Here is a 55793-nt window from a genome sequence, read left to right as displayed (position 1 = left end):
CCCACCTATGCAAACGCCGCCCCGAAACCGGGGCGGCGCGCAAAATCTCTCGGCTGTCTGTTCAACGCCAGAGGCGCTGCTTTTACGCCTTATCATCGGGCTTGGCGACCGACTCCTCGGCATAGCGCTCCTTGATCTCCAGCGCCTCGGGCAGAATCTCGTGGAACACCGGGATCAGCTTGGGATCGAAGTGCACGCCCGCGCCCTCATCGATCACCGCCACCGCCTTCTCCACCGGCCACGCTTTCTTATAGGGGCGCTCCGAGGTGAGCGCATCGAACACGTCGGCGATGGCGATGATGCGCCCGGGCAGGGGGATATCCTCTGCGGCGATGCGGTTGGGGTAGCCGCTGCCATCCCACTTTTCATGGTGGGTCATGGCGATCTCTTTGGACATCAGCATCAATTCGGAGGGGTCGTCGCCGATGATCTGCGCGCCGAACGCCGGGTGCTGGCGCATGATCTCCCACTCCTTATCATCCAGCTTGCCGGGCTTGAGCAGCACGCTGTCGGGAATGCCGATCTTGCCGATGTCGTGCATGGGCGCGGCGTGAAACACCAGATCGGTCCACTCCTCGGAAATCTCCAGCGCTTGCGCCATGAGGCGCGAATAGTGGCTCATGCGGATCACGTGCAGACCGGTTTCGTTATCCTTGAATTCGGCGGCGCGGCCCAGACGACGAATGATCTCCATGCGGGTGCGCACCAACTCCTCGGTGCGCTCATCCACCATGCGGCGCAGTTCACGCTGTTGATCATACAGCGCCAGATGGGTGCGGACACGCACCTTGACAATGGGCGGGCTGATGGGTTTGGTGATGTAGTCCACCGCGCCCAGCTCCAATCCCCGGCGCTCATCCTCCTGCTCGCTCTTGGCGGTGATGAAGATCACCGGAATTCGCGCCGTGGCCGGGTCGGCCTTGAGACGACGGCACACTTCGTAACCATCCATCTCCGGCATCATCACATCCAGCAGGATCATGTCCGGTTTGCTCTCGGCGCTGGCGATGCGCAACGCCTTATCGCCATTGAGCGCCGCTTTCACCTTGTATTCGCCGCGCAGCACGCCGCTGAGCACATCGATATTTTCCGGCGTGTCATCCACCACCAAGATGGTGGCGCGTTCAGGGGTCAACGTCATGATCCATCCTCTGTGTCACCTGGGGTCACGCTCAAGCGCCAGCACTCAGCATAGCGGAAACGCCCCATCCGCCGCCAACCCTTTTCAACCAAATCAACAGGATTCGTCAATGCATCGGCCACACACATGGCGTTGGCGCCGCCCGAGCGATAGAATTTGTTGCGCAATCGCCATCATCACGCCCTTTGCGCGGGCATAATGCCTCAAAATCACTCACTTCTCTTCCGTCACAAGAGGCTGTCATGGATCACCCCTCCTCCTCCGCCACGCCGATGCAGTGGTTGATTCAGTGTCGACTCAAACGCCGTGAGGCCCTCAAGGGCTCGCTGCTGGGCGCCGCTGCGCTGGCCCTGGGCGGCGTGAGCCAAGCCCGCGCCGGGTGCGACGACGAGCAAAAAGTCGATCTGTCGCTGGACCCCACCACTCTGGCCTTCAAACCAGTCCCCGCCGCCATTGCCGACGACCATCAGGTCAGCGGCGGTTATGTGGCCGAAGCGGTGATCCGCTGGGGCGATGCGGTGCTGGCCGACGCGCCGGCGTTCGACCCCAGCCAACACAGCGCCGAAGCCCAGGCTAAACAGTTTGGCTACAACAACGACTTCCTCGCCTTCATGCCGCTGCCCGCAGGTTCGGACAACGCTGACCACGGCCTGCTGTGCGTCAATCACGAATACGTCAACCCGGTATTGATGGCCCCAGAGGCGCGCCGCAAGGACCCTGAGCTGGCGCAGGAGCGCGCCGCCATTGAGATGGCCGCCCATGGCCACACGGTGGTGGAGATCAAGCGCAACGCCAAAGGTCAGTGGGAGCCGGTGGCGGGCGGGCGTTACAACCGCCGCATCACCGCCCACACCCCCATGACCCTTTCCGGCCCCGCCGCCGGACATGCGCGACTGCGCACCCACGCCGACCCCAGCGGCGCGCATGTGCTGGGCACCCTCAACAACTGCGCGGGCGGCGTCACCCCATGGGGCACCATCCTCACCGCCGAGGAGAATTTCCACAAATACTTCGACGGCCACACCAGCGATCCGCTGGAGGCCCCCGCGCACAAGGCGTATGGCCTGGGGCGCGGCGCCGCTTTCCCGTGGGCGCAGTTCGAGCCGCGCTTCGATTTGGCGCAATCCCCGCGCGAGCCCAACCGCTTCGGCTGGGTGGTGGAGATCGACCCCTACGACCCCCAATCCACGCCGGTCAAACACACCGCGCTGGGGCGTTTCAAACATGAAGCCGCCACCACGGCGCTGACCCGTGATGGCCGCGTGGTGGTCTACTCCGGCGACGACGAAACCTTTCAGTTCCTCTACCGCTTCGTCTCCGCCAGAGCCATGAATCCCAACGACCGACAAGCCAATCTCGGCCTGCTGGATGAGGGCGTGCTCAGCGTGGCGCGCTTCTCGGAAGAGGGAACCCTGCAGTGGCTGCCGCTGATCCACGGCCAGGGGCCGTTGACGGCGGAGAATGGCTTCCATGATCAGGGCGAAGTGCTGATTGAAACCCGTCGCGCCGCCGCCCTGCTGGGCGCCACGCCCATGGATCGCCCCGAGGATGTGGAGCCCAATCCGGTCAATGGCAAAGTCTATGTGATGCTGACCAACAATAAGAGTCGCCAGCCGTCGGAGGTGGATCCCGCCAATCCGCGCTGCAACAACCAATACGGCCACGTGCTAGAGTTGACGCCCCCCGGCCCCGACGCGCCGGAACACGACGCCGAGACCTTCCGTTGGGACGTGTTCCTGCTGGCCGGGCCGCTGGATGGCGAAGCCGAGGCGCGTTACCATCCGCTCACCGCCCACCACGGCTCGTGGATGGCGGCCCCGGACAACTGCTGCTTCGACAAACGCGGCCGCTTGTGGATCACCACCGACCAGGGCGGATCCCAAGCCAAGCGCAACCATCCCGACGGCGTCTATGGCATGGATGTGGACGGTCCCGGTCGCGGCCTGCCCAAGCGCCTCTACGCCGCGCCGCGCGACGCCGAGTTGTGCGGCCCCTGCTTCACGCCGGACAACGCCACCCTGTTCGTGGCGGTGCAGCACCCCAGCGAACATAAGAAAGTCGCCTACGAGAACCCCACCACGCGCTGGCCCGACTTCGACCCCGCCCTGCCGCCGCGTCCGGCGGTGGTGGCGATCCGCCGCGTCGATGGCGGTCCCATCGGCGGCTGATCCGTCACAACCCGTTTCTCCTTGAGAGGACGCAGCCCCCGCCCCCGTTGTCGTTGCGCCGCCCTTGGCGCAGCGGCGGCGGGGATCGCGCCGGTCGCGTCCTCTTTTTTTGTCTTAGCATTCGAAAATGAATACTGAAACGCTATAAGATATTGAGGGCTGCGCCCTCAAACTCCCCTTAAGATCAACAGCAACACCGTGATGCGGGCCGTCCTGGCCCGCCCCCTTCGGGCTCGCTGCGCGAGTCCGATTCGGCAATCCTGCCGAATCGTGGGGCGCCGCCCCACGCCCCGCTGGGGGCAGCGGCCCCCAGACCCCCGAAAATCGGGCCATAAATGTCCCGATTTTCGCCTTGGCGGCTTGGTCGCCTCATGGCAAGTTTGTGCAGTAGATCCGCACACGGCCCATAACTCAAAGACAGAACCCCCATGATCGATTGCCACGCCCATATCGCCGATGACCGCTTCGACGCCGACCGCGCCGCCGTGCTGCAACGCGCCGCCGATGCGGGCGTCACCCGCATTGTGGCGGTGTGCGAGCGCGTCGATGAGGTCGATGCGCTGCTGACCGCCTGCGATCAACACCCCATGCTGCGCCCGGCGCTGGGTCTCTACCCCGGCTATGCCGACGCCGACGCCGCGCAAACCATGATGGCGTTGATTCGCCAGCACCGTTCACGCTTGGCGGCCATTGGCGAGGTGGGCTTGGATTATCAACTGGCCAGCGCAGAGGAGCAGCGCGCGCTGCAACGGGAGATCCTCAGCGGATTCGCCGCCTTGGCGCTGGAGCTGGATCTGCCCCTAAACGTCCATTCGCGGGCGGCGGGCAAGCAGACCATCGAGCTGCTGCGGGCCTGCGGGGCGACACGGGTGCAGATGCACGCCTATTACGGACCGCACAAACCCGCCATCGCCGCTGCCCGGGAGGGGTTCCTCTTCTCCGTGCCGCCCGCCATCGCCCGCGGTGGACAGATGGCGGAGTTGGTCGGCAAACTGCCGCTGGAGTCGCTGCTGCTTGAGAGCGACAGCCCGGTGCTGGGCCCGCAGCCGGGCGAACGCAACGAGCCAGCCAACATCACCCACTCCCTGGAGGCCATTGCGCAGATCAAACAGATTGCGCTGGCCGACGCCCAAGCCGCTCTTGCCGATAACACCGCCCGCCTCTATGGAACGCTCTAATATGGCCGCGCCGCTGCTCTATGACGCCATCGCCAAACGGGGGCGCTGGCTCGGCCCAACGCTGCTCTGGCTACTGGGATTGGGGCTGGCGTGGTATACGTGGCGCAAGACCGGCAATCCGCTGATCGATGTGGGCCGCGAACTCTACATTCCCTGGCGCATGCAGTTCGGCGAATGGCCCATTCGCGACATCTTTCATGAGTACGGTCTGCTCTCCGATCTGCTCATGGCGGCGGCGTTCAAACTGTTCGGCGCAACGCTGCAAATATTTCTGCTGTTCAATCTGACCCTCATCGCCCTGTTTTGCTGGGGGCTCCACCGCTTCACTGCGCGCCTGTTCGACCCCTTCAGCGCCTTTCTGGTCACCGGCGCATTTCTGGCGCTGTTCGCCTTCAACGCGCATCTGGATGGGGCGATGTTCAACTTCGCCTCCCCCTATGCGTTGGAGGCGCCCCACGGAACCGTGCTGGCGCTTATTTTGGCCGTTCTGCTCTGGCGTATGGAGCATCAGCCAACGCCGCGCCTGGCGCTGGGCGCAGGCCTCACATTGGGGGCCGTGGCGCTGACCAAACTGGAGATCTTCGCCGCCGCCGCCTGCATGAGCGTGGGCTTTCTCCTGCTCATGGCGCTGATGGGACGCGCCCGCATCCTGTTTGGCCGTGTCGGCGCAGCCTTTGCGGTTGGCGTCGTCGCGCCGCCGCTGCTGCTATTTACGGGACTGCTCACCATCGCAACGCCCATGGAGGCGCTGCGCATGACCGGCGGCGTCTTCCTACAGGCGCTCAACATGGACGTCACCCATGTCAACCGCACCTTCGCCGAGAGCCTGTTTGGCCTGGACGCCTGGCGCGTCAATCTCCTGTTGATGGCCGGAGGGACGACGCTGTATGGCGGCCTGATCTGGTGGGCGCGACGCATCGCGCGCAAACAGCGGGACCCGGCGCGACGCGCGGGTCTGTGGCTTGTCGTTCTATGCCTGATATTGAGCGTTGGCGCGCTGTGGGATGAACTGATACTGCGCACCCTGGGCAGTGCGCTGATGCGCGCCTTGCCGCTGATCAACGCCATAGCGGCGGTGTGGCTGGGGTATCGATTGTGGCGGGAGAAGGATCTGCGCGCGCCCTGGGCCTCCGCGGCGCTGCTGCTGTTTCTGCTGGCCTGCCTGGCGGTTCCGCTCATGGGGCGCATGCTGCTGGCGGTGGGGCTGCAGATGTATGGCTTCTATCTGGCCCTGCCCGGATTTCTGCTGGCCGTACTGCTGGCGGCGGGACTCACGCCACGCCTGCCCGCCTGGAGCAACGCCGCCCCATCCTGGCATCGCGCGTTTGTGCTGGCCTTCGCCCTACCCATACTGCTGGGCCCCTTGCAGCGCTCTGTGGAGGGGTATCGACTGCGCACCGAACCGCTGGCTGAGGGCGCCAATCGCTCCTACTATTTTGCGCGCAGCCTGACGCCGGTGGCGCCCATCCTCAACCAAACCCTGCACAAAGCGCGCGCCTATACCACAACTGAGCAGACCCTGGCGGTGCTGCCCGAAGGGGTCTATCTGAATTTCCTGGCCCAGCGCTCCAACCCCACGGGATTGATCAATCTGGCCGCTGATATGCGCTTTTTTGGCGGCGAGGAGCGGGTGCTGCAGGCCTTCGCCGACAACCCGCCTGACGTCATCGTCCACGTCACGCGCAGAATGTGGCAGTACGGCAAAGCGGCGTTCGGCGTAGAGGAGAGCTTTGGCAAGCCGCTGATGACGTGGGTGCGCGCCCACTACACCCTCAGCGACCGCATCGGCGACTCGCCTTACGCCAATGAGGGGTTTGGCGTGCACATCTGGCGCTTGCGCAGCGCTACAGGCCGACCCGCCGACGAATCCCCGCCGCTGATTCTCCTGCCTCGCGCAACGCCCTAAGGGTCAACGCGCGATCGCGTTTTGCGTAACGCCGCCCCTGCTCATCCCGCAACAGTTTGTGATGGTGGTAGCGCGGCGTCGGCAACCCCAGCAGCGCTTGCAGCAGCCGATGCACATCGGTGGCGGCGAACAGATCTTCGCCGCGCACGATCAGGTCCACCCCCTGCAGGGCGTCATCCAGGGTGCAGGCCAGGTGGTAACTGGTGGGCGTCTCCTTGCGCGCCAGCACCACATCGCCAAACGCCGCCGTGTCAGCGGTCACCACGCCTGCATGCGCATCCTGCCACTGGAGCGGCTCCACGCCGCTCAACGCCGCCGCCATATCCAGCCGCCACGCATGGGGCTGTCCGGCGTCGATGCGCGCCGCGCGCTCGCTGGCGGCAAGGGTGCGACAGATTCCCGGGTAGATCGCCCCCTCCGGCCCATGAGGGGCGTCCACCGCACGGGCGATCTCGGCGGCGACCTCCTTGCGGGTGCAGAAACAGGGGTAGATCAATCCCGCGCGCCGCAGCCGCTGCAACGCCTCGGCGTAGAGATCGAGTCGCTGCGACTGCCGCCACACCGGCGCCTCCCAGCGCAATCCCAACCACGCCAGATCCTCCAAAATGGCCGCCTCGAACTCGGGACGACAGCGTCCCGGGTCGATATCCTCCAGTCGCAGCACAAAGCGTCCGCCACGCCCGGCGGAGAGATCAAAGGCCAGCAGCGCCGAATAGGCGTGGCCCAGATGCAGCAAGCCGGTGGGGCTGGGGGCAAAGCGCGAAACGCTCACGTCGCCTGCCCGCCATCCGCGTCGCTTTGCTCGAACGGCGGGTAGTCGGCGCCCGGCTCAAAGCCGCAGGCGCGCAAGGCGTCGAGCATATGCGGCGGCGGTTCGGCGACGATGGCGATGGGCGGCTTGTTGGCCGACAGCGGCAGGCGGATGGCGCGCGCCAGCAGATGCAGCGGCGCGCCGGCATGGGGATCGTCTGTTTTCGGCGCGCCATATTGCGGATCGCCCACCAGCGGACAGCCGATGTGGGCGCAGTGTACACGAATCTGATGGGTGCGGCCGGTTTTGGGCGTCAGCTCCAGCCAACTGATCCCCGCCGCTTGCCCCATCACCCGGTAGAGGGTGCGCGCGCTCTTGCCTTGGGCGGGATCCACCTCCATCCACCAGCGCTTCTGCCGCGCGCTGCTGCGCTTGGTCAGCGCCGCGTCAATCACGCCGGATGGCGTCGGCGGCGCGCCATGAACCACCGCCCAATAGCGCTTCTCCACCCGCCCTTCGCTGAACAGCTTGCCGAGTTTACGCAAAGCCTTGGGGTGCCTGCCCAGAATCAAGCAGCCGGAGGTGTCGCGGTCCAGGCGATGCGCCAGTTGCGGCTTGGCGCGCAGCCCAAAGCGCAGATCATCTAGATAACGCTCCAGATTCTCGCCGCCGCCAGGACCAGGGTGCACCGCCAATCCGGCGGGTTTGTCCAACGCCAGGATGAGTCCGTCGCGATAGAGCAGCCGTTGAGTCAGATCCATAAGAGCTCCTTTCAAAATGAGCGCATCGCGACGACCCAGTGGCGATTTCGGCGCACACAACAGCGGAGCGTATAGATATACGTGAGCAGCGAGTACGACGAAAGCGGCGCTGGGGCCAGCAGGGCGCCATGGTGAAAGGCGCTCTTAAGAGCCGTTGCATAGGAAAGGGGTTTGGTTGAGGCCAATATCGTAGTATACAATGGTCGGATTATTTTGTCCTCGGGGAGGCTGCTCCTCACGCTATTCTCTGCGGCCCAGAGCCGGAGGGTTGATTTTTGAAACTGCTTTCCGCATGGATGAAAAAAGCCGTGGACAGTCCGCTATGGGTCGGGTTGGCGGCGATGAGCGATGGACTGAGCGTGGCCGCTGTGGATCTGAGCGTGGAGCCGGCGCGCGTGGACCTGTGCGATTTTCACCCCTACGGCCAGGATGGCCGCCTCACCGCCGACGCCCTGGCGGCGCTGCGCGATCCGCGTCTGCGCAAACGCCCCGCCGTGGCGGTGCTGTCCAGCGGATCGTATCAACTGTTCCCGTTTGAAAGCCCCAAAGGGGTGCCCGATCAAGAGTTGCGCAACGCCGTGGCGCTGCTGGCCCAGGATCGGCTGGAGAGCGATCCCCTCACCACCGTGGTGGACGTGTTCGATATGCCCGACGGCCATGCGGGCGGCGACATGGTGTTTGTCGCCGCCGCGCCCCAAGAGCGCATCCTGCCGCTGATTGATCTGGCCGAAGAGGCCACCGTCAAACTCGATCGCATCGACATCGAGGATCTGGCCCTGGCCAACCTGACCCGCAATCTGCCGGAGATTGAAAACGGCGTGGCGCTGCTGCGCCTGGGGCTACGCGATGGACTGCTGATGGTGGTGGTGGGCGACGCGCTCTATCTGTCGCGCCCCATCCCCAGCGGCCTGGCCGACATCGCCGAATCCGTGGGCGGACTGGAGACCCTCAACAGCGCTGCAGAAGCCGATGAGGCCTACCGCAAAGCGCTGCTGGGTGAGGAGCCGCCCGCACACGAGCCCACAGCGCAGCCTGAGAGCGAACAGCCTGGCGAAGAGAGCCAGGAGGAGCCGCTGGAGGCGATCACCGACGCCGACTCGTTGGAGAGCTGGTCTTGGGGCGATACCCCGGCGTTGGAGACCCCGGACTTTTTCGATAGCGGCTGGGACCTGGGCGAAGAGGCCGAACAGGAGGATGCGTCGCTGGCGCTGGCGCCGCAGGATGAACCGCCGCCAGAACCCTGGACGCCGGAAGTGGAGCGCCTGCTGCGCGACTCGTCCGCCCTCGACGAAATCTGTCGCGAGGCGCAGCGCACCTTGGACTATTATGAGAGCTACTTCCGCCGTCAGGGGGTGGCCAGCCTCTACATTCTGCCGCCGTGCATGGAGATTCCCGGCCTGCGCGAAGCGGTCTCCGACCGCCTGAGCGCGCGCATCAAATGGTACGCCCCGGAAGTGTGGCTCAACCTGGCCAATGGCGAAGCGATCTCCACCCGCGCCCTGGCGCGAGGACTGCCCGCCATCGGCGCGGCGTTGGGAGCGCGCTGAGCATGGTGCAGAAGGTCAACCTCTACGCCGATCGCTTCAAACCCAAGCGCGGCCCCACCAGCGGACGCGGGATCCTCGCCATTCTGCTGGCCTGCGCTGCGCTAAGCCTGCTGAGCATTGTCGGCGAACACGCCTGGGAGAGCTGGCGCAGCGAGCAGATTGCGCAACTGGAAGCCGAGGCCGCCGCCTGGGATGGGCGCATCAAAGCGCTGGAAAAACAGTTCCCTATTCCGCAACCCGACCCGATTTTGGCGCGTCAAATCGCCCACTTGGAGCGGCGCATCACGGAACGCAAAGGGCTGCTGTCGGTGTTTGAAGGGCGCAATCTCGGCGTCAATGGCGGCTTTGCCGCGCTGTTCGACGAACTGGGGCGAGACCTGGTGGAGGGGGTGTGGCTGTCGCGCATTCGCCTCAAACAGGGCGGCGCGCGGATGAGTCTTGCCGGTCACAGCCTGCAGGCCAGCCAGATTCCCCGCTTCCTGGAGTCGCTCAGCGACAAACCCAGTTTTCAAGGTCGGCTATTTCGCATTTTCAAAGTTGAAGACCAGCAGCAAGGTCGTTTTGACTTCACCCTCAGCACCCACGAGCTCGATGAAAGCGAACTGGAAAAAGCACTGGGCCAGTTGGGCCGCTAAACTGGACGCCAAGCAGCCGCGTGAACGCGCCATGATGCTGGGCGCGGGCGTGGCGGTGTTGCTGTTTGGCGCCAACGCCGCCGCTCTGGAGCCCATGGAGCGCGCCAAGGAGGCGTTTGAAACCCGCCGTCTGGCGGCCCAGGAGAAGATCAATCTGCAACGCGCGGTGGCCAGCGGCATTCGCTCGCGCGCCAAACTCGACCCGGACCTGGCCAACCGCAAGCGCCTGGAGCAGATGCAGGCGGAGATTGTGCGCATCGACAAGCGCATGGCGGCGCTGGAGGCCACCCCCGTGACCCCGCGCTTGATGCGCGAAGCGCTGCAGAAACTGATCAACCGCATGGACAATCTGCAACTGATCCACCTGGAGGCGCTGCCTTCGGAGACCATTTTCTTCACCCCGCCGCCCAAGCCCGAGGCGCAGCTCGCCAACGGCAAACCCGCCGCCAAGCCTGGGAAAACAGCCACCGCGACCTCAGCGAACCCGACGCCGCAGTCGGCGCAACAGGCCCTGACCGGGGCGCTGAATCCCGATGGAACACCCAAGAGTCTGGGCGGTTTGCTTACCGCCACCATGCAGGCCACCGGCATGGCCATGGGCGCCGATGGCGCCGCACAGGCGCAGGAGCAGCAGAAAGCCAGCGGCGTGTTTCGTCATGGGGTGAAGATCGAGTTCCAGGGCTCCTATGCCGATACGCGAGAATTTCTGCGCCGTATTGAGGCGCTGCCTTGGACCCTGTTCTGGGACGAGCTAGACTATAAGGTCGATCAGTTTCCCGGCGCGCGCATTGTCATGGTGGTCTATGCAATTAGCCGGGAACAGGAGTTTTTGGGTGCTTAACCTCTCACATGTCGGCCATGCGCTGTGGATGAGCGTGGTGGGATTGACGCTTTTAAGCCCCCGGCCCAGCTGGGCGCTTGATGGCGACCCCACGCGCCCACCCCACAATCCTCAGGTCATGCAGCAGGAGCAGAGCGCCGAAGAGGAGGCCGCCGCCGCTGCGCAACTGGCCGAAGAGGCCGCCTTTGCCGTGGCCGCGATGCAGGCCAAGCAGGCGCTGCGCATCGACACCGTGCGCATTGGCCCGGCTCAGCGCAGCGCCGTGATCAACGGACGCGATGTGGCCGAGGGGCAGATGCTGGGGGACTGGCGCGTGGCCGCCATCGACGAGGGCGCGGTGACGCTGAGTTGGAAAGGGCGCGAATTTCGTCTCACCCAGGACGAGGGGCGCTTTGCCGCCATGAAACAGGGGCGCATCCTCCGCCCGGCGGGAGGTCCGCCGTGAGCCCGTCGCGTCGCCTCCTGAGCGTGAGTCTCTGCGCATTGCTGACCGCCTGCGCCATGGAGACGCCGCGCATCAAGCCAGACACCGCGCCCTTAAAAGCGGTCACCCAGCATCTGGATAGCGCGCTGGGGCGGAAAAACGCCCGCGACCACGCCCAAGCCGCCGCCGAGGCGCCGCCGGAAGCGGTGTTGTACGATCTGCTGCCGCCCGCGCCCACCCCGCCGCTCATCGACAGCGAGCCCCGCTTTGAGTTGAGCGTGGAGGATGCGCCGGTGCGTCAGGTGTTGCGCGCCCTGGTGGCGGGCACCCAGTATGGGCTGGTGCTGCACCCCGACGTGGAGGGGAGCATCAGCCTCACCCTGCGCAAAGTGACCGTGGCCGAAGGGGTGGAGACCATCTGCCGCACCCTGGAGCTGGACTGTACGCAAACCGCGCAAGGGTTTGAAGTGCGCCCGCGGGAGTTGATCTCGCGCACCTATCACATCGGCTTTCCCAATATCCGCCGCAGCGGCGCCTCCACCACCAACGTCACCATCGGCAGCGGTTTTTCCACCAGCAGCAGCAGCGGCGACACCGGAACCACCACCAGCAGCGACAAGACCGGCTCCAATCTGGTGACGGAGTCCGGCTCCGACTTCTGGCAGGAGTTGGCCTTCACCCTGTGCAATCTGATGGGACTGGAGGCGCAATCCTCGCGCAACGAAGCGTTCGACAGCGACCGCATCCTGGCCTGCCGCCCCAGCAACAGCCTGATTCAGTCGGTGCAGGATAGAAAGCGCCGCGCAGCCGAGCAGAAGCAGCAGGCCCAAACCGCCGCGCTCAACGCGGGCGGCGGCGCCAAAGGCAACGCCCAAGCCGGGCAGATCCTCGGCGCGCTCACCGACACCCTGCAAGGACTGCAGAGCGGCAATGCGCAGAGCAAAGAGCCCAACAACTCCAGCCAATCCAGCAAGCAAGAGCTGGGCTCCGATCAACTCTTCAATGAACGCAGCCTCACCTTTATGCCCCAAAGCGGCAAGTTGGTGGCCCGTGGCTACCGGCAGGATCTGACGCAGCTGGAATCCTTCTTGGATGAGATCAAAAGCAGCCTGACGCGCCAGGTGATCCTGGAGGCCAAAGTGGTGGAGGTGGAACTCTCCGAAGGGTTCCAAAGCGGCATCAACTGGTCGACCATGAGCCGCTTCACCTCCGGCGGCATCAACGCCGCGCAGACCGGCGGCGGCGACTACATCTCGGTGGACAACCCCTCCACGCAGCTCTACACCGGCGAGTACTTCACCAGCAATGTGACGGGCATCCCCAGCACCTACTACACCGGCTACGGCGGCGCCTTCACCCTGGCCGCTGCGTTCACCGATTTTGGCGCCTTCCTGGAGTTTCTGCGCAGCCAGGGCGAGGTCTCGGTGCTCTCCAACCCCCGCATCGCCACGCTCAACAATCAGAAGGCGGTGATCAAAGTGGGCTCCGACGAGTACTACATCACCGGCGTGGATATCGAGACCGACGCCAATGGCAACGACCGCTACTCCTATGAGGTCTCGCCGTTCTTCTCCGGCGTGTCGCTGGATGTCTCGCCGCAAATCAACGATGACGACACGGTGATGCTGCACATCCACCCCACCGTCACCGAGGTCACCAACAAGCGCACCTCGCTCAACTCCGGCTATCTGGACCTGGCCTCCAGCGCCTCGCGGGAGAGCGACACCATGGTGTGGGCGCGCAACGGCGAGATCGTGGTGATCGGCGGCTTGATGCAGGCGTCAGAGGAGAAATCCGATGATGGCGCGCCCGGCTTGAGCGAGATTCCCCTGTTGGGCAATCTGTTCAAACATCAGAGCGTGAAGAAGAGCAAGAGCGAACTGGTGATCCTGGTGCGCCCCACCATCATCGATCCCAAAGGGCTCAACTGGCGCCGCGACATTCAGCAAACCCGCGACCGTATTCAGAGCTTCAGCGCGCCTCCCAAGAGGTCGCCATGAGCGCGCCCTACCTCAACCATTTTCATCTGACCGCCTCCCCCTTTAGCTTGACCCCCGACACCGACTTCTGTTTTCTGGATTCGGGGTTTCATGAGGCGCTGTCGATGCTGGCTGTGGCCATCAACAACGGCGAAGGCTTCGTCATGGTCACCGGCGAGCCGGGCGCGGGCAAAACCCTGCTGTGCCGCGCGCTGCTCAATCGCTTGGATGCGTTCCACGCCTCCCTCTATCTGCCCAACCCCATGGTCTCCCCCGAGGAGCTGTATAAATCCGTGGCCGAAGAGTTGGGGGTGGAAGCGCCGCAGGAGGGCATCCCCTCGCTGCTGGGACGCATCAACCGTCGTCTGATCCAACTGCGCGCCGAAGGGCGCCAGGTGCTGCTGTTCATGGACGAGGCGCAAACCCTGCCCGATGAGAGCCTGGAGGCGCTGCGACTGCTGACCAATCTGGAAACCGAGAAAGAGAAGACCCTGCAAGTGCTGCTGTTCGGCCAACCGGAACTGGCGCAGAAGGTGGCCCAATTCGATAAGCGCCAGTTGGCGCAACGCATCATGTTCGCCCACGCGCTGCGTCCCATCGCCCGCGCCGAAGTGGGCGCCTATGTGGCTCACCGCGTGCGCATCGCCGGACGCAACGGGGCGGATCTGTTTACCCCGGGCGCCATCAGCCGCATCGCCGCCATCAGCGAGGGCAATCCACGGGTGATCAACGTGTTGTGTCATAAAGCGATGATGGTGGCCTATGGCCGCGGCGCCGCGCGCGTGGATGTGCGCTGCGTGGCCCGCGCCGAAGCCGACTCGCGCCACCTGCCGCAGGTGCGCCACTGGCGCAGCCAGCAGCGCAAGCGCTGGTTCGCCACCCTGCTGACGCTGATGGGCTGCGGCTCGGCGGCGGCGCTGTGGTATCTGAAAGGCGTGGCCGGATGAGCCTGATCAATGACATGCTGCGCGATCTGGAGCGCCGACGGCGCGAAAGCAGCGGCGTGGACACCCCCGCCATCGCGCCGTTGGAGGCGCCGCGCGACGGCGGCCAGACATTCCGCGGCGCGCTGTTCCGCTGGTCGCTGGCGCTCACCCCCACCACCCGCATTCTGGCCGGGGTGATTATCGGCCTGAGTCTGGGCGCGGGCTTGACGCTGGCGTTCTCGCCCTACTTCAAGGCGCTGCTGGCGCTACAGCAGGTTGCGCCATCCAACAGCGCGCCCACCGCCAACGCCACAGCGCCTGCGCCGCAGCAGGTGACCTCCATTCATGTGGGCGCCGCGCCACAGGCGCAAACGCCCGCAAGCGCGCCGACAACGCGCGCCGAGCCGACAATCGCGCCACAGGCCTCGCCAGCGCTGATCACCGCCATGGATGCGTCGCCAGCTTCGCGCCAGAGCAGCGACACGCCGCCCCAGCGCCGTATGCAGGATGAAGCGGCGACGCCCCACAATCCGCCGCGCGGACCGCGCCCGGCCGCTCACGATGGAGCGGCGCGCGCAGCCGGGCGCAGCCCCGCCCTGACGGGTTTGGACCCAGGCGCGGCGGTCCCTGCGCAGATGGCGCAAATGCTGCCCGAGCCCCTACAGCGCATGCTCGCCACCCTGCAACCGGGAAGCGGTGCGCCCGCCGGACGCGAAGCCCTCTCCGGCCAGAGCGGCGGCGCCAAACCCCAACCCGGCGCCCAAGAGCCGCCCATGGCGCTGGATGAGGTCGCCATCAAACTGCCAGAGAAGCCGTTTCACATCGCCCTGAGCAGCGACGCCCCGGCGCTGGATGAGGTGGCGCAGGCGCAACTGGCCATCGCCTCGGGCCGAGTGGAGGCCGCCGAAGCCCGGCTGCGCAAACTGCACGCCGCCTACCCCAAACTGGAGGCGCCGCTGGTGGCGCTGGCCGACCTGCTGCTGCGTCAGGAGCGCTGGGCCGAACTGCGCCAGTTGATGGAGAGCGACACCGACATGGCCGAGTCCAGTCCGCCGCTCATCTTCGCCTACGCCCGCGCCCTCTGGGCTACGGGACAAACCTCCCGCGCCACGCTGCTGTTGGCGGGCTCCGAACGCATCAATCCAAGCGAGCACCCCAACCACTACAGCTTACTCGCGGCGATCTACCAACGCACCGGGCGCCCCATGCGCGCAGCGCGCCTCTACCGCACGCTGCTCAGCAGTCACCCGCCGGAGGGGCGCTGGTGGCTGGGTTTGGCTCTGGCTGAAGAGAAGCGCGGCGCCCAAGCCGCCGCCCGTAAAGCCTATGCGGCGCTGCTCTCCATGCCCAACCCCACCGTAGGCGGCGGCGCGCTGCAGTACGCCCAGCGTCGGCTGGCCGCCCTGGATCAGCAAGACCCGCCATGAGCGCCCCCGCCACCACGCCCGCCACCACCACCGCAGCGCAGCCGCGCAGCCGTCTGGGCGATCAGTTGCTGCAATCGGGACTGGTGACGCAGACGCAACTGCGCCAGGCGCTGGAGTTGCAGAACAAGCGCGACATCAAGCTGGGCGAAGCGTTGGTGACCCTGGGCTACGTCAGCGAAGATCAAATCGAGGAGTTGCTGGGAGCGGCGCGCAACCGCTTCCGCCTGGGTGATCTGCTGGTGGCGCAGAAGCTGATCAAGCCCGAGCAGTTGCAGGAGGCGCTGGTCGAGCAGAAGAAGAGCGGCGAGGTGCTGGGACGCATCGTGGTGCGCCTGGGCTTCATCACCGAACCGGAGCTGCTGCGCTTCCTCTCCAAGCGACTCAACGTCCCCTATGTGGATCTGCGCGCCCTGGCGGTGGATGAGAGCATCGCCCGCAAACTCCCCGAAGAGAACGCCCGCCGCTTCCGCGCCATGCCCCTGGCGCTGCGCAAGGATGGCGTGGTGGTGGGCATGGCCGACCCCTCCGACCTGTTCGCGCTGGACGAGATCGGTCGCATTCTGCGCGGTAACGTGCTGCCCGCCATCGTCAGCGAGATGGCCCTCATCGCCGCCCTCGACAAGCTCTACCGCAAAACCGAATCGCTGCAGAATCTGGCCGAAGAGCTGGGTCAGGAGGTGTCGCGCAGCCGCTTTGACCTGCAGGCGCTGGTGCAGTCCGAAGAGCTGGTCGACGCGCCGGTGGTGAAGATTCTGCAATCGCTGTTTCAGAACGCCGTGGAGACCAGCGCCTCGGACATCCACATCGAGCCCGACGAGGAGATGCTGCGCATCCGCCAGCGCATCGACGGCATGCTGCATGAACAGGTGATCCGCGAAAATCACATCGCCCCGGCGCTGATCTCCAAGCTCAAGTTGATGGCGGGGCTGGAGATCTCGGAGAAACGCCGCCCCCAGGATGGTCGTTTCAACATGACCGTGGGCGGGCGCAGCATCGACGTGCGCGTCTCCACCCTGCCCATCACCCATGGCGAATCGGTGGTGATGCGGGTGCTGGACCAATCCATGGGCATGCTCAAACTGGAGCAGACCGGCCTGGATGAACTGGTGCTGGCGCGCTTTCGCAGCCTGATTCAGTCACCCCACGGCATCGTACTGGTGACCGGTCCCACCGGCAGCGGCAAAACCACCACCTTGTATGCGGCGCTCAATCAGCTCAATCAGCCCGAACGCAAGATCATCACCGCCGAAGACCCGGTGGAGTATCGCCTCAAACGGGTCAATCAGGTGCAGATCAACGCCCAGATCGGCCTCACCTTCGCCGCCGTGCTGCGCTCCATTCTGCGCCAGGATCCCGATGTGGTGCTGGTGGGCGAGATGCGCGACAAGGAGACCTCGGAGATCGCCATTCGCGCCGCGCTGACCGGCCACCTGGTGCTCTCCACCCTGCACACCAACGACGCCGTGGGCGCGGCGGTGCGTCTGGTGGAGATGGGCACGCCGGGCTACCTGGTGGCCTCCTCGGTGCGCGGCGTGCTGGCGCAGCGTCTGATCCGCCGCATCTGCTCGGCCTGCGCCCACCCGGCGCAACCGGAGGAGTCGGAGCTGAACTGGGTCAAGGCGGTGCGCCGCGGCGGTCTGCCCAAACAGCCGCAATGGCGCGTGGGCCAGGGCTGCGACAACTGCCACCACACCGGCTATCAGGGGCGGCTGGCGGTGGCCGAGCTATTGGAGATCAAGGGCGCCTTCGCCGAGGCGCTGCGCAAAGAGGATTTTGAACGCTGCCTGCAGGTGGCCGATAACGATCCCGACTACCGCCCCCTGCATCTGTCGGCGCTAGCGTTGGCCGAGCAGGGAGTGACCACGCTGGCCGAAGCGATCCGCCTGCACAGCGCGGCGCTGGATGCGCAGGTGAGCGACGACGCCGATGAGGAGGAGCACCCCTCGCCGGAGGCGACGCCGCCGGAAGAGTCGGCGTCCGATTCCGATAGCGGAGACGGCTGATGCCGCTATTCCAGTATCAGGGGCGCAACCGCGACGGCGCGCCGGTGTCGGGCACCTTCAACGCCATCAATGAGAGCGTGGCGGTGCAGAGCCTGCGCGAACGCGGCGTCATCCCCACCAAGCTCACGCCGCAAACCATGGGCGCCAGCGCCAGCGGCGGCGGTTTGGGGGAGATACTGGGCGGCGGCTGGCCCACCACCGAGGATATCCTGCTGTTCACCCGCCAGCTGCAATCCCTGGCGCGGGCGGGCATCCCCATTCTGCGCGCCATTCACGGGCTGCGCGAGAGCGCCAGCAACAAGCGCCTGGCCGACGCCCTGGGCGACATCACGCAAGAGCTGGAGTCGGGCCAGAGCCTGCAGGCGGCCATGGCGCAGCATCCGCGCATCTTCCCCGAGATCTACATCAAGATGGTGACCATCGGCGAGGAGACCGGCAACCTGGAGGGCGCATTCGGACAGATCTTCCACTATATGGAGACCGAGCGCGAGACCGCCAAGAAGATCAAAAGCGCGCTGCGCTATCCGGCGTTTGTGCTCACCTTCAAGGCGGTGGCGCTGGTGATCATCAATCTGTTCGTTATTCCCGCATTTGAGGAGTTCTTCAAAAAATCGGGCATGGAGCTGCCCATCACCACCCGCATTCTGCTGGCCTCGTCGCGCTTCGTGCAGGACTTCTGGCCGCTGCTGCTGTTGGGAACCGCAGGGAGCATCGGCGGCGTCATCTACTTCCTGCGCACCCCCAAAGGGCGCCTGTGGTGGGACAAGACCAAGCTGCGCCTGCCGCTGGTGGGGGCCATCATCAATCGCGCCACCATCTCCCGCTTTGCGCGCTCCTTCGCCATGGGCATCCGCTCCGGGCTGCCCCTGCAGGAGACCCTCAAGTCCGTGGCCGGCGCGGTGGACAACGCCTATGTGGGCGAGCGCATCCACGAGATGCGCCGCGGCATCGAACGCGGCGAATCGGTGCCCCAGGCGGCGTTCAACACCGGCCTGTTCACCCCTTTGGTCATGCAGATGATTGCAGTGGGCGATGAGACCGGCCAGATGGACGAAATGATGACTGAGGTGTCGGAGTACTACGAACGTGAGGTAGAGTATGACATCAAGGCGCTCAGTTCGGCCATCGAACCGATCATGCTGCTGTTCATCGGCATGCTGGTGACCCTGCTGGCGCTGGGCATCTTCGTGCCGATGTGGGATATGGGCCAGGGAGCGAAGCATTAAGCATGTCGCTAACGCAATCACTCTTGGCGATCCTTTTTGTCCTGTGCGCCATCGCCGCGGGATCGGGGGCCTTTTTCCTCTTTTTCGGCCCCCGTCGACACACGCTGCTGACAGCCTCCCCGCGCGAGGCGCTCAGTTGGCTGTTCACTCCCATCTACATTGAACGCACCGTCTATCGCCACCATCGCGCCTTTGGCGCGCTGATGCTGCTGGGCGGGCTGTTTATCATCTGGCGTCTGCCCCCCGCCATTCGTCAAGTCGACGCCTTCCCCATGCTGTGGCAGACCATCGTCTGGCGCACCGGGTTTCTGTTTCTCTTCTCCGTGGCGTGCGCCAGCGCCTGTTTGGGGGTGGTGGTGTTCGCCCGCCCCTCAACACTCAAACGTCTGGAGCAGTGGCTCAATGAGCCAGTCTCCCTGGCGCCGGTAAAGTCCACTTTGGCGCGTATGCGTCGCGATCTCCACGGCGCCATTCAGCGTCATGTGCGCTTGGCGGGGTTCATCATGTTGGTGGGCGGCCTCGGCGCCTGTCTCCTGCTCTATCGGTGGGTGTTCCATGTCTATTGATCTCTCTCCATGCGCGCGACGCCAAGCAGGCATGACCCTGTTTGAGCTGATCATGGTGATCGCCATCATCGCCATTCTCGCGTCCGTGGCGGTCCCTAAATTTCTTGACACCACCAGCGAAGCGGTGGAGGCGCGCGTGAATAACCACTACCACGCCATCGTCGCCGCCGCACAGATCGCCTATCAGGCCCATCGCGCCGCGCAGTTGAGCGCATCAGGCTCCGGCGACGCCACGTTCATCAAGAACTGCCAATCGCTGGAGATCTATCTGCAGGGCGGCATGCCTGATGAAGTCAAATGCAACGGCAAAAACCTCACCTTTGAGGATGGCCGCAAGGCAAAAATCACCCAGGAGGAGAGTGTGAGCAACGCCGCGACCATCAGCACGCTCAGCACGCCGGAGTAGGGATTCCCCGCCCCGACGCGATTTTTACTGCTGTCCGCCTTGGCATACGGTATAATGATTGCGGGTGGCGCCGTATGTGCTTCGTGTTCACTGTGAATCTCCGTGCGCGGATGTTCCGAACTCGACCATGCGCGTCACTCCACTCTGGAGTCGCTCTGCGCCAACCACAGGCTGCGGCCTGTGTTGGTCCGACAGCGCGCCTCCACTCCATCACCCTCGGGCCGCGGCCCGAAACCAGGAGAAGAACCATGTTGAAATTCATCCGCAGTAAAATCGACCTCAAGAGCAACAAACAGACCCGTGAAGGCGGCTTCACCATGATGGAATTGATCATGGTGATCGTGATCCTCGGCATCCTCGCCGCGGTGGCCGCGCCCAAGTTCCTGGACGTCTCCGGCGACGCCAAGACCGCCAGCTCCAAGAACATCTATGGCGCGCTGAAATCCACCGCCAACATCGCCTTCGCCAAGCACCGCGCGGCCAGCCTGAGCGCCTCCGGCACCACCGCCGGCGACGACCAGTACATCACCGACTGCGACTCCATGGTGGCCTATCTGGAAGGCGGCGCGTGGCCCGACAACACCACCTGCACCGGCGGCACTATCACTCTGCCGGACGCCGAAACCACGTCCATCACGGCGGAGACCGGCACCTCGGCGGCTTCTTTGAGCACCATCACGGCGTATCAGTAAGCCACGCCTGATCGGCTAGCAGCTTGACTCCTCGGGGCGGGCCTCGCGCCCGCCCCGACCGCCTCACTGACCGCATGCGCCCCGCGTGTGCGCTCGCTGGCGATGAAAGGCGCTCGAACGGTGCGTGATCGCAGACTCCTCCGCCGGGCCGCCAGTCGCCGCATGGCTGGTTTCACCCTGATGGAATCCATCGTGGTGATCGCCATCCTCGGCATCCTGGCCGCCACCATTTCCACCAAATACCTCGCCACTGACGATACCGGCGGGCAAGGACCCTCGCGCTTAACGCGCGACATTCGCAAGACCCAGGCGCGATCCATGACCTTTGGCGGCCTGTGCCATATCAAACAGCTCACCACCGACAGCTATCAGATGCAGTGCGACAGCGGCTCCAACGCCGACGCGGTGACGCTCACTGGCTACTCCATCAGCAGTTTTGATCTGCGCTACAACTCCATCGGCGAGCCCACGCTCACCGGCGCCAACCCCATCACCGTCACCAAAGATGATTCCGGCGTCGTCACCGAAATCAGCATCAATATGGTCACCGGCTACCCAATGGAGAGCACACCATGAGCGCGCACTGTCATCCGCGCGCCCGCTGCGCCGCGCAACAGGGCTTCACCCTGATTGAGACCATCATCACCATGGTGACGCTGGCCATCGTGCTCACCGGGCTGTTCGTGGTGCACGACAATGTGATGAAGGACCTCAACCTGCCCAAGGAGCAGCTGCAAACCCAGTTCCTGGCGGAAGAGAAGCTGGAGCAGATCAACCATGACCGGGGCAGCAGCAGCGCCGACTTCGATGCGTGGGTCGCCGCCGCCAACTACCCCGATGAGACGCCCATGACGGCGCCGTTTGCGCAATTCAATCGCAGCGTGACCCTGACCGACGACACCGACGGCTTCTGCGGCGGCGCCGCCACCGACGGCAAGCTGGCCACGGTGAGCGTCAGCAACGCCGCCACAGGCTCCGTGATCACCGCGCTCAGTTTGCGCTTCTGCCGCTGACGCCAAACCGGGGAAAACGATGAACCCGCGACGGAATTTCAGAGTCTTAGGTTTTACCCTGATGGAGATGGTCATCGCCATCGCCATCCTGGGTTTGGTGGGCGTGGCGGTGGCGCCGCTATTCAATACTTTAGCACGTGGTTATATGCTGTCCGAACAGATGGATAACGCCCTGCGCGAAGGCTACATTGCGATGCAGCGCATCTCGTTGGAGCTGCGCGACGCCGAGCGCAACCCGGCGGTGATGGACATCAGCCACGCCGATGAACTCACCATCGGCTATAATGGCAGCGTGTTTCGCTACTATCTGGACGGCAGCCAGTTGATGGTGGATCGTGACGGATCCACCGGCGTGTTGGCCGATGGGGTGGAGAATCTCCAGTTCGTCTACGACACCGCTGATCCTGCGACGGTCAGCAACATCCAGTTCAGCATGGAGATCGTCAATGGCGACGTGCGTTTCACCCTGCGCAACACCATCTACCCGCACTTTACGTAGGAGAGCGTCATGAACGCCCAACTGTCCCTTTCCTCCCGCCAACAGCGGCAACGCGGTTCCGCCATGATGGCGGCGCTGGCGGTTCTGGTCGGCGGCTCATTGGCGGGCTTGATGATGCAGATCCGCACCGACGCCAGCGACGCCAGCGTGATGCGGCATCAAGCCGCGCAGGCGCTTTACAACGCCGATGGCGCCATCGAGCGGCTGCTCAAGCAGGTGAATGACGTGCAGCTGTGTCAGGAGGCCACCTACGCCTCCGACGATGGCCTTCTGACCGCTGCGTTGACGGCGGTGGTCCCGGGCCAACCGCAACAGGGATTGCTGCTCACCGCCACCGCCTATGACGCCAACGGCGCGGCGCTGCGCACCCTCACCGAACAGGTGCGCTGCGACGCGCTGGACGATCCCGACCCCACCTGGAGCGACATCACCGTCTGTAAAGAGTTGAAAGTGACCGGCTCCAGCCAGATTCTGGCGCAATCCGATGAGGAGCAGGATGGCGAGGGCGGCGAAGGTCATGGTCATCATGGCCACCATGGGGATCACGACCGTGGGCGTCATGGACACCACGGACATGGACATGGGCATCACGGCCATGGCGGGCATGACCATTACGGCTACCGCGACCAGCTACAAGCCAGCGTGTGGGCGCTGGGCTCCGGCGCATCGGTCTCTGTGGAAGGCAATTCGCGTATCTTTGGTAATCTGGCCGTGACCGGTCCGGGCGCCGATGAGGTCAAAGTGACCGGCTCCAGCGTAATCGACGGCAACGTCACCACCACCGGCGAGATCAAAGGCAGCAAGTGGTATCAGTACATCACCGGAACCGTGCTGGAGAACCAGACCCCGGCGACCACCGATGCTGACTGCACCCCGTTTGAACCGCTGCAGATGATCGCCGATGCGCGCACACAAGCAGGCCTGCAGGATGCGAATTTGGGCAACTACGTGGCCCGCGATTGGCCTGCTCCCGCTCCCTTCACCGATCCCAACTACTTCTATATCGCCGATAAGTTTCAGGTAAAAGGGAGCGCCACCCAGGAGTTCCAGGGCCCGGGCGTCTATCATCTGCTGGTGCAAGGGGGCGAGTTCAAGCTGGAGGGCGCGGGTCGGATTAATCTGACCAACAACGCCTCTCTGCGCCTCTATCTGACCGACGAGATGAAAATCAGCGGCTCCGGACGCTTTGACAACGTCGCCAGCGCCGACCAGATCCGCGTCATCAGCGCAGGCGACAAAGTGGAGATTGAGGGCTCCAGCGATGGCGTGATGATGCGCATCTACGCCCCCAACGCCGAAGCCGAAGTCACCGGCTCACGCACTTTGGAGGGTTCGCTGTGGGCTTACAAGGCCAAGGCCACGGGCAATACGCGCATCATCGCCTCCGCCGCAGGCGGCAGTGAGACCGAATATTCACAGATGGCGCCGGAAAACTGGGGCATTGTGTTCTAAGCCCCATGCCTGAATTGTTGAACGAATCGCCCCAGCGCCCAGCGCTGCTGGCCCTGTATGGCACATTGATGCCCGGGGTGGGCGCGCTGGAGCGACTCGGCTTGGGTAACGCCCTGACGCCGTTGGGCGCGTGCGCCATCGGCGGCGCATTGTGGGATCTGGGTCCCTACCCCGGCCTGCTGCCCTCGGCGGCAGATAGCGCCTCATGCACCCGCGCCGAACTCTTCCTGGCGCAGCGCCCGGCGCAGGATCTGCCCGTTCTGGATGAGTACGAAGGCTTCCCCATCGACGCCCCCGCAGAAGGGCTGTTCGTCCGCCGCTGGACGCCCATCGACCACCCCGCCCACTCGGCAGCGTGGGTCTACTGGTTCAATCAACCGCTGGATCTGTTCCCCGACGCACGACCCATCGCCCACGGCGACTGGCGCCGCTGGTCGCAAGAGCGCAACCAGACTGGCGCGCGCATCTCATCTATAGTCGCTTGAATTCAGAATGACACACATCCAAACACTCAATATTTGCGTGACACAGGCCCGGCTGGAGTTGACTATTGGCCGCCGACAGGTCGGCGGCGGGGTCTGGGGGCCGCGCCCCCAGCGGGTGTGGCCAGAGCCTACGATTTGGATTTGATCTTGGGAGCTCGAGGGCGTAGCCCTCGATATCTTCCAGCGCCCATATGTTCACTTTTGGATGCTAGCGACTAGAGCGCGCAGGCTCAAATCCCTTAATGACCTCGGCGATATCGCGCGCAAACGCACCCAACGCCTGACTCATGGCCGCCTCCGTGGCTTGTCCGCCCCACCCCTCCACCGGCTCTTCATAACGGGTCCAGCGGGTCACCAGCTCCTTGCGTTGGGCGCCGGTGAGCAGACGCCAACGCGCCTCCAGCACCACATCGCCCGCTTCGGCGCGGTCAAAACGCAACACCCGGGCATCCAGCACCCACTGGGGTTTGCTACGACTGCCCGGCGTCGGCCGCATCACCCGCGCCGAATCCAGCAAGCGGCTCAGATTGGTCTCCAAAACCCGTGTGGTGAGCGACTCCAACGGTTCGCTCCAGCGGGTGCGGGTCACCAGCCGATGGCCATACTCGCCCACCTCCACCACCCGCTCGGGACGGTTCAAGTAGGGCGGCAGTTGCAGCGGCATCACCAGCAGCGCCACCCCCTCCTGGGAGAGTTCGCGCTGCGGCCACGGCTCCACCGCGCGCAAGGTGGCGAATCGCTCCTCCACCACCGGCTCCGGTCCCACCGTACAGCCGCCCAGCAGCAGCCCAGCCATCACCACGCCCATGCGCATACGCCAAAGTGCGCCCATCACCGTCTCTCCTGATTGCCAAACAGCAGCGATTGCGGATTACGATCCAACGTCGTCGCCAGCGAGCGCGCCGCCCGCGCCGCTTCGGACAACTGCTTGAGAGTCTCCACCAACTGGAACTGCAGCGCCGAATCGGGCGCCACCAGATCCTCCACCGTCGCCAGGGTCGCGGTCACCTGTTTGAGGGTGCCGGTGACCTCCTTGGAGGCGGCCAGAATCTCCTGCGACACCGGATCCGCCTTACCCTCAAACGCTTTGGCCACCGCCGACCAGGAGGCCAGAGTGTCGTTCAGACTCTTGGCGATCCCCTGCAGATTGGGATCGTTGACCAGCTTGTTGACGCCTTTAGCGGTCTGCAGCGCCTCCTGGCCGATTTCGGCGATGGGCAGCTGCTTGAACTGATTGAGCAGGGTGCGCACCGACTCGGTGATCTCGGCAAACTCCGACGGTAGCGTGGGCATCTCCAGATAACGACTCTGCAATCCCGAAAGCCGCACCGCCGTCTCCGGGCGCATATCCAGATCCACCAGCAACTGCCCAGTGAGCAGATTGCCGCTGATCAACTGCGCGCGCAGCCCCTGCGCCACCATCTGTTTGAGGATCAGATTGCGATCGGCGGGCAGGTGCTCACGGTCGGCCAGACGCTCAGGTTCGATCTCCAACAATACCGGAATGTGAAAGCGTCCCGACTCCTTGTCGTAATCGAGGCGGATATCCACCACCCGCCCGACGCGAATGCCGCGAAACTCCACCGGCGCGCCCACTTTCAAACCACGCACCGAGCCATCGAAATAGGCCACGGCGTGGACCTTCAGATCATACGCGCGCTCTTCGATCTGATCCCGGTTGGCGTAGAGACGAAACACGCGCTCCGCCTCCGCCGGAGCGGAGTCGTCCAGGCTGGTCTCCGGCGCGTCAAAAGCAACGCCCCCCGCCAGCAACGATTGCAGCGACTGGGTATTGACGCGCATGCCGTCGGCCCCGACCGAGACATTGATGCCGCTGACGTTCCAAAACCGGCTATTTTTCCGCACCCGGTAGTGGTGCGGCGCATTGACGTAGATGCGCACATTCACCCCGGTGCGTTGCTGATTGAGTTGGTAGTCCACCACTTGCCCCACATCCAAGCCCCGGTAGTAGACCGGCGAGCCCACCTGCAACGAACCCAGATCCGGCGTGGTGAGGGTGAAGCTGCGCCCCGGCTGATCGGGGGCGATGGCGGGCGCCTTCTCCTGTGCGGTGAAACGACGAGTCAGATCGCCCTTGCCCGGCGCCATGGCGATATAGACGCCGGAGACCAGGGTGTCCAGGCCGGAGACCTCCTTGATGGAAAGTTGCGGACGCACCACCCAGAAGCGCGCGCCGCTGGTCAGATGGCCAGCCACCTGTTTGCGCATGCGCGCGGTGACGGTGACTTGGCTCAGATCCTCCGCCAGGGTCACCTTCTCCACCACCCCCATCTGCACCTGTTTGTACTTGATGGGAGTCTTGCCCGCCACCAGCCCTTGGGCGTTCTTGAAGGTGATGAGGATCTCTGGCCCGCGCGACAGCCAGGCGTCCAAGGCCAGCCACCCCACCACCAACGCCGCCGTCAGCGGCAGAATCCACACCAGCGACAGCCCACGCTTTTTACGCGTTTGGGCTTGGGCAAGCGGCGTTTGCTCTTCAGTCATGCTTGGACTCCGATTGGGATGCGACATCCCACATCAAACGAGGATCGAAACTCTCCGCCGCCAACATGGTGAACACCACCACCGCGCCAAAGAAGATCGCCGCCGGGCCCGGCTCAATCAAGGCGATGGCGCCCAGCTCCACCAGGGCGGTGAGAATGGCGATGACAAAGATGTCCACCATGGACCAGCGACCGATGAATTCGGTCACGCGATACATCTGTGCGCGGGTGCGCAACCGCTGCGCCGAGCCGCGTTGCGTGGCGTAGAGAATCCACGACAGCGCCGCCAGTTTGAACAGCGGCACCAGAATGCTGGCGACGAATACGATCAGCGCCAGCGGCCACATGCCGTGGGCATAGAGCTTGATCACGCCGCTCATGATGGTGTCGGGTTCGCCGCGGCCCATCTGAATAACGGTCATGATGGGCAGGACGTTGGAGGGGATATAGAAGATGGCGGCGGTTATCAGCAGCGCCCAGGCGCGGGTGGTCCCGGCGACCTTGCGCGGATGCAGAGTGGCGCCACAGCGCGGACAGGGCTCTCCGCTGCGCTCCAGCGACGCGGGCAGATGGCAGTCGTGACACTGGATCACGCCCGCATCCAATGCGCGCGGCCCGATACTCATGAGGTCGCCTCCAGCGCAGCGGCGGCGGCGTCCGAGGCGGAGGCGTCCTGCAGCGCGCGCAGGGGCATGTGCGCCCACACATCGCGCGGCTCCAACGCCGCTGCCGAGGCCGCGCTCATGGCCACCAGGCCGCCAAATGCGAACAACCCCGCCTCCGGCGTCACCTGCGCCAGATCGCCCAGTTTGACCAGCGCCACCAGCAGCCCAAGCATGTAGACCTCCATCATGCTCCAACGGCTCAGAAAGCGCAGCCAACGAAACAGGCGCCCGCCCCACGGCGGCACGCGCTTCCAGCGGATCGCCAACAGCAGATAGGTCTCCCCCAGCAGCATCGCCAGCGGCGCCAGCGTGCCGGTAATCAGCACCAACACGGCGACGATCCACATCTCCTCATGGGCCATGGCCGCCACTCCGTCGACGATGGCGCCGCGACTTATGCGCCCCCCCACGTCCAGAGTCATGAACGGGGCGAACATGGCCGCCGGGAACAGCAGCAATCCCGCCAATGAGCAGGCCAGCGCCCGGCGCATCCCCTCCGGCTGCCCGCGATAGAGCGTGGCGCCGCAGCGCGGGCACAACGCCGCCGCATCCGCCGTCAGCGGCGGCAGCCGTTGCGGCAAGTCGCACTCCGGGCAGAGGATCCCGTCGGCGGGAAGCAGGGATTGGGGGTCGGACATGGCGGTTTCAGACTCGATCACAATTCAGTGAATGCACAATAAGCGAACACAAATGCGCTTTATCATACACGCCCCGCACGGCCACGCCCACCCCCTGGGCGTGGATTACCGATGTCCGTGGTGACGCCGGGATTGATTCTCCAGCAACAGGCTCCAGGGCCAGTTATTGGGCGGCTCGGCCCAACTGGTGGTGGGGAAAGGGTCGGGACTCCACTGCTTGTGACGTCGATGGGGCAGCACCCCCATGCGCGCCAATTGCCGACGGCTGGCGTAGCGAATGGAGATCACCAGCTCCGGCTCGCGGCTGGCGCGTTCAAAGCGGGTCACCTGCACCGGCGCGCGCACGGGACGGCCAAACGCCGTGCCCTGGTCGCCGCGCAGGCTTCTGCCGAGCGAACCCATGGAGGAGTCGCCGCCCAGCGTGCGCCCACGATGAGTGTCGAAAAGCTGCGTCCGCCGCTTTTCACGAAACACCGCGCAGCCGATCACGCCCAGATTGTCCTCATCGCCCAGCAGCGTGGCGTAGGCGTTGCGCCGGTCGCTAAACGTGAAGCGCGCAGCGTGGCGGCGATTGAGTCGCCAACCGGTCACGTTGGTGGTGGAGCGCGGCTCCAGCACATAGCCGCCGCTGTCATAACCCGCCTGCTGGCCATCGATCACGGAACGCCCATCCACCGACAGCGCGCACAGCAGCCGCTCATTGCCGTGATTGGTCAGGCGCAGGGTGTACTCCTCGCCGCGCTGACCAGCCACATAATGCTGGCCCCTGGCGCGATACTGGGTAAGCGCCCGCCCATTCACCATCACATCCACGCTCACCAACTCTCGCGCTGCGGCCTGGACGGCGAAAACGCCGCTGCCCAACAACGCCAAGCAGATGATGGCGGCCAGGCTCAACACACGGTGAAAATTTCGGTTGCTCATCGCTCTTCTCCTCCGCCCTGAGGACGGTTGCGGGCGCGGCGTTGGCGCCGCGTCTTACCCATTGCGTGGCGCCGTCAGAGCGAAAGTAGCGCGCGTTTCCCATTTGCGAGGCTTGGCGCCGGGACCCAGGCGCCGTAGGATGCGAGATTGAAACTCGCCGCCCCTATCCGCCACACATGGGAACAGCCCCAATCGGGGGCGCCCTTGTAGGAGAACAACCCATGCGCATGTTTTGGCGCTCCGGCGCCTTGACCGCCCTGTTGCTGCTGGCCGCGCCCGCGCCGGCCGCCGCCTTCTGCGTGTTCAACCAGACCGCCGAGAATATTCACGTGCAGGCGTTGGACGCCTCCCGCTATCAGGCCGATATCGCCCCAGGCGGCAAAGCCTGCTGCGCCGCCTCCCAATGCCGCAACGATCCCACGCCGCTTATGGCCATGTCCGGCTACACGCCGGTCAAGCCCGGCGGCCAACCCGGTTGGGATGGCGAGTGCCGCGTCAAAACCCCGCGCAATGGCTCCGCCATGGTCAGCGGCGGCGGACGCGCGCTGCGCTGTTCGCTCAAGTGACGCGCCTGCGCATCGCCTTATGACCGTCCCACAGTTCGTCGCCCATGACCCCGACGCCGACGCCCTGCGCGCCACGTTGGATGGAGATCCACACGCCTTCAACGCCGTGGCGCGTCGTCTGCACCTGCGCGTCTACCGCTTTATTCTGCGGCAGATCCCCCTGGCCGAAGACGCCGAGGAGTTGACCCAGGAGACCTTTCTGGAGGCGCACCGCAAACTGCGCGCATTCCAGGGCCAATCGCTGTTCTCCACCTGGCTGCTGGGCATCGCCAACAATCTGGCGCGCAACTTCCGCTCGCGCGCGCCGCAGTTCCGCTATCAGATGGTGGATGATGAGGCGTTGCGACACCACGCCTCCAACGAACCCGACCCCGAGACCATCGCCGCCAGCGACGCGCGCATGGCCGCTCTTCAGCATGCGCTCAGTCAGTTGCCCGAAGAGCTGTATCAGCCGCTGGCGCTGATCTCGTTGGAGGGGTTGGGTTATGAGGAGGCGGCGCAGATCTGCGATCTGTCCCTCAGCGCACTGAAAACGCGCATCTTCCGCGCCCGCAAAAAGCTGCGCGCGCTGCTCACCGAGCAGAATCAGATGTCGCTGTTCCAGGAAATGGAGTGACCCGATGCAACCATTTGCCCACAGCGGTCACTTAAGGGCCAAGGGAGAAAACCGCCATGGTCCACAATAACGACCACAAACATGTTGAGCAGGAGCCGGACGAAGAGACGCTGGAGCTCATTGCGCTGGGTCTGGACGCCCAGTTGAGCCCCGAGCAGATGCGTCGGCTCTATCGCGCCACAGCGGCCAATCCGCTGCCAACGGCCCAAGCCATGGGCGAAATGGCCGACCTGGAGGAGGCGCTGGACGACTTGCGCGCCCAGGCCCAACAGGCTCGCCCCGCCACTGACTTGGCCCAACGCATCGAAACCGCTCTGGCCGCGCAAACCGTTGCTCGACCTGCGGGCGTGCTGCAGCGCTTGTTCGACTGGCTGCGGCATCCGCAGGGATTGTCCATTCAGCCCATGTCGTTCATCGGCGGCGGCGCCGTGGCGGCGCTGGCCCTGACCCTGGCGGCGCCGGTGGTGATTCAACAAACAGGCATAACGGAATCGCCGCGCCTGGAAGTCTCCGAAGTCTCGTTTGAAGAGGCGCGCACGCGGGATGTGGATTGGACCAGCCGGTTTATCGTCTTCCCCGGCCAATCCATGCGGCTGGATCTGAACGCCGAGGGGGATCGACCCATGGTGCTGCAGTTCGAAGCCGCCCAACCCACCCCCATCATGGTGCAGCATGAGGCCCCCGGCGCGCGCCGGGACGCCGCCCGCGCGCTGGTGGTCAACGGCATCCACTACGTCACCCTGCGCAATCCGCAACCGGGCGACCGGGTGGCGATTCGCAATCGCGGCGAGGCGCCGGTGCTGGTCTACGCCCAGAGCAGCGGCGCGCAGACCTCCATCGCCGAAGATGGCTCACAGCACCTGTAACGCCCCGGCTGCGCGCCAAAGAGCCATAAACAAAAACGCCCGCTGCNCNCNCACTACGACGACGTACGTACGTCGGTCGTCGTTACGTCGTACGTACGTACGTACGTACGTACGTACGTACGTACGTACGTACGACGCGACGTCGACGCGCGGCGCGGCGGCGCCGTCGCGTACCGACGACCGTACCGACGGACGACGACGGACCGACCGACGACCACGACCGTACCGACGTACGACGACGACGTACGACGACACCGACGACCGTACGACGACCGACCGTCGACGACGACGAACGAACGACGAACAACGTAACGAACGTCGCTACACGCTGCTCAATTCAGAGCAGCGGGCGTTTTTGTTTCTCGTACAATTGCGCAAGCGTCACACGCCTGCGCCCTATAGAATCAGGGAAAGCCGATTTAGCGCGGCCACTGATGCCGACGCTGCCCGGACGTAAAGGTGCGCCAGTAGTTCTCTTTATTGGTGCGCGAGGTCAACACCACACCGATCAACGCCAGCGGCGCCAGCAACAGCATCACCAGCGCCACCATGGTGGCGACGCTCAAATGGGGCCAATAGACCGCCAAAAATGACGCCACGCCAAAAAACAGACCCCACACCAAGCCACGCAACATGATCATGCTCGGCTCCAAGAAATCGAATCGATCCATCATAACGCCAACCCCTGCCCAACTTAACATAATGTAGACAATTTTATTTTCCGCCTCAACACCCTGATTCAATTTATTGGCGGCTGGAGACTTTTCGACGCTCGCGCCAGCGCTTCGGCCAAACTCTCCCGCGCCGCATCATCCAGACTGTCGGCATCCAGAAACAGGGAGAATCCGCGCCCTTCACGGGCGATGACACCGCCGCCCTGGGCCCCGCGCGGCTCGCCCACACTATAGGCCTGCACAGGTTCAGCCACCCCTTTGACCGTCATCGGCTCACGCGGGGTGAAGTGAAACAGCTCGCGCGTGAGCACATAGGTCTCGTGGCTGACCAGCGCCTCATCGGGCTGGGCCGCCGACTCCAATCGGCTGGCCAGATTCACCGTGTTGCCGATGATGGTGTAATCGCGACGCTTTTCACTGCCAAAAATTCCCACTGCGCAGTAACCCGTTGCAATTCCCATGCGAACATGGAATGGACGCGCCACGCCCTGATTGGCCCAGCGCTGCCGCAGCCCCACCATGCTCTGCTGCATCTGCGCGGCCATGGCCACACAAGCGGCCGCACCCTCGCGTGGATCAACGTCTCCTTCGTCATCGCCAAAGAACACCAGCATGGCGTCGCCGACGTATTTGTCGATCACCCCGCCATGGGCCAGGGCGATTTCCGACATCTCATGGAAGTACTCGTTGAGCAGTCGGGTCAGATCCTCCGCCTCCATGTTCTCCACGGCGCGGGTAAAACCGACCAGATCGGAAAAAAATACCGTCAATTTGCGCCGTTGCGAGGCGATGCGATCGCTCAACCGACCTGAAAGAATCCGCTCACGCACCTGCGGCGGGAAAAAGTTGGCCAACGTCTGCGACACCTGCGCCAGATGGTCGCGTTCGCGCCGCGCCTCCCGCTGCGCCGCATCCAACTGTGTGGCGGCCTGATTGATGTGTTCGCCAATGAGGTCCAACTCATCGCGCTGGGTGGGATGCGGCAGCGCGATGGGCTGATCCAGCCGCCCCTGGGCCACCCGCTGCACACCTTGGGCGATGGCGCCGAGCTTGCGCGTCAAACGCCGCACCAGCAGCGTGGCCACCAGCAACGACAGCACAATGGCCGCCGCCGCCACACTCCAGCCCCAGCGTACGCTTTTGCGACTTTTGTTCAGCGCCTCCTGACGGATCTCGCGCATCTCCTTGTCGATATAGGCGGCCATGTCATCCACCAGCTTCAGCGCCGCTTCAGTCAACGCCTCCAGACGGCGCAACTCCTCAATGACAATGACGCCCTGCTCCTCGGCATGGCGGAAGATCGCCTGCAGTCGCTCCACGGATTGACTGAGTTGCGTGAACTGCTTGGCTTCGGTGGAGTCGCCGACGTTCTGCGCCACCAGGCGCGCCAGCTCCTGATGCGCCAATTGCAAGCGGGTCAACGCATCCAACCATCCAGGCATATCGATGCTACGCGATTCGCCATCGATATTGGGCAGCACGCTCTGCAATTGCGACTGCCGCGCCATCAGCAGTTGCGTCTCCACAAACAGGATGCGGGTCTTCTCCTCCTCCTCATCCAGCGCTTCACTGTAGTGATCCAGCACCGCGCCCATGGTGATCTGGAAGGTCAACGCCAGCGCCAACGCCATGAGCGCCAGAATGGCGAAGAAGATTCCGATGCGGAATCGCAATGCATAGCGGGCGGCAACGGCGTCATCGGAGGCGACGCTCATGGCGCGTGCGTCTCTTGCGCCTGATCGCCCTTGGCCAGATCCGCCACGCTCATGCCGTCAAACCCGCGCGCCAGAGCCTGCCGCATGGGGTGCGACAAGCTCTCCTGTGCGTCTGTCCCTTCAAAGGGCGCGCCGCCCATGGCCAAGTCGATCACCTGTTGCGCCGGGATGCTCTGCAGCGGCCGCGCGGGCAAGTAGGCAGGACGATCCCCCGACAACGGACGGATCAGCCCATTTTGACTCAGCCGCGCTAACGCCTGTTCGATCTGCGCGGGGGTGGCGTCCAGTTCGTGAGCCAGACGATCAGCGCTCCATTGCGCTTCTCCCTGCGCATGGTCGCGCCCCAGGCGCAGCAGAATCGCCAGCATGCGATCAGCCAGCACGTAAGCGCCATCCTGCGCCCCCTCATCGCCGTTCAGAGCGCCGCGATTTTGGCACAGATAGGCCGCACGGGCGCCCAGCAGGAACACTAGCCAACTGATATAGAGCCACATCATGAACAGGATGAGGGTGGCGAAGGCGGAGTAGATGGCGGTGTACTGGGTGCTCTGGGCCACAAACCGGGTGAACGCCCACCCCACCACGCGCCAGGCCGTCCCCGCCAGCAACCCGCCCAAAAGCGCGGGACCAAAGCGGGTCGGCGCATCAGGCACCATGCGGTAGATCAGGGTGAACACCAGCGCCATGAGCAGCGTGGGCGCCAGCGCGCTCCACACCGACACCGCCATGGCCATGGAGTGTTCGCCCATCATCGACTTGACCCAGGGCGTGGCGGCCATGGCGGCGATGGCGCCCATGAAGGAGACCATTAACGCCGGGCCGACGATCACCGTGGAGAGGGAGTAGCCAATGCGCTGCAACCAGGAGCGGCGCGAGCGCACGCGCCAGATGGCGTTGAGCGCCATTTCGATTTTGTGCACCACCGAAACGGTGACGTAGAACAGCATCGCCAGCCCCATCACCCCCAGCACTTTGGCCTGAATGTTGGCGACAAAGTCGATAATCCGCGCGGTGATCTCCGGGCCCTGTTCGCCCAGCGGCTCGAGAATGGCGTTCAGGAAGCCCTCCATCTGATCCTGCACGCCAAACGCTTTCAGCGCCGAAAAGCTCACCGCCAGCAGCGGCGCCAGCGCCAACAGCGTGGTGTAGACCAGCCCCATGGCGCGCAGACTGATCTCGCCGCCCAGCAGATCGGCGATCAGACGACGCAGCAGACGCGCCGCGCAAACCAGCGCGCGTTTGACGGGAGAGAGATTGCGCAGGGGCTCATGCCACAGCAGCGCGCTCCACGCTTCAGGAAAGGAGAGATTCATGGGGGAACCCCGCCGACTCAATCCAAACGACGCGTCATGCGCGTTTGGCCTTGAGGATCGTAGAGTTTGACCGTCAGGCGCTTCTCATGCTGCATCATCTGTCGCCAGGCGTGGGCCAGATCCATCAGCTTGCGATCGCGCAGATAGCGGTCGATCAAGGGGCCGAAGGTCTCCGGCGCGCCCAACACGCGCAGCTCTTTGCCATCGCGCGCAAAAGCATAATCACTGAAAAACGCCCAACCCGCCAGACTGCGCGTCTGATCGGCCAACTGCGCCCAGGTTTTCGCAAAGGCGGCGTGCTTGGGGCGCCCGGGGAAGAGCTGCGCCAAAGGATCATCAGGCGCATGACTGGCGGCGACCAACGCCTCGGGCTCTGCCGCCTCGCTATCGGATTGGGCGCGGCTGCGCGGCGCAAGCTCCGGCGGCTGCAGCACGCGCGGCGCGGCGGCGCTCAACACACGGGAGGAGACCGCCTGGCGTGGCGACGACGGCGACGTGGGCGGTTGCGACGGAGGCAGATCCAACGCCTGTGTCAACATGCTGTCCAGTTCAGCCACATCCGGGTCGTCATTGGGCGCAAAGGCGCGTTTGGTTGCAGGCGCTGACGCCGCAGAGGCTTCTGCCGTCGGCGCGATGGCTTCGGACGTTGGCGGCGCGGCGGCGACAACACCCTCTGGCGGACGCTCCTGCGAACGCAGCAGCGGCGACCAGATCCATCCGCTTTGATGCGGCGGTTGCAGATTGCGCACCGCCAGCCACGCCCCGTTTACTTCGCCCGTCGCCTGCAACCAGGCGCCGCGGGTCAGTTGAGCGGCAATGGGCGCCTCGGTGTTGGGTTCGGCGCGCAGATTGGCCTGCTCGCGATCCACCGCAAAACGGGGCTTGGCTTGGGCTTTGCCATCCACCATCAGCGGCCTCGTCAACGGGCCCCAGATCCACCCCTTGAGGACGCTGTTGGGGCGCAGGTCGATCACTTTGAACCACTCGCCTTGGGTCTCGATCACCTGCAATGGATCGCCAATATGCGTCTGCCCCACAATGGTCGACTCATCATTGGGCCGTCGACGCATATTGGAGAACGCACGGGTGGTGATGCGCACATGCGCCGCATCGACGCCTGCAGGCAACGCCAACGGCTCCTCCGCCTGTGCGCTGGAGGCCACAGACGACGGCGTCGACTCAACAACCGGCGTCGACGCCGCACGATCGGACTGAGCATCTGTGGCGACCGGCGCGCTTTTGCGCTGCGCGATGTCGGCGACCATGGCCGCCAGCGTTTCGTCGGACTGCTCCAGAACCTGTTTGGCGGATTGCGCAGGCGGCGACGCGGTTGGCTGCGCATCGGGTTCCGGCTTGGTCGCCACTTGCATGGCGTTCTCGGTAGCCTTTTGGGGCTGGGGCTTGGGTCGCAACAGACGATTGCGCGCCTGATCGCGCAGGGAGTCATTCACATCGGCCAACCGCAGCAGCGCAGGGGAAGCCTCTGAGGGCGCCGGTTTGATGATCTGGCGCAAGCGCTCCCGGGTCTCGGCGATGGGCTCTGGCGCCGCTTGCTCTGACGGCGACGCCTTCGCAGAAACCGCCTCAGGGAGCGTCTGTTCAGACGCAGAATTTGCCGACTCAGTTTGTTTGGACTCCGATGGTGAAGTCACCACAAGAGCGGATATGGGCTTGGCGTTCTGCTCCTCCCGCTCCAACTTCGCAGCCGCTTGCGCCAGAACGGAGGATTGCGCGCTGGCGATCTGCGGCGCAGGTTGCGACTTGGGCGCATCAGATGTCGGAGCTTGCTCCGCCAACGCCGCCATGGCCAACGCGCGCGCATAGAGCACGGAAGCTTCAGGCGACAAACGCGCCGGATCCAGTTGAATCTGTTGCGGCGGCGTCTGGCGCAAGTACTCGGCCGCAACCCAGCCGTGGTGGCCGTCGGCCAGCAGCACCTCCACCCACTGTGGCGCGCGACTGAGCACCCAGCCCTGCTGACCCGGCTGCATCCCCGCCATCACGCCGGCATCCAACGCGGGCTTAAAACGCACCCGCAGCGCGGTATCGTGGACCTGCACCACCGGCAACACAGCCTGGGGGACGGAAACCACTGCGCCCGCCGCGGCTTGCGCCGGGATGGGCTGGGGAGAATCCAGATGCGTCAATCGTTCTCGATCCGCTGGCTTGGAGAGCGCTGCGGCGCCGCCGCTCTGCTGTTTCGGGGACTCGGCCCCAGCTTGATTCGCCGCATCAGAGGCGGACTCGGCGGAACGATCAGGTTGCGGCGGCGGCGTGGTTTCCTGCTCATGCTCGCCGATAGCCACCAGCGCCGGGGCCCAAATCCACCCCCGCGTTCCATCCTCCAAACGCACCTGCACCCAGTTGTCGGGGCGACGCGCCAGTTGCCACGCTTTTTGATTATATGTCAGTTTGGCGATAATCTCGGCGTCCACTCGCGGCGACGCCATCAACTCAGCGTTCTCCAAGCGCACCTGAGACAGCAGCGGTTGCGGCAACGGCGTGGCCGCCATCTCCTGCTCCAGCCAAGCGGCTTTGTTCTGCTCTCGCTTCACCGGATTCTGCGCCGAGCGCGGCGTGGCGTTGGCGCTGGCCGCCCCCTGGACCATCTCACGCAACACCGCGCTGGCCTCACCCGCCGCCAAGCCGGTTTGCGCCACCGATTGCGCCGCACGGGCGACCTGTGGGGCGCTTTCCTGGGTTAAAAAGCGGCTCGCCACCCACACATCGCCGCCCAAACCATCGCTGCGCACAATGCGCGACCACTGCCCACGCTGCTCCAGCACCCACACGGAGCGCTGGGCAAACAGCTGCAGTTGCACCGGCGCTTTGATGCTGGGCGCCGTGCGTCCATTGACGCCATTGGCGTTCACCTGGGCGGATATTTTGTCCTCAGCGGGCACGGCCGCTGGCTCGGCGCGGCGCAACAGAGAGGTCAGAATCCAGCCGCTCTCGCCGCCGCCGTGCTCCATGCGCACTTCAGTCCAGTCGCCTTTGCTGGCCAACGCCACCACTGGACGGCCGCGACTCCAGCTGGCCATCACGGCGCTGCTGGCGTCTGGCTGCGTGCGCATGCGCACGCCAACGGCGTCAATAATGTAGAGATCGGATTGAGCGCTGTGGACGGATCCTGCAAAAAGAAGCGCAGACGCGGCAAACGCACACGACGACGCCACGAGTCGAAGACCCAGGCGCAGCGTCATAGCGTGACGTTTGATGAGAGATCGCGTCATCTGCGTAATCGATTGAGTTGTCGGAAATTAAATTCACATGGGGCCAGCATCGACTCCACGCGCCGTTTGTGAGCCGTCAGGTCTCTGACTGCGCGCCGCGCGCCGGGCTGGTTTCCCCGTAACAATTGTAGAAGCAAGCAATATAGCCGCCAACTCTACGGGCAAATCAACTCCCGGCGCAACGGCTCACGGCGTCGGCCTTGAAACTCTGCGCGCAGCAGGCGACAGCCCCTACTGCGCGTCAACATCTTACTGATCTCCGGCTCCAGTCACAAACCGCTGCATGGCGTAATCGGCCAACTCCTCCACACACGCCGCCACCGCGCGGCCGGTGGTGTCCACCAGCAACTCCGGCTTCTCCGGCGCTTCATAGGGGGCGGAGATGCCGGTGAACTCAGGGATCTCGCCAGCGCGGGCGCGCTTGTAGAGCCCTTTGGGATCACGGCTTTCGCACTCATCCAGAGTGGCGGCGATATAGACCTCATTGAAGCGGTCGGCATGCATCGCCCGCACCATGTCGCGGTCGCTGCGATAGGGCGAAATGAACGCCGTGATCACCACCAGGCCGGCATCGGCGAACAGATTGGCCACTTCGCCGATGCGGCGAATGTTCTCCGCGCGATCCGCTGGCGAGAAGCCCAGATCCTTGTTCAAACCGGCGCGCACATTGTCGCCATCCAGCACGTAGGTCTGCACGCCGCGGGCAAACAGCGCCGCTTCCAACCCCATGGCCAGAGTGCTCTTGCCGGAACCCGACAGACCCGTCAGCCACAGGATTCCACCCTTGTGCCCATTGATCGCCTCACGAGCCGGGGCGTCAACGCGGTGATCCACCCCATACAGATTGGTCGCGCGCACGGCGCGGTGCCCTTTGGCGGCTTGCGGGGTAATTTGCCGATAGATTGTGGGATCTGACATGACCACTCTTCCGATCTTTACGCGCTACGGGGCGCAATCCGGCGGCGCAACATCACGCCGCACAGGGCTCTGCCGGGCAAGCGCGCCGGGGCCGAGCTCAATCAGTACATCAATCAGCCCTTCAAAAAGCAATTTACGGGCCGAACCCATAACAACCAAGAAGCCCTGCAATCACAGATTGTTATAACTATAATGGCGCAACCATCCCCGCACCGTCACGCGGCAAGCGGGAAAAGTTCGCCACCTCACCGGCAAAAGCGATCCCCCGCTCCAACGGCGCCTTTCGTCTGCTGGGGATTTTGGTTATTAATGGAGGGTGACCATCGAATTTGAATCGCATGGCGAACGAACGGGACGCCGCATGCATCAGGAGTCAGTGGAAAGCGCCATCGCCCGCGCCCGGGAACAGGACGCGCGCGCCTTGGACCTCTCCGGACGGGAGCTCACCGAGCTGCCGCCCGCCATCGGTCAATTGAGCGGACTGGAGCTGTTGGACCTGTCCGATAACCAGTTGCGCGCCCTGCCCGAGGAGATCGGCGGCCTGGCCAATCTCCAATTGATGGACCTGCGCGGCAACCAACTCACGGATCTGCCCGCCAGCCTGGGCCGTCTGCACAATCTGGCGTTTCTGCGCCTGGGCGGCAATCAGTTCGAAACCCTGCCCTCTGTCATCGGCGAACTGCGCGCCCTGCGACGTCTGGTGCTGCGCGGCAACCGCCTGGCTACGCTGCCCGACTGGCTGCATCAGCTCGAATATCTGCAAGAGCTCTCCCTGGGCGATAACCTCATCGCCAAGCTCCCCGCCGAGACGCTGAACGATCTGCCGCGCCTGGAGGCGCTGCTGCTCTACGGCAACCCGCTGCATGAACTGCCTGAAGGGCTGTCCAATCTCAAACGCCTCAAGCGGCTGGATCTGCGCGGCGTTCCGCTGCACGATCTGCCCGCCGATCTGTCCGCCTGCCATGCGCTGATGTGGTTGGATCTACGCGAAAGCGGTCTGCCGCTGCCTGAACGCGCGGTGGCGGAACCGGCGCGGCCGCGCCAGATTCTGGAGAGTTGGCGGCAAGCCAAGGAGAGCCACCGCAAACCGCTTGCCGAAGCCAAACTGATGGTGTTGGGCGACGCAAAGTGCGGCAAGTCCGCCATCGCCTACGCCCTGGCCAGCGAACGCTTCGATCCCAGGCGTCCGCCCACAGAGGGGGTCTCCATCCTCAGCTCCAGCGTGATCATGCCTGGCGGCCTGGGCGAAACCCGTCTGAACGTGTGGGATTTTAGCGGCGATCCGCTGTATGCGCCGCTATTCCCCTATCTACTCAGCCCCAACGGCATCGTCATGCTGGTGATCGACGGCGCCCAGGCGGAGCCGGAGCGGCGTCTGGCCCACTGGATGCGCATCATTCGCTCGCGCTGTGGCCGCAACGCGCCGGTGGCGTTGGTGTGCGCCCGCGCCGACGCCTTCCCGCTGGAGCTGGACTGGCTCAAGATCCGCGAGCGCCACCCCACCATCCGCGCCATTGTGCGCCGCGCCTCCAGCGTCACCGGCGAGGGGGTGGAGCAGATCCGCCAGGCGTTGATCAAAACTCTGGAGCATCTGCCGCGACTGCGCGAGCCGGTGTGGCGCAGTTGGCATGAGATCAAGGCCACCCTGGTCTCCCTCAACACCGAATTCGCCCCCTTCCGCTTCTTTGAGGCGCTGTGTCTGGAGCGCGGCGCGCCCGCTCTGGAGGATCAGGAGGCGCTGGCGCAACTGATGCACGATCTGGGCTGCGTGGTCTACTTCCGCAACCACCCGGTGGCGGGCAGCACCGACGACCTGTTGGAGCCGGTGTGGATCACCCAGGCGCTTTCGCGGCTGCTGGGTTCGGCCAATGCGCGTGGGCGCGGCGGACTGTTCCAGCGCGCCGATCTGAGCGCCATTTTGGATATGAATCTGCACGCGGCCAAACGCCATGAGATGCTGCTGGGTCTGGCGCGCCGCTTCGCCTTGGCCATTCCCCGCTACGCCGAGGCCACTGAACCGCAGCAGCCGGGCGCCCGCCCCAAGCCGGTGGAGCGCTTCTGCATCCCCGCCATGCTGCCGGTGGAGCGCAAACTCTCCGGCGCGCCCAAAGAGTATCTGGGCTTCTGTTATCAGTTCGACTCCCTGCCTCCCGCCTTGTTGGGACAGTGCATGGTGCGGTTGGCGGCGTTCCTCCACGGTGAGCTGGAGTGGCGTGAAGGGGTGGCGTTGGCCTCCGAGGGCGGCGGCAATCGCGCCCTGCTCACCCTCGACCCGCTGCAATCACGCCTGACCATGCAGATCTGGGGGCAGACGCGCAACCGCTCGGTGTTTCTGCAGTTGATCCGCCTGACTCTGGAGCGGCTGCTCTCCCTGTGGCCGGATTTCGCCTACCGTCGTCTGCTGCAGATTCCTGACGGGCCTGACCTGTGGGCCGATGTGGCGCACCTGGAGTCGCTGCGCGAACAGGGATCCGACACCTACTGGCCTCCCGCAGGCGACAAGCCCTTGAGCGTGGCCTATCTGCTCAGCTTGGTGGAGCCGGAGCCCAATGGCGGCCACCCCGGCGCGCCGCCGCGGGCGCACGGCGCGCGTCGGCCGCTGGGCGCTTACACCCCTGCTCCAAGTGAAGCCCGCACGCGTCTGGCGCCGCCCCCGGCGGAGGCGATTGACACAACTTCGCGGCGTGAATCGCAACAGGTCGACGCCCAGCGCGCCGACGACAACGCCCTGGCCACCATGGGCGCCATGGCCGCCGCCGTGGCCGCCGCCGATGAACAGGAGCGGCGGCGTAATACCCCGTCTCCGCCCGCCGCAACATCAGAGGATTCCCGGCGCGAACCGCTCATGGAGTTGGGTTTGGCGCAAGATGACGCCGACACAGACGCCTCTGACAGCGCTGATGCGCCGCGCCAGAAAAAAATTGATCCGCCCCCTCCCGAGCAATAACCCCTTAGCTCTGCAATTCTTTCTTTCGCCCACTTGACGCGCCCCGCGTCACGCCGTCCCTTATGCGCTGAAAAACGTCTTGACGCACTTTTCAACATTGGTTAGTTTCCTTTAATTTTCATCTAGTTATGCTGTATTTTTTTGTGTCATATGACACAAAGTGCGGCATATGACACACCCTGATTGACCCGACTGACCGCAACGGGTTCGCCGCAAGAGGAGACGCCATGCGCATTCGCCCCCACACCCGCCATCTGGCCGCCCTGATCGCCGCCGCCACGCTGTTCGGCAGCAACGCTTGGGCCAGCGACGATGAGCACATGGGCCATAAGGAGCACGCCGAGCATAGGGGCCACATGGCCATGCAAGCGCAAGATGGCCAGCACAAAGCGAGCGTGAGCGTGAGCGCCGCCTGGGCGCGCGCCTCGGCCAAGATGGCCCGCGCCGGCGCCGCCTTTATGCGCATCGACAACACCGGCGCCAGCGACGACAAACTGATCAGCGCCGCCGCCGACGTCAGCGACAAAGTGGAGCTGCACACCCACACCATGGAAAACGGCATGATGCGCATGTATGAAGTGCCAAGCATCCCGGTCCCCGCTGGCACAGGCGCCATGCTGCAGCCGGGCGGGTTCCATGTGATGTTCATCGGGCTGCATGCGCCCCTGAGCGAAGGTCAAAGCTTCCCGCTGACGTTGAATTTTGAAAAAACGGGCAAACAAACAGTGATGGTCCATGTGAAGGCGCCGGGCGCTATGGGCCATAGTCATGGCCATATGTCGCACCACGGTCATTAATAGACCGGGTCGGCACTATGGCCGTCGCGGCGGGGCGCCATCCCCCCCCTTTTGTGGTCCCCGCCGCGACTCCCACATTTTCAGGACACGATTGATTCCGCTATGAATTCCGCACTGCCCACGGTTACCCGCCTGCGCTTGGCGGCGGTTATTCTGCTCTTTTGCCTCGTCACCGCTCTGCTCACCGCGCCGCCCAGCACGCGCGCTGAGGGGGGAGTTATCCCCATCCATGGCGACTTCTCCCTGCTCGATGAGAATGGACGCGCCGTCACCCTGAAGGATTATCGGGGACGCTATCTGCTGCTCTATTTCGGCTACACCTTCTGCCCCGACGTCTGCCCCACCAATCTGGGCATCATGGCGCAAGCGTTGGAGATGCTGCCCAAACCGACCGTGGAGAAGATCACGCCGCTGTTCATCAGCATCGACCCCGAGCGCGACACCGTCGAGGTGGTCAAGGAGTACACCGACCTGTTTCATCCGGCCATCATCGGCCTGAGCGCGCGCGCCCCCGCCGACGCCATGGCCGCCGCGCGCAGCTTCGGCGTGTTCTTCGCCAAGGATCGCGTCGACCCGCAGCATCCGATGGATTACACCGTCTCCCACTCCTCCAACACCATGCTGCTGGACCCCCTAGGGCGCATGCTGGAGATCTTTCCCCACGCCACGGCGCCGGAGCAGTTGGTCAAAACGATTCTCAAGCGGATTCACTAAAGATGCGCGCGCGCTGGCGGCGCATCTATACCGGAATGCTGGGCGCCGCGCTGCTGACGCTGACGGCAGCGCCGCTACCAGCGCAAACCGCGCCATCGCCCGCAGAGACGACCCTCACCCGCTTTATCGAAGCGTTCTTGATGAACCGCCTGGACCAAGCCGCCCGGCTGTGCGCCGGTCCCGCCTGTGAGACGGTGGCGCGCAAGCGCGCGCTGGCGGAAACCGCGCCCACCCCGCTGGCGCTGGATGTGATGGTGTTTGCCCAGGCGACCATCGAAGCGGATCGGCGCATGACCCTGCTCGCCTCCACAGCGGTGACGCGCCCCAATCCCCCCAACGCCGAACCCCGCCATGAATTCCGGCGGCAGGAGGCGGAGATGCGTCGGCTGCCCGGCAAAGGGTGGCGGGTGTGGCGCTACTTCGACGCCCAGGAGGCGTGCTGCCAACCCTGAGTCCATGCGCTCCAGACACAAAAAAACCCGCCATTTGGCGGGTTTTTTTGTGTCTTGCTCAGCAATTCGAAACGAAGATCAGCCCTCTTTGGCGGCCTTAATCATCTTCTCCAGCTCGCCCTTGTCGAACAGCTCGCGCATGATGTCGGCGCCGCCGATGAACTCGCCCTTGATGTAGAGCTGCGGAATGGTGGGCCAGTTGGAGAACACCTTGATGCCCTCACGGATATCCGGGTTCATCAGCACATCGACGCTGCCGAACTCATCGCTGCCCAGGCCGCACGCCTTGAGCATCTGCACCGCCGCGCCGGAGAAGCCGCACTGGGGAAATTTGGGTTGGCCCTTCATGTAGAGCATGATGGGGTTGCTGCTGATCTGTTCGCGGATGGTTTCCTGCACGTCGCTCATGACGAATGTTCCTCTAGAAAGGGGCGGCGCATACACGCCGGAAGACGATGACCGAAGGGCCGCTCGCCTCAGTTTGGCTTACTGGCCGGACCACTCGGCGGGAGTCAGGGTCTTCATGGACATGGCGTGCACGGCGTCATCGCTCATGTAGTCGCCCAACGCCTTGTAGACGAGCTGATGACGCTGCACCAGGGACTTGCCCTCGAATTCGGCGCTGACGATCATCGCCTCGAAGTGACGGCCATCGCCGCCCACATCGATGTGGTCACAGGAGATCGCCTCGGACAGGCGTTGTTGCACCAGATCAGGTTCCATGAGACTGCTCTTTGGTTGTGGGAACGGGAAAAAACAGCGCCGCCGCGCGCGTCGCCCGGGCGGGCCAAACTGCAGATATCCTGCATCAAAGGATATAAGATGCGCAACGTGCGCAAAAGATCCCGAAAAAATTCCCCGCCTCGGATTACGCCTCGGAAAGCGGGCTGATCTCCTCCGCCACCGGCGCCTGCGCACGCTCCACCACCACTTTGAGAATGCGGCGTCGGGTGCACTTCTCCACCCGCACCCACATCCCCTCCAGGGTGAACTCCTCACCGCTGTGGGGCAGACGCTCCACATGGGAAAGCAGCCACTGGCTGACGCGGTCCGTCGGCTTGCCCGACAGGTCGGTTTCGAAATAGCTCTCCAGGTGGCGCAGCTCCATGGCGCCATCCACCAGCACGCGGCCCGGCGCCATCTCCTGCATCTGCTGCACCGGCGGCAGTTCGTCCTCGTCGGTGATCTCCCCCACCAACTCCTCGATCACATCCTCCAGCGTCACCAATCCCTGCGCCGCGCCCAGATCGTCCACCACGATGATCAGACGCTGTTTGCGCACGCGCAGGGTCTTGAGCATGTCGTCCAGGGGTTGATTGAGCGGCACGAACACCGGCTCGTGACCCGCCTCCATCAGGGTGATGTTCTCATCCCCGGCGGCGATGGCCTCCAGCACCTCGCGGGCGTAGACCACGCGGGTGATCTCGTCACGGTTCTCCGCATACAGGGGGATGCGCGAATAGGGCAGGTTGAGCAGGTCCGGCAACGCCTCCTTGATGGTCAGCGCGCCGCTCAGTTGCGCCATCATGTGGCGCGGCGTCATGACGTCGGCGGCGGTCAGATCGTTGAAGCTGAACACGCGCTGAATCAGCTCCTCCTCCTCCGGCTCGATGGTCCCCTCCAGCGCGCCATGGCGCGCCAAACTGATCAGCTCCGACTCGGTAACCGTGGGCTCCGGGGTCATCGCCCCCACCCGCGCCGACCAGTGCGCCAGATGCTCCAGCCCCCACGCCAGGGGGTAGACCAGTTTGGAGAAGAGGAACAGCGGCGGGGCCACCGCCAGGGAGATGGGCACTTTATGGCGCGCCGCATAGGTTTTTGGCAACACTTCGCCAAACACCAGGATGAACAGGGTCAGACCGCCCACCGCCAGACCGGGGCCGAAGTGACCGAAATAGTCTGTGGCCAGCACCGTGGCAATGGCCGAGGCGCCGATATTGACCAGATTGTTGCCAATAAGGAGAGTGGCGAGCATGCGCTCGGTGTTGCTCTTGAGCGCCGCCAGCGCTTGCGCGCCGCTGCGCCCTTCGGCCGCCAGCGCCTCCACGCGGGAAGAGGAGATGGCGGTCAAAGCGGTCTCGGAGCCGCTGAAAAAGCCGGACAACACCAAGAGCAGAAACAGCAGCAGGATTTCGTTCAATGCCGGGCGCCCCGCACTGGGCGGGCCTTCTTAATCATGGGGTCAGTGGGCGACTTCACTACATTTGGAAGGCGAGTATATCACTGAAACATGTAGTAGAGCATGCCCAGATATTCATGCAACACCGCGCGCATATCCGAGGTGGTGCGCGGCAGCCAGAGAATCAGCCCCTGCTGAGTCTCTTTGGTGCGAAACAGGGTCGGCGCCGGAATGGGGTCGAGGCCAGCGCTGGTGAACGCCTGCATGGCGCGCGACATGTAGCGGCTGTGGCTCACCAGCAGCACCCGATGGATCCCCTCTTTGTGCAACATCTCGGCGCTGAAACGGGCGTTCTCAATGGTGTTGCGGCTGCGATCCTCCACCCACCGGGTGGGCAGACGATACTCCTCCTCCAGAACCCGCCGCATGATCTCAGCCTCGGAGATCTCTTCATCATAAGGGCGCCCGCCACTGACCAGAATCGGCAGGCCGGTAACCCGATGCAGACGCGCGCCGTAACGCACTCGCGTCACTCCATTGGTGGAGAGAGTGTCCTCGCCGCCATACTCCGGCGCCTGCGGATAACGTCCGCTGCCGAGAATGACGATGGCCTGCGCGCCGCTCTCCCGCGCCGCCGTATCGCTCAACGGCGCATAACGGGTCTCCATATATTTGATCAGCGGCCCAGAGAGCGCGGGAATAGTGGCCAGATAGAGGGTGACAATACCGATGCCCAGCGCCCAGCGCGCCCACTTGGGCCGCCAGCGCAGCAATACGAAGGCGATGATCATCAACGCCAGGGTGGAGCCCGGCGGATAGCTCATCGCCTCCAGGAAACTGCGCAACGCGGGGGGCACGATCATTACCCGGCCGCCCGCAGCGAACGGCGACGCGCGCGCGGATGGGCGGAGTCGTAGATGCGCGCCATGGCCGCTTGATCCAGATGGGTGTACTTCTGTGTCGCAGACAAACTGGCGTGGCCCATCATCTCCTGAATGGCGCGCAGATCCGCCCCCGCCTGCAACAGGTGAGTGGCGAAGGCGTGGCGCAGCGCATGGGGCGTCAGCGATTCAGGCAGATCCAGCCGTTTGCGCATCTTTTGCAGCAACCGCTGCGCCTCACGCGGATTGAGCCGTTTGCCCTGACGTCCGGTGAAGATCGGCCCCAATGGATCGATGGTGGGTTGCAGACGCGCGCGCTCGCGCAGATAGCTCTCCACCGCGCGAATGGCTGGCGGCCCCACCGGGACCAGTCGCGTCTTGCCGCCTTTGCCCAACACCCGCGCCTCACCCGCCTGGGCGTCCAGGTCGGGACGGTCCAAGCCGCATAGCTCGCTGATGCGCAAACCGGCGCTGTAGAGCAGCTCCAGCAGCGCCGCATCGCGCAACGTGCGCAGACGCGGCCAGCCGGGCAGATCCTGCGGCGCGGCGTCGTCGTCATTGCCAGCCGTGGCGTCCAGCAGGAACGCAGTCTGCTCCTGCCCCGGCGCCCGCGGCAGCCGTTTGGGGCTCTTGGGCGAAGCCACCCGCTTGGCCGGGTTATCCCTGGCCAGCTCTTCGCGTTGCAGGAAATTGAACCACGCGCGCAGCGCCGCCATGCGGCGCTGCAGGGTGGCGCGCGATAGCTGCGCCCGCGCCCCATGACCAAGAAAAGCGCGCAGCTGATCCGGCGTGATGGCGTCGATATCGGCCTCGCCCAACTCCCGCGCCTCATACTCGTTCCAGAACAGCACGAAGGCGGTCAGATCGCGCTCGTAGGCGGCCACGGTGTGCGGCGAGAGACGGCGCTCGGCGGCCAGATATTGAATAAAGCGCTCGCCAAACGGGATCTGCACGGTATTGTCCACGGGTTCGGTCGTCACGCTTGGTTCGCCTCGCTCTGTTTCGATTCCATGGCGCGCAACAGCAGCAGACAGAAGATATCGGCCATATCGCGCACCAGATCCGTGGAGTAGCTGGGCAGGAAGCGATTGGGCTCGGAGCCGCCCAGATTGAGGCTGCCGATGGGCTCGGCCAACGGCGCGCCCGGGGCGCACTCAATGGCGGCGAGAGGGTCGGCGTAGAGCGGAATAATCACGTCCGAGCGCACTTCCCGGGCGCACTGACCGAAGAACGCCTCCCGGTCCAACGCCTCCTGTCCCACTCGCACCACCGGCTCCACGCCACGACTGAAGGTGGTCATCAACTGCTCATGGGGCAGCGTATTGAGGCGACAGGCAAACCCTTCGCCCTCGGCGACAAAGGCGCTCAAATCCCCGCCCGGGGCCAGGCCGTCGCTGCGATCCGATAGCGTCACGCTCACCCGGCGCAGACCGAAAGAGCTCTCCAGCCCCTCCACCGCCCGTTGCAACAAACGCCCGGGGCAGTTCTCATCCAAGCTCTGGATCAAACGCTTCTGCAGAGCGTGGAAAGTGTGGTGAATCGCTTCATTGCGGCGAATGCGTTCGAGCATCTGCTCCACATCTTCACGGATGCGCGCGTTTTCGCGGCGCAACTGGTTCAGATGCCCCGCCTCCAGATTCAGCACCTTGCCCGAAGCGTGAATCGCTTCCGGCAGCAGATCCGAGTTGTTGCGAAAGAATCCCGGGTTGGCCAGCAACCAGTTGCGCACCACCTCTTCGTCGATGCGGTCGGCGTTTTCCATAGGTATCGGAGCAAGGTCATTCATAGCGGTCTCATTGCGCTCAGGGTCCATGGCGCCAGCGGCGCCTACCAAATTAAGAAAATCCTTGTTGCGAAAATGTTGACGTCGGAAACGACGTTTCCTATATTATTAGATTAGTCTAATAAAGTAATTTGGACCGCAAGCGGTCCTTGGCAAACGCCCGCAAGAGGCGTTTGGCCTGAAGCGGCGGACTTCCACTTCAGGCCTTTTCCCAAAAAGTTCCGAGGTGATGCGTGGCTTGTGAATTCGACGACGTGAGCATTGAGAAGGTGGCCCGCTGCATGAAAGCCCTGGCCCACCCTCTGCGTTTGAAGGTGATCGTGGCGCTCAACGACAAAGAGCTCTCGGTCCAGGAGTTGGTGGAGTCCGTGGGCACCACCCAATCCAACGTTTCCCAACATCTGACCATCATGCGCGACAAGAACATTCTCGCTTCGCGCCGGGTCGCCAATCAGGTATTCTACCGCATCGGCGACTGCAAGGTTCTGGACCTGGTGGCGCTGACCAAGAAGATCTTCTGCCAAGCCGCCGAGGAGCAGGCCAAGGAGTAGATCGTCGCTGCGCGCGGCGCCGCTTGCCTGACATGAGGCGGCGCCCGATGTCGTACGATCCTTGGTGTGCGCGGCTGTCGCCATCCGCTTCCCCCTGACTGTCTATCCCGTGAGGCCGCCATGAGCTGGTTGCAACAGAATGGCTCGACCCTTGTGCTGTTCATCCTGGTGACGCTGTTCGTCTTCCGTGGACCCATCCTGATGCGCGTGTTTCGCATCAAATCCATGGGCATCCACGAACTGGGACGTCGTTTGGGCGAAAATCCGCCGATCCTGCTGGTCGATGTGCGCACCAACGGCGAGTTCAACGAATCCCATATCAAACAAGCGATTCTGGCCCCGCTTTCAGAACTCAAAGCGAAGGGTCCGATGTTGGCAAAGCAATATCCGGGCCGGGAGGTTGCGGTAATCTGCCGCAGCGGCAATCGCTCGCAATTGGGCAGCGTCTCGCTGAAGAAAGCCGGGTTTGAGACCGTTTATAATGTGACTGGCGGCATGATCAATTGGGAGTCCCAGGGCTTCCCCGTCAAGAAGTAGCCGACCCGCCGCCAAACAGCCGCATCGAGGAGAGCCGAATGTTGTCTCAGCCGCTTCTCATCTCCTGTCCTCAATGCAACGCGGGCAACCGCGTGCCGCTGACCAAGGCGGGCCTGCCCGCCAAATGCGGGCGTTGCAATCAGACGTTGCCGCCCACTGGACCCAGCGTTCCCATCGTCATCGAGCAGGCCGACTTCGCCGAGCAGACCCTCAACGCCTATCTGCCGGTGCTGGTGGACTTCTGGGCCCCCTGGTGCGGCCCCTGTCGGCAGATGGCCCCGGCGCTGGATCTGTTGGCGCAGCAAATGGCCGGGCGACTCAAAGTGGTGAAGATCAACACCGACGAGAACCGCTCCCTGGCCAACCAGTTCCAGATCCGCTCCATCCCCACCCTGATGCTGTTCAACAAGGGCAAGCTCGAAGCCACCCGCTCCGGCGCGCTCAGTGAGGCGCAGATGCGCTCCTGGATTGTGGAGACCTTCCCCTTTTTGGAGTTTGACGCATGAGCCATGATCACGGCCACCATCCCAAACACCGCTTCGACCCCGCCAGAGCCGCGACGCTTTTGGATCCCAAACGCCGCCTGATTGACGATCCTTTGACGCTAGTGCGACAGATGGGCGTTGGCGAAGGCATGCGCGTGGCGGACCTGGGCTGCGGCGCGGGCTTCTTCACTCTCCCCTTACTCGAAGCGGTTGGCGACGGCGGCCATGTGACGGCGGTGGACGTGCAACCGGAGGTGCTGGAATTCTTCCGTCAGCGCGCGCCGGATGCGCCCAATCTGGCCCTGACCGAGGCGGATCTGACCGCCACCGGCCTGCCCGATGACGCTTTCGACGCCGTTTTCATCGCCTTTACGCTGCATGAGACCCCCGCCATGGCGGCGCTGGCCGAGGCTAAGCGCATTCTCAAGCCCGGCGGCGTCGCCATCGTTATGGAGTGGGGCGAGTTCGGCCCCTGCCCGGAACGCGAGCCGGGACGCAAAGCCGGTCCGCCGGAGGATCATCGCCTGCTGGCCGCCGCCATGCGCGAGCATCTGCGCGCCAACGCATTGGAAGAGGTGGAGTACGGCGAACGCCTGGGCGGCTGCCACTATTGGATCCGCGCTCGCGCCTGACTTCAATCCACGCGCGGTTCATCCACTTTCATGAAAAAGGGTGCGCGCCATGCTGTTTGACCTGAATCGCTTCCTGATCGGCCTTTCCTACGCCATCGATTGCGTGGAGTCGGAGCTGCTGGGGGTCACCACCAACCACGGCAAGCGCGTCGCTTATATCTCCCTGCGCTTGGCGCAAGCGGCGGGGTTGGACGACGCCGAGCGCTTCGACATCGCCGCCTGCGCCATCCTCCACGATAACGGCCTGGCGCAAGAGAATCTCTCCCGCCCCGACCTGCAGCAGAACCGTCTGCGGCAGGTGGAGGATATGCCCGACCACTGCGATATCGGCGAAGCCAACGTCAGCTGCTTCCCCTTCCGCAGTCCGGCGCGCGACATCATCAAATTCCACCATGAGCACTGGAACGGCGCCGGCTTCTTCGGCATGCGCGGCGACGCCATTCCGCTCATGGCGCAGATCATCGGACTGGCCGACTTCGTCGATCTGAAATTCCGCTTTGAGAATCCTGATCCGGGCAATCGCGAGCGCATCCAGGCGTTCGTGCAAGAGAAACGCGGCAGCGCCTTTTCGCCGGATCTGGCGGCGCTATTCGAGGAGGTGAGCCAATCCACCGGCTTCTGGCTGGATCTGCGCAATCACAATATCCAGCAAGCGCTCTCGCGGCGCACCCCGCATCACGCCGTGGAGATGCCCTGGAGCCAAGTGCTGGAGGTGTGTCGCGCCTTCAGCCGCATCATCGACTCCAAATCGCGCTTCACCCTGCGCCACTCCAGTGGTTTGGAAGAGAAGAACGGCGTCATGGCTACCCACTACGGCATGAGCGCCGACGACACCCTCATGCTGCGCACCGCCGCCGCACTGCATGATGTGGGCAAGCTCTCCATCCCCAACGCCATCCTCGACAAACCGGGCAAGCTCACCGATCTGGAACGCGCCCGCGTGCAGGAGCACACCTACTATACGCGCCAGTGTCTGGAGCCGATTCCCGGCTTTGAGGTGATCACCGAATGGGCCGCCAACCACCATGAGAAGCTCACCGGCGACGGCTACCCGCTGCGCCTGCCCGCCACTGCGCTGGACTTCAACGCCCGCTTGATGACCGTGCTGGATATCTATCAGGCGCTCACCGAGGATCGCCCCTATCGCGAGGGGCTCACCCACACGGTGACCATGGAGATCATCGACCGCCTGACCAAGAGCGGCGAGCTGGAGCCGCAAATTGTCGAGGATGTGCGCCGAGTCATGGCCTGACTTCCACTGATTGCCGCTTACTTTGTACGCCCTGCGACCACTCGCTTCGGCGATGCCACGCCCGCCGCTCGCATCGCCCGCTCCCAGCGTTTTCTGTTTATGCGCTTGACCATGAGCTTACCCAACAGAGGCGCATTGACCATCGCCAGCAGAAATACCAAGAGCGCTGAGACCATCAATAAATCACCGATGTGATCCCACCGCGAGCCATACACGCCGGAGCGAAACGAACTGCCTTCCACCGACCGTTGGCCATCATAGAGAATATCAATCACCTGCCCGGGCTTCACCTCGGCTCTGCTGCTGCGGGTCTGATTGAACAGGATCGAATTGCCCCATCTATCCTCGGCGGAGATGAGCGTCGGGGTATACTCCCAGTGCGCCCCGCGTCCGCTGATCCACTCGCGCTTGACCGATTTCACCACCCCCACGCCAGACTCCCAAGTGAGGATCTTGCGCATCTCGTCGGGGGCGCCGAAGAACAGAAAGAAGATCAGCCCCGCCCCAACAAGCACCCGACCGATCCAATAGATGATCTGCATAAACAAACTGGGCGGCTCATACACAAGCTCCTCCACCTCCACCCCGTCACGGCGCACGATCACTTTCTCAGCCATGCGCATGCGTCCCCTTGAAAGCAGCCCGCATCATATAGTCGCTAGCATTCAATAGTGAACATTTGGGCGCTGAAAGATATCGAGGGCTATGCCCTCGAGCTCCCAAGGTCAACATCCAAACCGTGGGCTCCGCCCATGTATGGTCCGCTCCGCCATGTATGGTCCGCTCCGCCACGGCAAGAGAAAATGTCCACTGATGTGTGAGGCTTAGTCGCGCCCATGTATCCGGCCTGTTGATGAGGGGCTTGTCGCCCTCTGGCCCTGATGGAATTTGCGCGTGGCCCTCCTCAACACACCCTCGGCCTCTATGGGCCCTTGGGCGAAACAGGTTCTTGACCACGCAGGGCTATGCCGTTTCACGCCATCAATCTCGACTCTCTCTCGCAACCTGGCTGGTGGGATCTCTTTCTCTTTCCTTATCGGCCTGTTTTTCTTTTAGAGTTGTATTGCGCTCTCTCTACACAGCGGCGCTGGCCCCATAGGCCTCCTGCTTCACCAGCATCGCCCACGCGCTGCGCGCCATGCGGTTGGCCAGCGCCACCACCGCTTTATTCGCGCCGCGGCGTTCCGACACCGACACTGCCCACTGGCTGCGGCGATCCGGCTTGTTTTCACACACGCGCAACGCCGCCCGCGCCCCATGAATCAACAGGGTGCGAAGATAACCGTTTCCCCGCTTGCTGATCCCCGTCAGCCACGCCTTGCCCCCTGTGGAGTGCTGATTCGGAACCAACCCTATCCATGCCGACAGCTCCCGGCCATTCTTAAACGCCCGCACATCCCCCACCGACGCCAACAGCGCCGTCGCCGTGATCGGTCCCACTCCCGGGATCGTCATCAGCAATCGACACTGCGGCTCCGCCTTGGCCAGCGCCTCAATCTCACGCTCATATTTGCCGATGCGCTCATCCAAATGCGCCAGCTCATCGCGCTCATCCTCCAGAATTACGCGAAAATTGGCGCTCATTTCCGAGCTCTCATCACTCAAAATCAGCACAATCGCCCGCCGCGCCTGTTTGATGCTCTTGGGAAAGACAATCCCATACTCGGCAAGCAGTCCGCGAATCTGGTTCACCAACGCCGTGCGGTTCTTCACCGCCAGACTGCGCACCCGATGCAACGCTAGAATTTCTTGCTGGGCAACGCTTTTGATCCCCACAAAACGCATATTCGGCCGCTGTACCGCTTCGCAAATCGCCTCAGCGTCCACGCTGTCGTTCTTGTGCCGCTTCACGTAGGGCTTCACATATTGCGGCGCCATCAAACGCACATCATGCCCATATCCCTGAAATTTCCGCGCCCAATGGTGGGCGCCGCTACTGGCTTCCATCCCCACCAGGCACGGCGGCAGTTGCGCCATGTACTCCAGGAGCTCGTCTCGTTTCAGTCGCTTCTTGAGAACGCTCTTGCCGCGCGCATCCACGCCATGCAACTGAAACACGCTCTTGCCCAGATCAATCCCCAGTACCCGTACCTGTCCGTTTTCGATATGATTGCTCATGGTCCGCTCCGACTCCGTTTAGATGGAAAAACACACCACCATCTTGGCCCATTGCGAGGCCGTTTGGGTAGCGGAGCGGACCATTCCATTACACACCCGCTTAAGGGTCACAGACCCTATGACGATTTGGCAGGATTGCCAAATCGGACTCGCGCAGCAAGCCCGCAGGGTGAGGGCCACGGATGGCCCGAATCAATCCCGACAAATTTCCTCTGGAAATTTGTCCCATAGTCAGCGCAAGTTCAGCCTGCGTCACGCAAACATTGAGCGATTTGGATGTGTGTCATTCTGGATTCAAGCGACTATAGCGCCTCAAAACAGGCGCGGATGTCGGCGAAATCCAGCCTGGGGAAGCGTCCGTCATTGGCCCCCTCCGGCGCCCACTCCGGCTGAACCAGATTCTCGCGGGGAATCTGCGGCAAACCATCTGCCACATCCTGCAGCGAGCCCGATTTGTCATCCACGAACAGAATCCGCGTCGGCTCGATCTGGTCCCGCGTCATCAGCGCGCGAATATGCTCGGCTTTGTTGGAAACTCCCTGGGCGTTGCTGCGCACATGGGCGTCGGTGACCGGGAAGCCATTGCGGCGCAACCCTTCCAGAGCAAACACGTTGTTGGTGATCATCACCACCACCCCCGCCCGGTGCTGCTCGCCCAACCACGCATAGTCCACCTGTTTGGGGAATAGCGCGATCATCTCGCCATAATCCGGCCTGTCGAGGAGATCATTGCGGATCTGGGTGATGCGCTGCATGGTCTCGCGCTCCAACGCCGCATCGGCGTGGGAGAGCCCATTGATGATGGACTCGTTCAACTGTCCTGGATCGAAGCGTCCCAGCAGCAGCGTATTGATGGCTACCCGGTGTTCCGGCTTGGTCAGCAGCGGGTAGAACGGGCGCCAGCGCGCCAACCATGTGGGCGGCAATGCGCGCGGGTGGCGCTGCGGATCAGGCGGGTCCAACGGAATGGGATGGTGGGTGCGCCAGCCCACAAAAGCGTCCCACAGATCCGCATCGGGCCAGTCCGCCAGATGCGGATGCCCCGCCGATTCCGTCTGCTCCGGAGCAATGGCGGCCAGCTGCGCCATCAATTCGGCGCTGAGCGCATCGGGATCGAACCCCGCCGCCAGCAGCGGCCAGCGCGCCGCAGGCGGCGTATCGCCAAACAGGTAGAGGAATCGGCGCACTCGGTCGAACCATCCGGCATCGGGCATCGCCTCCCCTTGCAGCACATGGTGACGCGCCGCCGCCCACTGGGCGAACTCCAGCCACGAGGCCAGTTCAATCTCCTGCTCGGACTCCAGCAGCACCCCGTTGACGTCGATACAGAGCAGTTTGTCCATGCAACCCTCCGCTGAACGCTCTATAGTGGCCCCTTTTTGGCGTGGCGTGTTCAGTATACTCGCTATAAGTCAAAAGTGGTCGTTTCACACAAAGATGTAAAATTGGAAAAATCGGACATTTATGGCCGATTTTTTCGGGGTCTGGGGTCCGCGACCCCAGCGGCCACAGGCGAAGCCGTATCCAAAAATGTGGGGCGGAGCCCCACGGTTTGGCTTTTGATCTTGGGAGCTCGAGGGCGTAGCCCTCGATATCTTATAGCGTCCCAATGTTCGCTGCCGAATGTTAACAACTGGATAGACCCGTCCGTCGCCCAAGGAAAAATCGCCATGGCCCTGGAACAGGAGATCAAACTCACCGCCGCCCACGCCAGCATTCTGGATGCGGTGCGGGCGGACCCGGCCATTGGCGCCGCACAGATTGGCGAAGCCAAGGATCTCTCCTACTGCGCTATCTATTATGACACCGCCGCGCGCCATCTGATGCGTAAACGCCTCGCCTTTCGCACCCGCGAAGAGGCCCCGGG

55 protein-coding genes (1 of these 55 running past the window's edge) are annotated in these 55793 nt (G+C 64.0%); 33 read left to right on the top strand and 22 right to left on the bottom strand.

All coding sequences use genetic code 11. The features are described from left to right. Window positions 1–82: 82 nt before the first annotated feature. Window positions 83–1141: a response regulator gene (locus tag MAIT1_RS14260; RefSeq protein ID WP_085443990.1), complete on the bottom strand. Its 1059-nt coding sequence runs from the start codon at window positions 1139–1141 to the stop codon at window positions 83–85. Between the two features lie 242 nt (window positions 1142–1383). Between MAIT1_RS14260 and MAIT1_RS14255 the strand changes: the two genes are divergently transcribed. The 3 genes from MAIT1_RS14255 (at window position 1384) to MAIT1_RS14245 (ending at window position 6393) form a co-directional block, all read left to right on the top strand. Then, window positions 1384–3309: a PhoX family protein gene (locus MAIT1_RS14255; protein WP_085443989.1), complete on the top strand. Its 1926-nt coding sequence runs from the start codon at window positions 1384–1386 to the stop codon at window positions 3307–3309. A 428-nt stretch (window positions 3310–3737) separates the two neighbouring features. Continuing rightward, entirely contained in the window at window positions 3738–4487 is a 750-nt protein-coding gene (locus MAIT1_RS14250; RefSeq protein ID WP_085443988.1) for a TatD family hydrolase, read from the top strand. Between the two features lies 1 nt (window position 4488). Beyond that, complete coding sequence (locus MAIT1_RS14245) at window positions 4489–6393, top strand: hypothetical protein (protein ID WP_085443987.1); 1905 nt, start codon at window positions 4489–4491, stop codon at window positions 6391–6393. Here MAIT1_RS14245 and gluQRS read toward each other — a convergent pair. Together gluQRS and MAIT1_RS14235 are read right to left on the bottom strand one after the other, a co-directional pair. Then, window positions 6332–7165: a tRNA glutamyl-Q(34) synthetase GluQRS gene (gene gluQRS / locus MAIT1_RS14240; RefSeq protein ID WP_085443986.1), complete on the bottom strand. Its 834-nt coding sequence runs from the start codon at window positions 7163–7165 to the stop codon at window positions 6332–6334. The genes MAIT1_RS14245 and gluQRS overlap by 62 nt on opposite strands. Continuing rightward, window positions 7162–7905, bottom strand: a complete 744-nt coding sequence (locus MAIT1_RS14235) for an RluA family pseudouridine synthase (protein ID WP_085443985.1) — start codon at window positions 7903–7905, stop codon at window positions 7162–7164. The genes gluQRS and MAIT1_RS14235 overlap by 4 nt, the downstream gene beginning before the upstream one ends. Before the next feature lie 308 nt (window positions 7906–8213). Here MAIT1_RS14235 and MAIT1_RS14230 point away from each other — a divergent pair, with 308 nt between their 5' ends. From MAIT1_RS14230 to MAIT1_RS14150, 17 genes are all read left to right on the top strand, one after another. Beyond that, window positions 8214–9452 (top strand): hypothetical protein, encoded by a 1239-nt coding sequence (locus tag MAIT1_RS14230; protein ID WP_143814860.1) that lies wholly within the window; start codon window positions 8214–8216, stop codon window positions 9450–9452. A 2-nt stretch (window positions 9453–9454) separates the two neighbouring features. Continuing rightward, window positions 9455–10087 (top strand): PilN domain-containing protein, encoded by a 633-nt coding sequence (locus tag MAIT1_RS14225; protein ID WP_158089510.1) that lies wholly within the window; start codon window positions 9455–9457, stop codon window positions 10085–10087. Then, complete coding sequence (locus MAIT1_RS14220; RefSeq protein WP_085443982.1) at window positions 10044–10928, top strand: hypothetical protein; 885 nt, start codon at window positions 10044–10046, stop codon at window positions 10926–10928. The genes MAIT1_RS14225 and MAIT1_RS14220 overlap by 44 nt, the downstream gene beginning before the upstream one ends. Continuing rightward, window positions 10921–11373 (top strand): general secretion pathway protein GspB, encoded by a 453-nt coding sequence (locus MAIT1_RS14215; protein WP_158089509.1) that lies wholly within the window; start codon window positions 10921–10923, stop codon window positions 11371–11373. The genes MAIT1_RS14220 and MAIT1_RS14215 overlap by 8 nt, the downstream gene beginning before the upstream one ends. Then, on the top strand, window positions 11370–13352 hold the full coding sequence (locus MAIT1_RS14210) for a type II secretion system protein GspD (protein WP_085443980.1): 1983 nt from the start codon (window positions 11370–11372) through the stop codon (window positions 13350–13352). Before MAIT1_RS14215 ends, MAIT1_RS14210 begins: the two co-directional genes overlap by 4 nt. After that, on the top strand, window positions 13349–14278 hold the full coding sequence (locus MAIT1_RS14205) for an ExeA family protein (protein WP_085443979.1): 930 nt from the start codon (window positions 13349–13351) through the stop codon (window positions 14276–14278). The genes MAIT1_RS14210 and MAIT1_RS14205 overlap by 4 nt, the downstream gene beginning before the upstream one ends. Further along, window positions 14275–15684: a tetratricopeptide repeat protein gene (locus tag MAIT1_RS14200; RefSeq protein ID WP_085443978.1), complete on the top strand. Its 1410-nt coding sequence runs from the start codon at window positions 14275–14277 to the stop codon at window positions 15682–15684. Before MAIT1_RS14205 ends, MAIT1_RS14200 begins: the two co-directional genes overlap by 4 nt. Next, window positions 15681–17687 (top strand): GspE/PulE family protein, encoded by a 2007-nt coding sequence (locus MAIT1_RS14195; RefSeq protein WP_085443977.1) that lies wholly within the window; start codon window positions 15681–15683, stop codon window positions 17685–17687. The genes MAIT1_RS14200 and MAIT1_RS14195 overlap by 4 nt, the downstream gene beginning before the upstream one ends. Beyond that, the gene (locus MAIT1_RS14190; RefSeq protein WP_085443976.1) at window positions 17687–18913 is read left to right on the top strand and encodes a type II secretion system F family protein; all 1227 of its coding nucleotides are present in this window, start codon (window positions 17687–17689) and stop codon (window positions 18911–18913) included. Before MAIT1_RS14195 ends, MAIT1_RS14190 begins: the two co-directional genes overlap by 1 nt. Before the next feature lie 2 nt (window positions 18914–18915). Then, window positions 18916–19479: a hypothetical protein gene (locus MAIT1_RS14185; RefSeq protein WP_085443975.1), complete on the top strand. Its 564-nt coding sequence runs from the start codon at window positions 18916–18918 to the stop codon at window positions 19477–19479. Then, window positions 19394–19885, top strand: coding sequence for a type II secretion system protein (locus tag MAIT1_RS14180; protein WP_085443974.1), 492 nt, complete (start codon window positions 19394–19396; stop codon window positions 19883–19885). The genes MAIT1_RS14185 and MAIT1_RS14180 overlap by 86 nt, the downstream gene beginning before the upstream one ends. A 248-nt stretch (window positions 19886–20133) precedes the next feature. Next, the gene (locus tag MAIT1_RS14175; protein WP_085443973.1) at window positions 20134–20577 is read left to right on the top strand and encodes a pilus assembly FimT family protein; all 444 of its coding nucleotides are present in this window, start codon (window positions 20134–20136) and stop codon (window positions 20575–20577) included. A 120-nt stretch (window positions 20578–20697) separates the two neighbouring features. After that, window positions 20698–21153, top strand: coding sequence for a prepilin-type N-terminal cleavage/methylation domain-containing protein (locus MAIT1_RS22535; protein ID WP_158089508.1), 456 nt, complete (start codon window positions 20698–20700; stop codon window positions 21151–21153). Beyond that, entirely contained in the window at window positions 21150–21590 is a 441-nt protein-coding gene (locus MAIT1_RS14165) for a type IV pilus modification PilV family protein (protein WP_085443971.1), read from the top strand. The genes MAIT1_RS22535 and MAIT1_RS14165 overlap by 4 nt, the downstream gene beginning before the upstream one ends. A gap of 19 nt (window positions 21591–21609) precedes the next feature. Beyond that, window positions 21610–22089, top strand: coding sequence for a PulJ/GspJ family protein (locus MAIT1_RS14160; RefSeq protein WP_085443970.1), 480 nt, complete (start codon window positions 21610–21612; stop codon window positions 22087–22089). A gap of 9 nt (window positions 22090–22098) precedes the next feature. Beyond that, a complete protein-coding gene (locus tag MAIT1_RS21575; RefSeq protein ID WP_143814856.1) occupies window positions 22099–23541 on the top strand; it encodes a DUF7305 domain-containing protein in 1443 nt (480 codons plus the stop codon). A 5-nt stretch (window positions 23542–23546) separates the two neighbouring features. Continuing rightward, window positions 23547–24026 carry a gamma-glutamylcyclotransferase family protein gene (locus tag MAIT1_RS14150; RefSeq protein ID WP_085443969.1) on the top strand — a complete coding sequence of 160 codons (480 nt, stop codon included), beginning with the start codon at window positions 23547–23549 and terminating at the stop codon, window positions 24024–24026. Window positions 24027–24234: 208 nt separating this feature from the next. On the opposite strand, the gene MAIT1_RS14145 is transcribed toward MAIT1_RS14150, so the two are convergent. The 5 genes from MAIT1_RS14145 to MAIT1_RS14125 form a co-directional block, all read right to left on the bottom strand. Then, window positions 24235–24858 (bottom strand): PqiC family protein, encoded by a 624-nt coding sequence (locus MAIT1_RS14145; RefSeq protein WP_085443968.1) that lies wholly within the window; start codon window positions 24856–24858, stop codon window positions 24235–24237. After that, complete coding sequence (locus tag MAIT1_RS14140) at window positions 24858–26531, bottom strand: PqiB family protein (RefSeq protein WP_158089506.1); 1674 nt, start codon at window positions 26529–26531, stop codon at window positions 24858–24860. Before MAIT1_RS14140 ends, MAIT1_RS14145 begins: the two co-directional genes overlap by 1 nt. Continuing rightward, window positions 26524–27156 carry a paraquat-inducible protein A gene (locus tag MAIT1_RS14135; protein WP_085443966.1) on the bottom strand — a complete coding sequence of 211 codons (633 nt, stop codon included), beginning with the start codon at window positions 27154–27156 and terminating at the stop codon, window positions 26524–26526. Before MAIT1_RS14135 ends, MAIT1_RS14140 begins: the two co-directional genes overlap by 8 nt. Then, entirely contained in the window at window positions 27153–27833 is a 681-nt protein-coding gene (locus MAIT1_RS14130; RefSeq protein ID WP_085443965.1) for a paraquat-inducible protein A, read from the bottom strand. Before MAIT1_RS14130 ends, MAIT1_RS14135 begins: the two co-directional genes overlap by 4 nt. 105 nt (window positions 27834–27938) lie before the next feature. Then, window positions 27939–28757: a hypothetical protein gene (locus MAIT1_RS14125; protein WP_085443964.1), complete on the bottom strand. Its 819-nt coding sequence runs from the start codon at window positions 28755–28757 to the stop codon at window positions 27939–27941. Window positions 28758–28978: 221 nt separating this feature from the next. Between MAIT1_RS14125 and MAIT1_RS14120 the strand changes: the two genes are divergently transcribed. From MAIT1_RS14120 to MAIT1_RS14110, 3 genes are read left to right on the top strand one after another with little or no spacing between them, the layout of a single operon-like run. Further along, complete coding sequence (locus tag MAIT1_RS14120; protein ID WP_085443963.1) at window positions 28979–29323, top strand: hypothetical protein; 345 nt, start codon at window positions 28979–28981, stop codon at window positions 29321–29323. A 19-nt stretch (window positions 29324–29342) separates the two neighbouring features. Continuing rightward, complete coding sequence (locus tag MAIT1_RS14115; protein WP_158089505.1) at window positions 29343–29939, top strand: RNA polymerase sigma factor; 597 nt, start codon at window positions 29343–29345, stop codon at window positions 29937–29939. Between the two features lie 56 nt (window positions 29940–29995). Beyond that, window positions 29996–30805, top strand: coding sequence for a hypothetical protein (locus tag MAIT1_RS14110; RefSeq protein WP_085443961.1), 810 nt, complete (start codon window positions 29996–29998; stop codon window positions 30803–30805). Between the two features lie 419 nt (window positions 30806–31224). Here the strand turns inward: MAIT1_RS14110 and MAIT1_RS14105 are convergent, their stop codons facing one another. The 5 genes from MAIT1_RS14105 to cysC form a co-directional block, all read right to left on the bottom strand. Next, entirely contained in the window at window positions 31225–31446 is a 222-nt protein-coding gene (locus MAIT1_RS14105) for a hypothetical protein (RefSeq protein ID WP_143814855.1), read from the bottom strand. Between the two features lie 98 nt (window positions 31447–31544). After that, on the bottom strand, window positions 31545–33194 hold the full coding sequence (locus tag MAIT1_RS14100) for an adenylate/guanylate cyclase domain-containing protein (RefSeq protein ID WP_085443932.1): 1650 nt from the start codon (window positions 33192–33194) through the stop codon (window positions 31545–31547). Further along, on the bottom strand, window positions 33191–34507 hold the full coding sequence (locus MAIT1_RS14095; protein WP_085443930.1) for a YhjD/YihY/BrkB family envelope integrity protein: 1317 nt from the start codon (window positions 34505–34507) through the stop codon (window positions 33191–33193). The genes MAIT1_RS14100 and MAIT1_RS14095 overlap by 4 nt, the downstream gene beginning before the upstream one ends. Window positions 34508–34524: 17 nt before the next feature. Beyond that, a complete protein-coding gene (locus MAIT1_RS14090) occupies window positions 34525–37581 on the bottom strand; it encodes an SH3 domain-containing protein (protein WP_158089504.1) in 3057 nt (1018 codons plus the stop codon). A 408-nt stretch (window positions 37582–37989) separates the two neighbouring features. Continuing rightward, window positions 37990–38658, bottom strand: coding sequence for an adenylyl-sulfate kinase (gene cysC, locus MAIT1_RS14085; protein ID WP_085443897.1), 669 nt, complete (start codon window positions 38656–38658; stop codon window positions 37990–37992). A 361-nt stretch (window positions 38659–39019) separates the two neighbouring features. On the opposite strand from cysC, the gene MAIT1_RS14080 reads away from it, so the two are divergent. From MAIT1_RS14080 to MAIT1_RS14065, 4 genes are all read left to right on the top strand, one after another. Beyond that, window positions 39020–41605 (top strand): leucine-rich repeat domain-containing protein, encoded by a 2586-nt coding sequence (locus MAIT1_RS14080; protein ID WP_143814854.1) that lies wholly within the window; start codon window positions 39020–39022, stop codon window positions 41603–41605. Between the two features lie 227 nt (window positions 41606–41832). Beyond that, window positions 41833–42402 (top strand): copper chaperone PCu(A)C, encoded by a 570-nt coding sequence (locus tag MAIT1_RS14075; protein ID WP_085443856.1) that lies wholly within the window; start codon window positions 41833–41835, stop codon window positions 42400–42402. A gap of 102 nt (window positions 42403–42504) precedes the next feature. Continuing rightward, entirely contained in the window at window positions 42505–43116 is a 612-nt protein-coding gene (locus MAIT1_RS14070) for an SCO family protein (protein ID WP_085443854.1), read from the top strand. 2 nt (window positions 43117–43118) lie between these two features. Continuing rightward, a complete protein-coding gene (locus MAIT1_RS14065; RefSeq protein WP_085443852.1) occupies window positions 43119–43568 on the top strand; it encodes a hypothetical protein in 450 nt (149 codons plus the stop codon). A gap of 78 nt (window positions 43569–43646) precedes the next feature. Here the strand turns inward: MAIT1_RS14065 and grxD are convergent, their stop codons facing one another. The 6 genes from grxD to MAIT1_RS14035 form a co-directional block, all read right to left on the bottom strand. Beyond that, window positions 43647–43976, bottom strand: coding sequence for a Grx4 family monothiol glutaredoxin (grxD, locus tag MAIT1_RS14060; protein ID WP_085443849.1), 330 nt, complete (start codon window positions 43974–43976; stop codon window positions 43647–43649). A 78-nt stretch (window positions 43977–44054) separates the two neighbouring features. Next, on the bottom strand, window positions 44055–44291 hold the full coding sequence (locus tag MAIT1_RS14055; RefSeq protein WP_085443832.1) for a BolA family protein: 237 nt from the start codon (window positions 44289–44291) through the stop codon (window positions 44055–44057). Between the two features lie 145 nt (window positions 44292–44436). Next, window positions 44437–45708 carry a hemolysin family protein gene (locus tag MAIT1_RS14050; RefSeq protein WP_085443810.1) on the bottom strand — a complete coding sequence of 424 codons (1272 nt, stop codon included), beginning with the start codon at window positions 45706–45708 and terminating at the stop codon, window positions 44437–44439. 80 nt (window positions 45709–45788) lie between these two features. Beyond that, complete coding sequence (locus tag MAIT1_RS14045) at window positions 45789–46550, bottom strand: YdcF family protein (RefSeq protein ID WP_085443809.1); 762 nt, start codon at window positions 46548–46550, stop codon at window positions 45789–45791. Next, window positions 46550–47548 (bottom strand): tyrosine recombinase XerC, encoded by a 999-nt coding sequence (locus tag MAIT1_RS14040; protein ID WP_158089503.1) that lies wholly within the window; start codon window positions 47546–47548, stop codon window positions 46550–46552. The genes MAIT1_RS14045 and MAIT1_RS14040 overlap by 1 nt, the downstream gene beginning before the upstream one ends. Next, window positions 47545–48354 (bottom strand): DUF484 family protein, encoded by an 810-nt coding sequence (locus tag MAIT1_RS14035; RefSeq protein WP_158089502.1) that lies wholly within the window; start codon window positions 48352–48354, stop codon window positions 47545–47547. The genes MAIT1_RS14040 and MAIT1_RS14035 overlap by 4 nt, the downstream gene beginning before the upstream one ends. 230 nt (window positions 48355–48584) lie before the next feature. Here MAIT1_RS14035 and MAIT1_RS14030 point away from each other — a divergent pair, with 230 nt between their 5' ends. The 5 genes from MAIT1_RS14030 (at window position 48585) to MAIT1_RS14010 (ending at window position 51808) form a co-directional block, all read left to right on the top strand. Beyond that, a complete protein-coding gene (locus MAIT1_RS14030; RefSeq protein WP_241893484.1) occupies window positions 48585–48902 on the top strand; it encodes an ArsR/SmtB family transcription factor in 318 nt (105 codons plus the stop codon). Between the two features lie 120 nt (window positions 48903–49022). Further along, a complete protein-coding gene (locus MAIT1_RS14025) occupies window positions 49023–49439 on the top strand; it encodes a rhodanese-like domain-containing protein (RefSeq protein ID WP_085443802.1) in 417 nt (138 codons plus the stop codon). A gap of 38 nt (window positions 49440–49477) precedes the next feature. Further along, on the top strand, window positions 49478–49945 hold the full coding sequence (gene trxC / locus MAIT1_RS14020; RefSeq protein WP_085443800.1) for a thioredoxin TrxC: 468 nt from the start codon (window positions 49478–49480) through the stop codon (window positions 49943–49945). Then, a complete protein-coding gene (locus MAIT1_RS14015; RefSeq protein ID WP_085443798.1) occupies window positions 49942–50556 on the top strand; it encodes a class I SAM-dependent methyltransferase in 615 nt (204 codons plus the stop codon). The genes trxC and MAIT1_RS14015 overlap by 4 nt, the downstream gene beginning before the upstream one ends. A gap of 49 nt (window positions 50557–50605) precedes the next feature. After that, complete coding sequence (locus MAIT1_RS14010) at window positions 50606–51808, top strand: HD-GYP domain-containing protein (RefSeq protein WP_143814852.1); 1203 nt, start codon at window positions 50606–50608, stop codon at window positions 51806–51808. Between the two features lie 17 nt (window positions 51809–51825). On the opposite strand, the gene MAIT1_RS14005 is transcribed toward MAIT1_RS14010, so the two are convergent. The 3 genes from MAIT1_RS14005 to MAIT1_RS13995 all read right to left on the bottom strand — a co-directional run bounded on the left by MAIT1_RS14005 (window position 51826) and on the right by MAIT1_RS13995 (window position 55269). Then, complete coding sequence (locus MAIT1_RS14005; protein ID WP_143814851.1) at window positions 51826–52425, bottom strand: DUF3592 domain-containing protein; 600 nt, start codon at window positions 52423–52425, stop codon at window positions 51826–51828. 457 nt (window positions 52426–52882) lie between these two features. Then, window positions 52883–53926: an IS110 family RNA-guided transposase gene (locus tag MAIT1_RS14000; protein WP_085443778.1), complete on the bottom strand. Its 1044-nt coding sequence runs from the start codon at window positions 53924–53926 to the stop codon at window positions 52883–52885. A 302-nt stretch (window positions 53927–54228) separates the two neighbouring features. Further along, window positions 54229–55269: a hypothetical protein gene (locus MAIT1_RS13995; protein WP_085443737.1), complete on the bottom strand. Its 1041-nt coding sequence runs from the start codon at window positions 55267–55269 to the stop codon at window positions 54229–54231. 327 nt (window positions 55270–55596) lie between these two features. On the opposite strand from MAIT1_RS13995, the gene MAIT1_RS13990 reads away from it, so the two are divergent. Then, window positions 55597–55793, top strand: the start of a protein-coding gene (locus MAIT1_RS13990; protein ID WP_085443735.1) for a CYTH domain-containing protein. The gene runs 451 nt beyond the window's last position; 197 of the gene's 648 nt are visible here — the first part of the coding sequence; its start codon is at window positions 55597–55599; its stop codon lies off the right edge, out of view.

This window comes from Magnetofaba australis IT-1 (genome assembly GCF_002109495.1).
Classification (GTDB): domain Bacteria; phylum Pseudomonadota; class Magnetococcia; order Magnetococcales; family Magnetococcaceae; genus Magnetofaba; species Magnetofaba australis.
This window is presented reverse-complemented; position numbering and strand designations above follow the sequence as displayed.

What these genes read in the sequence shown, in the direction of transcription:
- MAIT1_RS14175 (WP_085443973.1), top strand. Translation starts at nt 20,134, where the DNA reads ATGTTGAAATTCATCCGCAGTAAAATCGACCTCAAGAGCAACAAACAG.
- MAIT1_RS14010 (WP_143814852.1), top strand. Translation starts at nt 50,606, where the DNA reads ATGCTGTTTGACCTGAATCGCTTCCTGATCGGCCTTTCCTACGCCATC.
- MAIT1_RS14165 (WP_085443971.1), top strand. Translation starts at nt 21,150, where the DNA reads ATGAGCGCGCACTGTCATCCGCGCGCCCGCTGCGCCGCGCAACAGGGC.
- MAIT1_RS13995 (WP_085443737.1), bottom strand. Translation starts at nt 55,269, where the DNA reads ATGGACAAACTGCTCTGTATCGACGTCAACGGGGTGCTGCTGGAGTCC.
- MAIT1_RS14075 (WP_085443856.1), top strand. Translation starts at nt 41,833, where the DNA reads ATGCGCATTCGCCCCCACACCCGCCATCTGGCCGCCCTGATCGCCGCC.
- MAIT1_RS14130 (WP_085443965.1), bottom strand. Translation starts at nt 27,833, where the DNA reads ATGTCCGACCCCCAATCCCTGCTTCCCGCCGACGGGATCCTCTGCCCG.
- MAIT1_RS14125 (WP_085443964.1), bottom strand. Translation starts at nt 28,757, where the DNA reads ATGAGCAACCGAAATTTTCACCGTGTGTTGAGCCTGGCCGCCATCATC.
- MAIT1_RS14225 (WP_158089510.1), top strand. Translation starts at nt 9,455, where the DNA reads ATGGTGCAGAAGGTCAACCTCTACGCCGATCGCTTCAAACCCAAGCGC.
- MAIT1_RS14095 (WP_085443930.1), bottom strand. Translation starts at nt 34,507, where the DNA reads ATGAATCTCTCCTTTCCTGAAGCGTGGAGCGCGCTGCTGTGGCATGAG.
- MAIT1_RS14005 (WP_143814851.1), bottom strand. Translation starts at nt 52,425, where the DNA reads ATGGCTGAGAAAGTGATCGTGCGCCGTGACGGGGTGGAGGTGGAGGAG.
- MAIT1_RS14055 (WP_085443832.1), bottom strand. Translation starts at nt 44,291, where the DNA reads ATGGAACCTGATCTGGTGCAACAACGCCTGTCCGAGGCGATCTCCTGT.
- MAIT1_RS14180 (WP_085443974.1), top strand. Translation starts at nt 19,394, where the DNA reads ATGTGCGCTTGGCGGGGTTCATCATGTTGGTGGGCGGCCTCGGCGCCT.
- MAIT1_RS14140 (WP_158089506.1), bottom strand. Translation starts at nt 26,531, where the DNA reads ATGACTGAAGAGCAAACGCCGCTTGCCCAAGCCCAAACGCGTAAAAAG.
- MAIT1_RS14145 (WP_085443968.1), bottom strand. Translation starts at nt 24,858, where the DNA reads ATGGGCGCACTTTGGCGTATGCGCATGGGCGTGGTGATGGCTGGGCTG.
- MAIT1_RS14035 (WP_158089502.1), bottom strand. Translation starts at nt 48,354, where the DNA reads ATGAATGACCTTGCTCCGATACCTATGGAAAACGCCGACCGCATCGAC.
- grxD (WP_085443849.1), bottom strand. Translation starts at nt 43,976, where the DNA reads ATGAGCGACGTGCAGGAAACCATCCGCGAACAGATCAGCAGCAACCCC.
- MAIT1_RS14025 (WP_085443802.1), top strand. Translation starts at nt 49,023, where the DNA reads ATGAGCTGGTTGCAACAGAATGGCTCGACCCTTGTGCTGTTCATCCTG.
- MAIT1_RS14195 (WP_085443977.1), top strand. Translation starts at nt 15,681, where the DNA reads ATGAGCGCCCCCGCCACCACGCCCGCCACCACCACCGCAGCGCAGCCG.
- MAIT1_RS14065 (WP_085443852.1), top strand. Translation starts at nt 43,119, where the DNA reads ATGCGCGCGCGCTGGCGGCGCATCTATACCGGAATGCTGGGCGCCGCG.
- MAIT1_RS14160 (WP_085443970.1), top strand. Translation starts at nt 21,610, where the DNA reads ATGAACCCGCGACGGAATTTCAGAGTCTTAGGTTTTACCCTGATGGAG.
- MAIT1_RS14220 (WP_085443982.1), top strand. Translation starts at nt 10,044, where the DNA reads ATGAAAGCGAACTGGAAAAAGCACTGGGCCAGTTGGGCCGCTAAACTG.
- MAIT1_RS14255 (WP_085443989.1), top strand. Translation starts at nt 1,384, where the DNA reads ATGGATCACCCCTCCTCCTCCGCCACGCCGATGCAGTGGTTGATTCAG.
- MAIT1_RS14245 (WP_085443987.1), top strand. Translation starts at nt 4,489, where the DNA reads ATGGCCGCGCCGCTGCTCTATGACGCCATCGCCAAACGGGGGCGCTGG.
- MAIT1_RS14110 (WP_085443961.1), top strand. Translation starts at nt 29,996, where the DNA reads ATGGTCCACAATAACGACCACAAACATGTTGAGCAGGAGCCGGACGAA.
- MAIT1_RS14115 (WP_158089505.1), top strand. Translation starts at nt 29,343, where the DNA reads ATGACCGTCCCACAGTTCGTCGCCCATGACCCCGACGCCGACGCCCTG.
- MAIT1_RS14185 (WP_085443975.1), top strand. Translation starts at nt 18,916, where the DNA reads ATGTCGCTAACGCAATCACTCTTGGCGATCCTTTTTGTCCTGTGCGCC.
- cysC (WP_085443897.1), bottom strand. Translation starts at nt 38,658, where the DNA reads ATGTCAGATCCCACAATCTATCGGCAAATTACCCCGCAAGCCGCCAAA.
- MAIT1_RS14105 (WP_143814855.1), bottom strand. Translation starts at nt 31,446, where the DNA reads ATGATCATGTTGCGTGGCTTGGTGTGGGGTCTGTTTTTTGGCGTGGCG.
- MAIT1_RS14200 (WP_085443978.1), top strand. Translation starts at nt 14,275, where the DNA reads ATGAGCCTGATCAATGACATGCTGCGCGATCTGGAGCGCCGACGGCGC.
- MAIT1_RS14015 (WP_085443798.1), top strand. Translation starts at nt 49,942, where the DNA reads ATGAGCCATGATCACGGCCACCATCCCAAACACCGCTTCGACCCCGCC.
- MAIT1_RS14080 (WP_143814854.1), top strand. Translation starts at nt 39,020, where the DNA reads ATGCATCAGGAGTCAGTGGAAAGCGCCATCGCCCGCGCCCGGGAACAG.
- MAIT1_RS14090 (WP_158089504.1), bottom strand. Translation starts at nt 37,581, where the DNA reads ATGCGCACGCAGCCAGACGCCAGCAGCGCCGTGATGGCCAGCTGGAGT.
- trxC (WP_085443800.1), top strand. Translation starts at nt 49,478, where the DNA reads ATGTTGTCTCAGCCGCTTCTCATCTCCTGTCCTCAATGCAACGCGGGC.
- MAIT1_RS14135 (WP_085443966.1), bottom strand. Translation starts at nt 27,156, where the DNA reads ATGAGTATCGGGCCGCGCGCATTGGATGCGGGCGTGATCCAGTGTCAC.
- MAIT1_RS14250 (WP_085443988.1), top strand. Translation starts at nt 3,738, where the DNA reads ATGATCGATTGCCACGCCCATATCGCCGATGACCGCTTCGACGCCGAC.
- MAIT1_RS14235 (WP_085443985.1), bottom strand. Translation starts at nt 7,905, where the DNA reads ATGGATCTGACTCAACGGCTGCTCTATCGCGACGGACTCATCCTGGCG.
- MAIT1_RS14205 (WP_085443979.1), top strand. Translation starts at nt 13,349, where the DNA reads ATGAGCGCGCCCTACCTCAACCATTTTCATCTGACCGCCTCCCCCTTT.
- MAIT1_RS14100 (WP_085443932.1), bottom strand. Translation starts at nt 33,194, where the DNA reads ATGAGCGTCGCCTCCGATGACGCCGTTGCCGCCCGCTATGCATTGCGA.
- MAIT1_RS14045 (WP_085443809.1), bottom strand. Translation starts at nt 46,550, where the DNA reads ATGATCGTGCCCCCCGCGTTGCGCAGTTTCCTGGAGGCGATGAGCTAT.
- MAIT1_RS21575 (WP_143814856.1), top strand. Translation starts at nt 22,099, where the DNA reads ATGAACGCCCAACTGTCCCTTTCCTCCCGCCAACAGCGGCAACGCGGT.
- MAIT1_RS14260 (WP_085443990.1), bottom strand. Translation starts at nt 1,141, where the DNA reads ATGACGTTGACCCCTGAACGCGCCACCATCTTGGTGGTGGATGACACG.
- MAIT1_RS14000 (WP_085443778.1), bottom strand. Translation starts at nt 53,926, where the DNA reads ATGAGCAATCATATCGAAAACGGACAGGTACGGGTACTGGGGATTGAT.
- MAIT1_RS14190 (WP_085443976.1), top strand. Translation starts at nt 17,687, where the DNA reads ATGCCGCTATTCCAGTATCAGGGGCGCAACCGCGACGGCGCGCCGGTG.
- MAIT1_RS14120 (WP_085443963.1), top strand. Translation starts at nt 28,979, where the DNA reads ATGCGCATGTTTTGGCGCTCCGGCGCCTTGACCGCCCTGTTGCTGCTG.
- MAIT1_RS14070 (WP_085443854.1), top strand. Translation starts at nt 42,505, where the DNA reads ATGAATTCCGCACTGCCCACGGTTACCCGCCTGCGCTTGGCGGCGGTT.
- MAIT1_RS14150 (WP_085443969.1), top strand. Translation starts at nt 23,547, where the DNA reads ATGCCTGAATTGTTGAACGAATCGCCCCAGCGCCCAGCGCTGCTGGCC.